This is a genomic window from Methanomicrobia archaeon (assembly GCA_011049045.1).
GTDB lineage: Archaea > Halobacteriota > Syntropharchaeia > Alkanophagales > Methanospirareceae > JACGMN01.
The window spans coordinates 1-41,237 of record DSCO01000039.1 but is presented as its reverse complement, the minus strand read 5'-3'; the positions used below and the strand labels follow the sequence as shown (position 1 = coordinate 41,237).

28 protein-coding genes, 1 tRNA gene and 2 pseudogenes are annotated in these 41,237 nt (G+C 55.6%); 15 read left to right on the top strand and 16 right to left on the bottom strand.

The annotated features are described in order from the left end of the window. A partial coding sequence (locus ENN68_04825; GenBank protein HDS45402.1) for a DUF11 domain-containing protein occupies window positions 1-2,724 on the top strand: 2,724 nt, incomplete at its 5' end. Window positions 2,725-3,404: 680 nt separating this feature from the next. Here the strand turns inward: ENN68_04825 and ENN68_04820 are convergent. From ENN68_04820 to ENN68_04805, 4 genes and pseudogenes are all read right to left on the bottom strand, one after another. Continuing rightward, window positions 3,405-5,264 carry a hypothetical protein gene (locus tag ENN68_04820; GenBank protein HDS45401.1) on the bottom strand — a complete coding sequence of 620 codons (1,860 nt, stop codon included), beginning with the start codon at window positions 5,262-5,264 and terminating at the stop codon, window positions 3,405-3,407. Window positions 5,265-5,471: 207 nt separating this feature from the next. Further along, entirely contained in the window at window positions 5,472-6,035 is a 564-nt protein-coding gene (locus ENN68_04815) for a tetratricopeptide repeat protein (protein HDS45400.1), read from the bottom strand. Between the two features lie 108 nt (window positions 6,036-6,143). Next, a pseudogene (locus ENN68_04810) lies at window positions 6,144-6,557 on the bottom strand (hypothetical protein). Window positions 6,558-6,752: 195 nt separating this feature from the next. Beyond that, window positions 6,753-6,830, bottom strand: a pseudogene (locus tag ENN68_04805) (SEC-C domain-containing protein). Between the two features lie 1,272 nt (window positions 6,831-8,102). Here ENN68_04805 and ENN68_04800 point away from each other — a divergent pair. Continuing rightward, complete coding sequence (locus ENN68_04800) at window positions 8,103-8,801, top strand: hypothetical protein (GenBank protein ID HDS45399.1); 699 nt, start codon at window positions 8,103-8,105, stop codon at window positions 8,799-8,801. 11 nt (window positions 8,802-8,812) lie between these two features. Beyond that, a complete protein-coding gene (gene truD, locus ENN68_04795) occupies window positions 8,813-10,144 on the top strand; it encodes a tRNA pseudouridine(13) synthase TruD (GenBank protein HDS45398.1) in 1,332 nt (443 codons plus the stop codon). Window positions 10,145-10,553: 409 nt separating this feature from the next. Here truD and ENN68_04790 read toward each other — a convergent pair whose 3' ends face one another. The 3 genes from ENN68_04790 to ENN68_04780 form a co-directional block, all read right to left on the bottom strand. Further along, entirely contained in the window at window positions 10,554-11,585 is a 1,032-nt protein-coding gene (locus ENN68_04790; GenBank protein HDS45397.1) for a DUF362 domain-containing protein, read from the bottom strand. Window positions 11,586-11,726: 141 nt separating this feature from the next. Continuing rightward, window positions 11,727-11,800, bottom strand: a tRNA-Thr gene (locus ENN68_04785). Between the two features lie 88 nt (window positions 11,801-11,888). Then, on the bottom strand, window positions 11,889-12,509 hold the full coding sequence (locus ENN68_04780) for an NAAT family transporter (GenBank protein ID HDS45396.1): 621 nt from the start codon (window positions 12,507-12,509) through the stop codon (window positions 11,889-11,891). 50 nt (window positions 12,510-12,559) lie between these two features. Here ENN68_04780 and ENN68_04775 point away from each other — a divergent pair, with 50 nt between their 5' ends. After that, window positions 12,560-13,519 (top strand): replication factor C small subunit, encoded by a 960-nt coding sequence (locus tag ENN68_04775; GenBank protein ID HDS45395.1) that lies wholly within the window; start codon window positions 12,560-12,562, stop codon window positions 13,517-13,519. Window positions 13,520-13,731: 212 nt separating this feature from the next. Further along, the gene (locus ENN68_04770) at window positions 13,732-15,939 is read left to right on the top strand and encodes a hypothetical protein (protein ID HDS45394.1); all 2,208 of its coding nucleotides are present in this window, start codon (window positions 13,732-13,734) and stop codon (window positions 15,937-15,939) included. Between the two features lie 15 nt (window positions 15,940-15,954). On the opposite strand, the gene aroE is transcribed toward ENN68_04770, so the two are convergent. Continuing rightward, window positions 15,955-16,812 carry a shikimate dehydrogenase gene (gene aroE / locus ENN68_04765; GenBank protein ID HDS45393.1) on the bottom strand — a complete coding sequence of 286 codons (858 nt, stop codon included), beginning with the start codon at window positions 16,810-16,812 and terminating at the stop codon, window positions 15,955-15,957. Window positions 16,813-16,898: 86 nt separating this feature from the next. On the opposite strand from aroE, the gene ENN68_04760 reads away from it, so the two are divergent. From ENN68_04760 to ENN68_04745, 4 genes are read left to right on the top strand one after another with little or no spacing between them, the layout of a single operon-like run. Next, window positions 16,899-17,282: a tRNA CCA-pyrophosphorylase gene (locus ENN68_04760; protein ID HDS45392.1), complete on the top strand. Its 384-nt coding sequence runs from the start codon at window positions 16,899-16,901 to the stop codon at window positions 17,280-17,282. 16 nt (window positions 17,283-17,298) lie between these two features. Next, window positions 17,299-18,603: a formylmethanofuran dehydrogenase subunit B gene (locus tag ENN68_04755; GenBank protein HDS45391.1), complete on the top strand. Its 1,305-nt coding sequence runs from the start codon at window positions 17,299-17,301 to the stop codon at window positions 18,601-18,603. Window position 18,604: 1 nt separating this feature from the next. After that, on the top strand, window positions 18,605-20,302 hold the full coding sequence (locus ENN68_04750) for a formylmethanofuran dehydrogenase subunit A (GenBank protein HDS45390.1): 1,698 nt from the start codon (window positions 18,605-18,607) through the stop codon (window positions 20,300-20,302). Next, on the top strand, window positions 20,290-21,114 hold the full coding sequence (locus ENN68_04745) for a formylmethanofuran dehydrogenase subunit C (protein HDS45389.1): 825 nt from the start codon (window positions 20,290-20,292) through the stop codon (window positions 21,112-21,114). The genes ENN68_04750 and ENN68_04745 overlap by 13 nt, the downstream gene beginning before the upstream one ends. A gap of 186 nt (window positions 21,115-21,300) precedes the next feature. On the opposite strand, the gene ENN68_04740 is transcribed toward ENN68_04745, so the two are convergent. Next, window positions 21,301-22,956 carry an MBL fold metallo-hydrolase gene (locus ENN68_04740; GenBank protein HDS45388.1) on the bottom strand — a complete coding sequence of 552 codons (1,656 nt, stop codon included), beginning with the start codon at window positions 22,954-22,956 and terminating at the stop codon, window positions 21,301-21,303. Between the two features lie 364 nt (window positions 22,957-23,320). On the opposite strand from ENN68_04740, the gene polC reads away from it, so the two are divergent. From polC to ENN68_04720, 4 genes are all read left to right on the top strand, one after another. Further along, the gene (gene polC, locus ENN68_04735) at window positions 23,321-27,061 is read left to right on the top strand and encodes a DNA polymerase II large subunit (GenBank protein HDS45387.1); all 3,741 of its coding nucleotides are present in this window, start codon (window positions 23,321-23,323) and stop codon (window positions 27,059-27,061) included. Window positions 27,062-27,522: 461 nt separating this feature from the next. Continuing rightward, complete coding sequence (locus tag ENN68_04730) at window positions 27,523-28,860, top strand: nodulation protein NfeD (protein HDS45386.1); 1,338 nt, start codon at window positions 27,523-27,525, stop codon at window positions 28,858-28,860. A 3-nt stretch (window positions 28,861-28,863) separates the two neighbouring features. After that, window positions 28,864-29,730: a sugar phosphate isomerase/epimerase gene (locus tag ENN68_04725; protein HDS45385.1), complete on the top strand. Its 867-nt coding sequence runs from the start codon at window positions 28,864-28,866 to the stop codon at window positions 29,728-29,730. A 180-nt stretch (window positions 29,731-29,910) separates the two neighbouring features. Beyond that, complete coding sequence (locus ENN68_04720) at window positions 29,911-30,375, top strand: nucleoside-diphosphate kinase (protein HDS45384.1); 465 nt, start codon at window positions 29,911-29,913, stop codon at window positions 30,373-30,375. Between the two features lie 127 nt (window positions 30,376-30,502). Here ENN68_04720 and ENN68_04715 read toward each other — a convergent pair whose 3' ends face one another. The 4 genes from ENN68_04715 to ENN68_04700 are packed head-to-tail and all read right to left on the bottom strand — an operon-like array spanning window position 30,503 to window position 35,182. Next, window positions 30,503-31,447 carry a hypothetical protein gene (locus tag ENN68_04715; protein ID HDS45383.1) on the bottom strand — a complete coding sequence of 315 codons (945 nt, stop codon included), beginning with the start codon at window positions 31,445-31,447 and terminating at the stop codon, window positions 30,503-30,505. Between the two features lie 9 nt (window positions 31,448-31,456). After that, window positions 31,457-32,350: a hypothetical protein gene (locus ENN68_04710; GenBank protein ID HDS45382.1), complete on the bottom strand. Its 894-nt coding sequence runs from the start codon at window positions 32,348-32,350 to the stop codon at window positions 31,457-31,459. After that, window positions 32,347-34,257 carry a secretion system protein E gene (locus tag ENN68_04705; GenBank protein ID HDS45381.1) on the bottom strand — a complete coding sequence of 637 codons (1,911 nt, stop codon included), beginning with the start codon at window positions 34,255-34,257 and terminating at the stop codon, window positions 32,347-32,349. The genes ENN68_04710 and ENN68_04705 overlap by 4 nt, the downstream gene beginning before the upstream one ends. Window positions 34,258-34,276: 19 nt before the next feature. Then, window positions 34,277-35,182: a hypothetical protein gene (locus ENN68_04700; protein ID HDS45380.1), complete on the bottom strand. Its 906-nt coding sequence runs from the start codon at window positions 35,180-35,182 to the stop codon at window positions 34,277-34,279. Window positions 35,183-36,311: 1,129 nt separating this feature from the next. On the opposite strand from ENN68_04700, the gene ENN68_04695 reads away from it, so the two are divergent. After that, window positions 36,312-37,751 (top strand): hypothetical protein, encoded by a 1,440-nt coding sequence (locus tag ENN68_04695; GenBank protein HDS45379.1) that lies wholly within the window; start codon window positions 36,312-36,314, stop codon window positions 37,749-37,751. A gap of 117 nt (window positions 37,752-37,868) precedes the next feature. Here ENN68_04695 and ENN68_04690 read toward each other — a convergent pair whose 3' ends face one another. The 3 genes from ENN68_04690 to ENN68_04680 all read right to left on the bottom strand — a co-directional run bounded on the left by ENN68_04690 (window position 37,869) and on the right by ENN68_04680 (window position 39,452). Next, window positions 37,869-38,297 carry a response regulator gene (locus ENN68_04690; protein ID HDS45378.1) on the bottom strand — a complete coding sequence of 143 codons (429 nt, stop codon included), beginning with the start codon at window positions 38,295-38,297 and terminating at the stop codon, window positions 37,869-37,871. After that, window positions 38,290-38,535: a hypothetical protein gene (locus tag ENN68_04685; GenBank protein HDS45377.1), complete on the bottom strand. Its 246-nt coding sequence runs from the start codon at window positions 38,533-38,535 to the stop codon at window positions 38,290-38,292. The genes ENN68_04690 and ENN68_04685 overlap by 8 nt, the downstream gene beginning before the upstream one ends. 209 nt (window positions 38,536-38,744) lie before the next feature. Continuing rightward, a complete protein-coding gene (locus tag ENN68_04680) occupies window positions 38,745-39,452 on the bottom strand; it encodes a hypothetical protein (protein HDS45376.1) in 708 nt (235 codons plus the stop codon). Window positions 39,453-39,778: 326 nt separating this feature from the next. Between ENN68_04680 and ENN68_04675 the strand changes: the two genes are divergently transcribed. Beyond that, window positions 39,779-41,041: an NAD(P)/FAD-dependent oxidoreductase gene (locus ENN68_04675; GenBank protein HDS45375.1), complete on the top strand. Its 1,263-nt coding sequence runs from the start codon at window positions 39,779-39,781 to the stop codon at window positions 41,039-41,041. Window positions 41,042-41,237: the final 196 nt, after the last annotated feature.

Genomic DNA, 41,237 nt, shown 5'->3' with positions numbered 1-41,237 from the left:
TTCGGGAACTGGACGGATCTCGACGATTATAACCGGACCGATGAGGCACCGGTACGGGTGAATGATACCGTTACCATTGCGAAGACGCCCGATTATGACCGGAATGCGACCATCGGCAGCTCGGTGAATTACACCATCGTCATCGATCTGCCGCGAGCCACGGCACATAACGTCACGGTTACCGATACGCTGCCACAGGGCTTGATCTACGATCCTGCCAGCTTCTTCCTCACGGCGAATAACGACTCCTTCTCCGAATCGGTCAGCTCACCGAACAACGGCACAACAGAGGTCTACGTCAACTGGTCGCTCGGCACCGTGAACAATTCGGACGATACAGATATCACCATCAATTTCTCCGCAATCGTCGCGGACGTCCCGGCGAACCAGAACGGAACGGAACTTGTGGCAAATCTCGTTTATGTCACTTTACGTGACGTGAATAACAGGTGGATCACGCAATCAGACCAATCAGGGACGATCAAGATCTTAGAGCCGGATCTCGAGGTGCTGAAGGCGGCGACGGAGACGCTCGTCGAAGCTGGCCAGACCTTTAACTACACGATCAGGGTGCAGCATACCGCGGCGAGCGCCTGGGACGCCTATGACGTCTGGATCAACGATACCCTGCCCGATGCACTCGCAATCGTGGCGAATACCTCTGCCCCACCTGCAAATGCGACTTTCGAGGCCGGAAACGCGATTGGCTGGTTCTATAACCACATCCCCCTGGGCACCGAGGTCGTGATCAACTATACCGTGCTGGTTACAGATACCGTTGTGATCAACGAGACGCTGCTGAATAATGCGACGCTCACCTGGACCTCGACGAACGGCACGAACCCAAACGAGCGGTTCGGGAACTGGACGGATCTCGACGATTATAACCGGACAGATGAGGCACCGGTACGGGTAAATGATACGGTAACGATCTCAAAGGAGGTCAATAAAGCGACTGCAGCGATCGGAGAATATCTAAACTATACGCTCATCATTGATCTACCGCGGGCACATCTCCTGAACCTGACCGTGGTGGATACGCTCCAGCAGGGGCTGATCTATCTCAGTCATACCGCTTCTGAGCCCGATTCCCCCACCATCTCCACACCGAACAACGGCACCCAGCCGGTAACCCTCACCTTCTCCTATGCCGCGTTCAACAACTCGGCCGGAAACGATTTAAGCTTTAACATCACCGCGTTCGTCGCGAACCACCCGAGCAACCAGAACGGCACGGTCTTGAAGAATACGCTCAATGTCTCATGGACGGATGCCGGTGGTGCGGATCACCGTGCAGAGACAGAGGTGCTTATAACTGTGGTCGAGCCGAAGTTGGAGATCACGAAGACGAGCAACGTGAGTTCGGTGCAAGCGGGCGATCTTCTCCCCTTCACAATCATCATCGAGCACGCGGCGAACAGCTCTGCGGACGCTTACGACCTCTGGCTCAATGACACCATTCCCCTCAGGACTGAGTTCATTAACTACTCCTCATCGCCCGTGGAGGACAATTTCACGCAGCTTGATAATCGTAACCTCAGCTGGTTCTACGCATACCTCCCGCTCGGTCAGACGGTGAATCTTACCTATACCGTCCGGGTAAACGAGAGTGTCAGCCCGCTCGATATCCTGAAGAATAACGCCACCCTGGTATGGACGAGCGTGAACGAATCGATAGGCAACGAGAGTGAGGAGCGGTTCGGTGAAGGGACAGAGCTGAACGACTACAACACCACAGCCACACAAAATGTCACCATAACCGCTGCGGAACTCATCAAGCTGCCGGAGTATGATCGAACCCACTGGATCAATGACACTGTCTGGTACCAGCTCTCTATTATCCTGCCGCACGCACGTATCATCAATCTTACGGTGAATGATACTGTCCCCGCAGGGTTGATCTTCAGAACTACGAGCGTTGTCGTCGCGCCTCCGCATAACTACACCCTCAACGTTTCCGCACCGAACGATGGCACGCAACCGGTCAATCTCAGCTTCGTCTTCGGCACGATCCAGGATGGGCACGTGCTCAATATCTCGTTCAACGCGCGCGTCGCGGATATTCTTCAGAACCAGAATGGCACCATCATCGGTCCCAATTACGCGACGGTGCGGTGGCAGGACAATGAGGGAACGGTGCATAACGACTCGGCCAGCTCTGGCAATGTCACGGTCATTCGGCTACCGCGGCTGAACACGAGTGATAGCGTGCGGAAGATCGTGGAGCCAAACTGGGTTCCACCCGGCGGGCTCGTGAATTACACCGTCTTTATCAAGAATACCGGATTTGCGCCCGCGTTCAATGTGACACTCTCCGACACGTTGCCGCAGAATGTGAGCTACATTGCGGGTACCACCGTGATGAATGGCGCTTCCGGGCCGGACCCGAACAGCATTGTGCCGGGTGCTAACGGTACCACCAAGCTGACATGGATTGATCTGATTCCACGAATCAATGCGAGTGAGACGGTCTGGGTACGGTACACCTGCAATGTCTCGCTTGATGCGCCACTGAGAACCGTGCTGGTCAATAACGCCACGGTGGAGAAATATGAGGACGAAGAGGGGAATGAATATCCGGGTGCAAGCGATTCCGCGAAGCTCACCGTCCGCTACCCCATGCAGGTTCCCGCGATGAGCAGTTACAGCTTATGGCTCCTTGCGGGCGTCCTCGCGCTCGTGGCGATCAGTACACTAAGGAGAAGGGCACGACGCGGGAGATAGGTGCTGGAAAGCACACCGAGACCGCTGTTGCGAAACGGAGATATAGTGTTAAAATAGTGTACACTCTGCGCAGTGCGATGAAAAGTGGCAGAAAAACGACTACATCCAACCGCACGAACATACCCTCTCGGATCAGTTACGGTCATGAACTATACGGCATTCACCGTTCAACATAAACTTCACTTGGATAAGCCCTGCAGGCGCGCTAGCAACACCAATTCACACGCCAACCAGCACGGTCCTGCTCGCCGGAGATACGCAGAGCTCCAGTGGAAATGCACCCCCAAGCCTTATATGCCCTGTTCCGCCCTATAGGATGGTATGGCTCCACTCGAAGCAGTGGTGCTGCACAAGGAATGACGTCTCACGCACAGCGGGATAGCGCCGAGGATATGAAGATACCCTACCGCGCGTTGACCTTGAAGGAAGCGGTGTACTTGCTCACTCATCAGTTCGAGGGGTACTTCGACGCCGGAACAGAATCGGTGGTGCTTACTGAGTAGAGACCGCTCACTCACTCAGGATGGCACGGCTCAGTTGTACGATAACCGCGGTAGTGATGTGTTATTCGTGCGCCTGGCTCGAATCACTCACCCCCAAATCACTTGCTTGCTTACTTACCTACCTACCTACCGGTTGACCGCCTGGATTTGGCGATACAGTGCAGGTAGTTTTGCCCGTTATTTCACTTCGCGGACACTCGACTTCCCGTAGGCCTTCTGCACCACGATGACATGGACGCTCGGATCGGTCACGGTAATCTGACTCGGAGTGATCAGCAGACACTCAGAGCCCCGCATTACTGAGAGCATCATCTTGTAGATCTCCTCACGGTTCCGCGGGTCCATGTGTAGATCAAACTCATCGACCGCGCGGAAGGGCGACTTCAGCATCTGCTGGATCGAGAGCAGGAAGGCCATGATCGAGGCTGACCGTTCGCCGCCGCTCTGCGTATAATAATCGAAGAGCACCGGCTGCGAGCCACGAAAGCCCACGTACAATTCCAGGCCCGCATGCTCGATGTCGCCATCCTCGACGTTCACGAGCCGCGCCAAACCAGTAGCACCGATGCTCGCCAGTATCCGCTGGAAATTATCGGTGCTCGCGTCCAGGAGCTCCGTGATCGTCTTCTTCCAGATCTTACGACGCTCATCGAGCTCCTTCAGACCCGCGCGTTTGTTCGCCGCGACGATCTTCGCCTTCTCCTGCAGTTCCGCGAAGACTTTCGAATAGTTCGCGTAAATCTCCTCCGTCTCTTCCGGGATCTCGCCGAGCGCCTCGATCTTCGCGACCACCAGGCCGATCTCGTTCTCAATCTCGCTCTGTTTCCGTTCGGTCTCAATTCGTTTGCCCGCTTTGCGCTGCTGCGGCTGTACTTCCAGCAGTTTCTGGGTCACCTGCTCTCGTTCAGCCATGATTACCTTGATATCGGCCTCGAGCTGGTCGTGTTTGAATTGCAACACCTCATGCTTGACGCGAAACGAGATGTACGCGTTAATCGTGGGTTCCAGGCTGCGCTCGAGCGTGCCGAGCCTGCTCTGAGCTTTTGTTATTGATTCGCCGAGCGTCTTCAGCCGCTCCTCGGTCTCGTGCTGATACTCGGTCAGGGCCTCAACCCGAGCACACTCCTTCTCCAGGTGCAGCAGCTCGTAAAATGCTTCCCGTGATTCGAGCTGCCAGGCATCGAGCTTCGCACGCCAGCCCTCTATCTGCTGCCGCGTATCTTCCGCCTCTGCTGCGTTCCTCTCGAGTGCGTGCCGCTTCGTCTCGAGCTGCGTTTCGAGCGCCTGTAGCGCGCGCTCATGCCTGATGATCCGAGCCCAGATCAGTTCGCGTTTCAGCCAGTCCCGCTGCTCCTGCAAGTGCGCACGCTGCTGGTACTTCTCGTGCATCGCCTTCCAGTACCCGAGGCTCTCCTCCGCACGGCCCAGTAATTCCGAGATAGACTCGTCCTCGCTGATGATCGATTCGAGCCGGTGCCGCGCTTCGAGCACCTTCTCTCTATACCCCGCGAAGCCAACAGCCGCCTCCAGCAACTTCAATTTCTCCTGCGGCGTGGTCATGCTGAACTGCTCCATTGTGCCCTGGTGCATGATGATCAGGATATTGTTTGGATCGATCCCGAAGCTGCGGAACAGCCGCGTGACCTCCTCATAGCTTATCTGCCGGTAGTCTGCCTCCCACCAGTAATGCCCGTCGTGCCGCAGGTATCGCGAAAGTGTAAAGGTCTCGGACTCGGAGAAGCTGATCGGCCGTTTACCGTTCGTCTCGGTATTATCAAAGGCGAGCGTGATACGTGCGATATCATTCCCCCGGCGTATCAAATCCCGCAATCGCTTGCCCCGTTCGGTATAGATCTGACCCAGCGCGACGGAGATAGCGAGCAGAATAGAGGATTTGCCCGCGCCATTAGGGCCGGAAATCAAATTGAGCCCGGGCTTGAGCGGGATGCGCGCGTACTCGTAGGACATGAAGTTCTCTAATATGATCTCCTTCAGCCAGATGCTTGTTCCGGGTTCTGATGGTGTGAATTGCGACATGGTACACTGCCAGCGGTCTATTGGTTTCTAGTTGAAATAGGGCAAGTTAAAGGTTAAATAGCCCGATCTGTAGTGCGCGTTTGCCCTGCCGTTGAACACCTATGGCAAAAAAGTTTTACTACGTGTGTATTTGCTTCTTCGCTGATGCTGCATCATAAAGCTGACGCGGCAGCGACAACAAAACGCGCTGCTGAATAGGGAACGGCCTTACGTGTACTGCTCCGTCTCTTTGTCCCACCACTCAAACTCGTCAGGGAATTTCTTATAATTCGCTTCAAACCAGTTTACCATATCAGAATCATAATAACCACCTTTGTTGAAACGCGTCTCAAACTCATCAAAACGCATACCCATTCTGATCGCTAATATGTAATTGCGTGCACCCACATTGTCGCCTGGATTGGTCTTCAGCAGTTGTCTCAATAGATCTAACGCGCTGCCCGTTTTTTCGCTTATCCACAAAGCCACCGCTTTGCGCAATATGGTTCTTATAATATGCCGATTCTCAAGCCAAACCCATTCTAACACATCAGGCCAGTTGCCGTTTGTATCAGTTATAAGATTCAGCGCGCGTTCATAAGCCGCGTTTAATGTCCGCTCAGCCTCCAGCAGATTGTCTTCATCGCGGAATAGGTCACAAAGGAGCAAATAGGGATCCAAGTAATCGGGATCGCGCTCTATTAACTGTTTCAACTGTCGTTTTAGTATGTTGGTGCTGCGACTACTGTGTTTCGCGAATACCGCATCATATAAGTCATAATACGCACCCATTACCGCATGGCCTTTGTCCACATACTCCAGTCCTCTTTGGGCCTTTACAGGCTCTTCTTCATGCAGGACGGCCCGTGGTTCCGACGACTGCGACGCGGTATCGGCAAACATAATGATCCCGTCCTTCATCACCAGATCAGAGAACGGATCGTTCTCTCGCATGTGGGCGGTCGAGAACGTATCATCAAAATAGGTCATTCTGAACAGGTCACGTATGAGCTTAGCCTTCTGTGACGTTGTGCTCTTGGACGTGCCGAAGTAGTTACAGATGTCGTCAGCGCTCGCATAGGGCTCGAAACTGTGGTCGAACAGGAAGTTGATCTGGCCAAGGGCATAGATTATCGCCGCGGCCCAAATCTCAAGCCTTCCAGAACGGAACGGTACCGTTCGTTTGCGTGCCATTTTTTGGATGAGCTTCTCGCACAACTGCTTGTATTCCTCATCCAGATGGGAATCGCAAAATCCCGCTGTCAGCTCACTCAGTTTTTGCTTCCGATCTTCAATGAGTGCTTTATCGCTCATGTTTATCCACCCATCCTCCGGTTACTACACTCATCTTCCGGTATTATAGAGTACATGCGAGGTTACCGTATAAATACCGTTTTGTTATGAAAGAAGTTACCATAGAAAAATTTAGGTGGTATACCGAGGGCGCGCGGGGCGGATACGCGCTGGTATCTGATCTGCCATAGCATTTGATCCACACATATAAATCGTTCAGCGGCCACAGCATTTCTTGTACTTCTTACCGCTGCCGCAAGGACAGGGGTCATTTCTGCCTATCTTTTTGCGTTTTGATTGTTGAGCACTACTCGAATCGAGCCCGGCGTTCCGCATCTTTCCCATAAGGAATTTTTCAAACGCCTTCTCGTCCGTTAGGTCAATCCCTTCCCTCACGGCGAGTCGAGTAAGGTTATAAATCGGCAGGAAATTCCGCATCTCCGTCTCATTTGTTATGTCCACACCTGCCGCTTTTGCTGTCATGACAAATGATTTCGCGGGGCCCCATCTCTCGGGGTCAGACGCGTTCTCTGTGATTTGTCCTTCGAGCTCTATTACCCGTTCCGCGAGATTTGATCCGTTTCTTAGCACGCCCGTCTCTTCTACAAATGCAAAAAATGCCGATAATACTGGAGCAATCGACTTGAAGTAAGACTCATCTGCGGACACTTTTCTTGGCATGGTGTCCAGACAACATTCTTCAAGTTCTTCCTCATCCCACTCTTCAGGCGATAATCCATGATAAGAGTACATATACTCAGTGAAATACATAATCACAGACTCTGACTCTTTCTTTTGCTCATCAGTCAACGCTTCATAGCGCCAACTCTTAGAAAACTCAACGTCCCATTCATGAACTCTAGCGCAAATTGCTTCCAGTTCTGTATCAGAATATTCTTCTACCATTTATCCCTCAGAATCTTTAACGATGATTTCTCAATTACGCCAGCACATCAGTTGGTACCGTTGTATATCCTCCCTGGTTAGCATGTTGCCCAAAACGTACGTCGTTTATACCGCGCCTTGGCAGATTGCTACCCTCCCCATACCGTTAACACCACTTGTTACATTTACGTACATACATGTACCGAGATTAAAAAACCCTTCGTTGTATCGTTAGGCTATTACCGCGCAACAGGGTATAAAGCCTGGCAGGCCCTGGCGGGTAACGTTTTGCTGGCTGACACAACGATCGACCTCCAAGGGATCGTAGCTACGCGGATACAAAGCCGTCAATGCTAAGTAACGGTTAATCGCACCCGGTGAGGGTTCCTCAAGTGAATAAGTACTCTGTTTAGCGTCCCATAGCGTAACTATTTGCGGGATGCGGGTGCCTAGTTCTTATCATGTAAAAAAGATCCTCCATCCCGATTCTCAGAACGATTCTATGAGATGCTGAATTAAGTGTACAGAGCTTCAAAGAGCTGATGAGCGCGCGATTTTATGCTGACCTTTGTCGCGGACTTACTCTTGTTATATCATCAGGTTCCTCGAATTTCGGCCACGATAATAATAACTCTCGCTTTTGCCGCAGGTTATTAGTACCTGTGCGCACCAGTATAGAGCATGGCCCTTGCGGGGAAAGTGTTTCTGGTTGATGCGGCGATCGATTTGCAGGGGATCGCAGCCAAGCTGAAAGGCTACAAAGCTGAAGAACGCGTGCCAGACGAGGATATCAGCCTGGTCACTGAGATTACCGACCTGCGCCTCCTTGGTGACTCGCTCTACGGCACCTTCATTCAGGATCAGTTACTGGACGTCTATCACCGTGGCGAGCGCGTGCGTGTGCCGACCACCTCCGAAGCGCCCTTCTTCTTCGTCGATCGCGCGCAGCAGAAAGACGTGACCGGTGCACACGGCACGGTGCTGACCGTGATGGAGAAGAAGGCGCGGGCGAATAATATCGCGAACCAGCTGAGTAAGATCCTGTTCATCGTCACGGGCAAGATCGTCGAGGCGCGGATCGAGCACTCACGATTCCAGCAATTCCACGAGCAGAACTTCGAGGACACCAAGGTGATCTTCTTCGACGATGTCGACTTCCCCAACATCAAGAAGCTCTCGCTCTACGGATCCACGCTCGGCACGACCACGGCGTACCTCGATAACCTGAAGCACGGGAAGATCTGGTACATCGTCCTGAAGTCGAAACGGCATGGACTCGTCGTCGGCGTCACGCGAAACGGCGTCGTCACGATCTTCAGCAAGGCCACGAAGGACGAGTTCATCCAGTACGTGAGGGACGAGATCATCGAGCTGGTTTAGTGCGCAGGTTCATGAGCATGGTTTTAGAGGCGAGCCCGGAAGCCGAGCGACGTATCGGGATCAGGTATTACGCGACAACGACTGCGGGGATCGGCGGCACGATTAAAGCGCAACCCGCGGACTTCGTCGTGCGTGAAGTGACGAACCGGACTGAAGGGACTGAGGGAAAGTATCTGATCGCCGAGCTGACCAAGACCAACTGGGACACCCACACCATCGCGCGGGAGATCGCGCGCCGATTGCGCGTCAGCCGGAACCGGATCGGGTTCGCGGGCACGAAGGATAAGTTCGCGGTCACCACGCAGAAGATCAGCCTCTGGGATACCGCCGAACCCGAGCTGGAGCGTGTGCGGATCACGGACGTCTCGCTGCGCCCGATCGGGCGCTCAAACAGGCCGATCTCGTTAGGCGACCTGTACGGAAACGAGTTCATCATCGTTATCCGGAATGTTCAAGGCGACCCAGCAGCGATTCAGGCGAAGATCGATGCGATAACCACAGAGCTCAAAGTCGGGGGGGGCGTCCCGAACTACTTTGGTGTCCAGCGGTTCGGCACCACCCGCCCGATCACGCACCGCGTGGGCAAGCAGCTCATCTCCAACGATCTAAAAGGGGCGGTCATGTCCTATATCGGCGAGATCTTCCCCGAGGAGGGCGCGGAGGCAAAAACTGCGCGCGCACTATGCAACCAGGGCGAGCTCAAAGCCTGCTTGAAGCAGATGCCGGTCTCCCTGAGCTACGAGCGCGCGATGCTGAACGAGCTGGTCAAGAGCACAGCAGGAGCGCGCGGAGAAGCGCAGTTCCGTACGGCATTTTCCGTACTCCCCAAAAACTTACAGAAACTGTTCGTGCACGCTTACCAGGCATACCTCTTCAATCTCATGGTCAGCCTGCGTCTGGAGCGTGGCCTGCCGTTCAACGAGGCGGTGCTCGGCGACGTTGTCTGCTATCATGACGAGCGTGGCATACCGGATCCCGAGCGCGTAGAAAAAGTCACTGTGGAGAAATTAGACGGGATCAACCGGTTGATCAGACACGGCAGGGCGTTCGTTACCGCGCCGCTCGTGGGTTCCGCAACGGAGTTCGATGCGGGTGCGGTGGGCGAGCTTGAGCGCGCGGTGCTCAGCAACGAGCAGGTTGCACCCGAGCAGTTCGAGCTCGAAGCACTTCCTGAACTGAGCTCGAAAGGGTCGAGACGACCGCTGCTGGTACCCGTGGCACTGAGCGTACCTGAGGTAAGCGTGGACGAGCTCAATCCCGATCGGTGGCAGGTGCGATTGGAATTCTTCCTGCCGCGAGGATCCTACGCCACCGTGGTGCTCCGTGAGTTTGTAAAGCACTGAACTCGTCGAACCAGACCGAGTTGGACGAGGATGAAGAAAGTGCCGCTGCTTTCTTACCCGCGGCACCTGGACCCTCACGTATCCGGCGGAGCTCATTATATAACTTGCGCGCTGATCCTGCCTGAATCGCGTTCCATCTACTCCGGAAGCTCATCTGTGCTTCTTCACGTAGAAGAACAGCACAGTATTAGCAGAAGCCCATTGGTACGGCCGGCCCTACTGCAAACAAGGCACTCCCCGGGCTGACAGTACACAAGAAGGTTATGTTTATTTACGGGTTCACAAGCACTGCGTGAGCTATGCTCTCACGGCCACTGTGCGAACTCTTACCGGTGGAGATAGAGGGGATGACCGCAAACCGCAACTTCACTCAAACCCGCCCCGGGGCACGCCAAAATGGTTGGCAGGGTCAGCACACCGCAGTCACCTTATAGGTCCGTTCACCCATGCCGAGCAATTCGGCGCGGCTGAACTGACGCTCGACCGCAATGCCGAAGAGCTCATGGAAGAGATCCCGGCCTGCGACCGCCCGTATGAGATCATAGGAGGCCTGCTCGATACTCAGGAGATCACGTGAGGCAAGTGCGCCAAGATCCGGCAGCAGGGGCTCTTCCTGGAAGGTGCAGTCACACATCGCGGTAACGTCCGTGAGGAAATTGATGAAGCAGCGCTGAGTGCCGAACTTCCTGAGCACCGCGTTTGCAACTTCGACCAGAGCAGTAAAGTACTGCTCATCCCACCCCTCGGGGTAGTGTAGCGCCCCGGTCGGGCAGGCAGAGACACAGCGCGCGCAGCCGATGCACTTTTGAGTGTCAATGACCGGAACGCCGTTCAGCTGGATGGCCGCGTACGGACAGGCAGCTACGCAGCTCTCGCAGCGCTCGCACGTATCGCCGTCAATATGAGGAATCGCGAAGCGGTAAACCGCCCGTTTGCCATTCGTCGAGCAGCAGCCCATGCCGAGATCCTTCAGTGCGCCGGCGTAACCAACGCTGATATGCCCGGTGCAGTGGGATACCACGATCAGGTAGTCGGCTTCGTAGATCGCCTGGCCCAGCTCGACCTCGGTGACGAGCGTGCCGCCGGTCTCGACCATCACACCACTCTCGCCCTTCAAGCCATCAGCGATAAGCACAGGCGCGCCAACTGTGGCGAAATTGAACCCGTTTCGTCGCGCGGTTTCCAAATACTCGACCGCATTGTGCCGCGCACGGTGAATCAGGGTAGTGGTATCGGTGAGGAACGGTTTGCCGCCTGCTTCTTTGACCGCCATGACGAGTTCGCGCACGAATGGCGGGCGGATGAAGCGGTAATTGATCAGTTCGCCCATATGGAGCTTCACCGCGACCAGGGCATCACGCTCTATGTCCGCGACGGACTGGAGCAACTTACGCACGCTGGCGGGGGTGTGCAGTGCCGCGAGCCGATAAACCTCAGCCATACCTAACCAGTAGTTCGTTCTTCATAAGAGAATTGATGCTAGTTACGGTTTATGCTGAGCATGGAGAGCTTCGATTGTATGCCAACTAGCGCACGCAGCCACTTCGTCTGTGCCGGGGGAAGCTTTAAACAGTTTGCAGTAAGCCCCGGGAGGGATTTGAACCCTCGACCTATTGATTACAAGTCAATCGCTCAACCGGGCTAAGCTACCGAGGCTTCCTTTCTTTCCTGCTACTGATTTTACTTTCTGCGCTCCGTAAATAAATCCTTTCCCACGCACGCAGCGCTAGTTTCACGAACTCACTCAGAGCATGCTGAGCCGGTACATGCCCAGGATCCCGGTGCCGATGAACTCGATCGCGATCGCCGCGACGATGATGCCGATCACCCTGCTTAACACCTCGGTGCCGACCTCACCCATGAACTCGTAGAGCCGATACGACTGCCCCAAGAGTAATCGTGTGGCAATGATCGCGGCGATGATCGCGAACAGCACGACAACAACGCCGGACGACTGGATGATCACCATCACCGCGGTAATAGCACCGGGTCCCGCGAGCATCGGCGTTCCGATTGGCACGGCGCCAACACCTAATCCCGTGCCCGCTTCGCTCACGACACCACATTTGCGCTCGCCCTTCAACAGATCAAAGGAGACCAGCAGCAGGAGAATACCGCCCGCGATCATGAAGCTGTTCAGACTGATGCCCAGAAGGTCCAGGATAAGCTTCCCGAGGAACGCGAAGAGCAGCAAAAGAATGGTCGCCACAATGACCGCGTGATTGAGTTCCCGGCGCCGTTCGTCCGTGCTCATCCGCCTCGTTACCGCGATGAAGATCGGGATACTGCCCGGCGGATCCATGACCACAACGAGGATAATAAACGAGTTCACCAATAGCAGCCCCAGCTCCAGACTCAAGGCCATACTATCTTTATGATCGATAAGGGCGTAAAAAAGTATGTGAGCGAGCGCCGATGCAGCGAGACGAGATCTGGACTGAGAAATATCGCCCGAAAAGATTGAGCGAGGTGGCCGGGCAAGACGCGATCATCAGGAACCTCAGCTCATACGTGAAGGCCAGGAACTTACCACATCTCATCTTCTCCGGACCCGCAGGTGTCGGGAAGACGGCCGCAGCTGTTGCGCTCGCCCGCGAACTCTTCGGCGAGACCTGGTCTGAGAACTTCACCGAACTCAATGCGAGCGACGAGCGCGGGATCGAGGTCGTCAGGAACAACATCAAGAACTTCGCACGAACCATGCCCATCGGTAACGCGGCCTTCAAGATCATCTTCCTCGACGAGGCGGACGCGCTCACAGACGCCGCGCAGTCCGCATTACGGCGCACGATGGAGCGCTATTCCGGCACATGCCGGTTCATCCTCAGTTGTAACTACTCCTCGAAGATCATCGAGCCTATACAATCCCGATGCTCGGTCTACCGGTTCAAACCGCTTGCATACGACGCCATCGCTGCACGCATACGGTATATCGCGGACCAGGAAGGCCTGACCATATCTGAAGAGGTTATTCGCGCGATTAATTACGTCGCAATGGGTGATATGCGCCGCGCGGTGAACGCCGTGCAAAGCGCGGCCGTGCTCGGTGACGAGCTCAGGCCGGAAATGATTTACGAGATCACCGCGATGGCGCGGCCCGAGCAGATACGGGCGTTGATTATGCAGGCACTTGCCGGGCAATTCTTTGAGGCGCTCGAGGCGCTGGATTCTCTTATGGGCAAAGGGATTTCCGGTGACGAGATCCTGGCGCAGATGCACCGGCTCGTGATCGCCATGGAGATCCCCGCGCGGAAGAAGGTGGAATTGATGGATCGCATCGGCGAAGCGGACTTCCGGATCACCGAGGGCGCAAACGAGCGGATTCAACTGGATGCGTTACTCGCTTCTATCTGCCTCGCTGCGGAGAGCGTTTAGCTAGCTAACGACGAATACCGAAAACACAACCGGTCGTCTCGCCGGTGGTCCGAATACGCAGCTGCTGGGCTTGCTTCAACGGTACAGGGCTGTTGGTTTATACTGTTCTTTATGGCCGCTCATCAGACCAAGGGCACCACAGTATGGAAATGGTCATAATAGTAAGCATAATATATACCTGAACGCAGTATATATGCTCTAGTGAGAAGCGAATGGAACGAAGGAGAAACAGCTCGATAACCATCTGCTTCGCCCTACTTATCGCAGTCATGCTCATCGCCGGCGCCTCCCTAGTGACGGGATCGCTCGTCGATCGAACCTTTACGGCTACCGGTGGCCTCATTACCTACGCGGGCCTGTTTGGCGACGAGCCGAAGAAGGAATCTGCTACGGATATCCTAACGGTCTATAGCGGTGAAAAGGTCGCGTTCCAGCAGTATACGAACGGTTCCCTCCCCGTGGTCGTTACCGGGCCGTACACCAAGGCGGGCGAGAAATATTCGGGAATGCCCTTCAAGAAGGAGACGCTCGGTTCCGGTGCGGTGTGGGACTCGGCGGGAAAGTCGCGAGAAGGTTATTTTAACGTCGAGGACGCGAATGGCGAAGGTGGCTGGTTTGAAATGATCAAGCACTCGTTCACCGTGGAGCTGGCAGAGAACCGGGAGCGGGTACGAGAGGGCACGAGTTTTCGGCTCTGCCTCCAGGGAAATGAGAAGGAGGCGGGCGTGCTGAAGCTCACGATAAGGGATGATGATGGTTATTCACTAACAAATGCTCACGGAACGGACATCTACGAAATTCTCGTCACGTATGATACAACGGGCTTTGTCGGGTTCCGCAACGTCCCGGTCGAGGGCATCCGTGTGACTGAGCAGCAGGAGCTCGAGTTCGACACCACGACTCTGACGATGGATGCGGGAATGTATCTTATCGCTTTAGAAGACTACGCCACGGAAGCGGCGAGCACAGAAAGGATAGCGGTGGAGGAGCGGTATCTGACGGTGGCATGCGCCGACGAAGTGGTAATGGGTCGCGAGATCGTCGTGATACTGACAAGTTCGTTCTATCGTGACGTGGCAACAGTGACCCTCGGCGGCGCACACGACGTGAGTGCGGTATTCACCGTGACGCTGGACAACGAGGGCAAGAAGAAGCTGAAGATCCTGACCTCTGAATTGGACTACGGGACACATCGCATCACGGCTGAGGTTGAGGAACTGCAAGCCACGACATACGTAACGATAACGCGCGCGGCGGTGGGTGTGCACGTGCCCGAGCATGCTATGGTCGGCGATCTCGTTCCGGTTGTGGGCGATGCGACCTCTGGCGGCAATGCTGTCTTCGTGATCGATGGGCGCTATGCGGGCGAAGCACGTATCCGCGATGAGCTATTCGAATGGGAATGGGACACCCATGGAGCGCCCATCGGCTGTCTGGAGATCGAGGTGTTCATTCTCGATGAGAGAGCGGCGTTCGAGATCGGTGATGACGTGCCAGCGACGTGGCGAGAAAAGAGCGGCGTGGATGCCACGGTGAGCATATTCCTCCACAACCCTGCATTCAGTATGCACGTACCGGAATCCCTTGCGGAAGGTGACGACCTGGTCGTTTACGGTTCTGCGACCGGCACTGACCACGTATACCTCATGGTGATCACTGCCGAGGGCGAGGTCGTGTTCCCGCCGGGTGGCCGCGCACAAGCAACCCCGGTAATCGGAGGAACCTGGGAGCAACCAATTCACGATCTCAGGAGCGGGCGCTATTATCTGCTCGGACTGCACCGGGGCAAAGACGGGATCACAGAAGCGATTGAGGATGGCGTGTGGCTCGCAGGCGGGCCCAGTAAGACCGCGCCGCAACGGCTCGCCATACTCGAGCATGAACTAACCGCAGCAGGCAGTGACGACATTTTCGCCGTTGCCGCCCTCACGGTCTCCAATCCGCAGGTCTCGTTGACCATGCCCGCAGTGATAGCACGCGAAGAAGCGCTCACGGTAACGGCGGAGACGAACGTCAGAGACGGTGAACGAGCGTTCATCTCGCTCTCCTCAGGCTCCGATATCATCATCGAGAGCGCAACGCGAGTAACAAACGGCACCGTGCAGGCGTGTATTAACTGTACCGAGCTCCCGCCGGCCACCTATATTGTGCGCGTCGACATCGGCGGGAGGGTATCTGACGAGATCGAAATTCAGCTCGAGGAGCGTCGTGAGAACGTGAGCAGCGTTGAGGCGCTGCCACCACCGGCACAGGAACTGCAACCCGTACCGGAAGCAGCGGAGACCGTAGCTGAAGATGCACGTATCACGGAAGAGCGCGCAGCAGAAGAGCAAGCGCTGTGCGTGTCCGAAGGCCCGTGGATCGCAGCTATCGCGCTATTCCTGGCGCTTTCACGCAGACGTGCCAGAAAAAGAGGCTGATGACCACCCGCCAATTCACGGATCGCTGGCGCCCTCGCGCGACGTCCAGAGACCATGCTGGAGCGCGTCGAGCACCGCCTGCTCCATCACGTCGAGTGGGGGCTCGCGTTTTGTCCATATCCGGAAGGCCGCCGCACCCTGATAGACCAGCATCTTCACACCAGTGATAAGCGTATGAACACCCGCGCGGCGCGCATCCGCGAGCAGTTTCGTCTCGATCGGATTGTAAACGATATCGAAGACCACGAGCTCGGGCGTGAGCATGTCCGCCGTTACGGGAGTTTCCTCCACACGCGGATGCATGCCGATCGATGTGGCATTGATCATGATATCGGTAGCCTTGAGCTGCGCCTTGAGCTCAGCGCCCAGGCCAATGGCGTGCGCGTTCGTGAGCCGGGCCGCTAACTGAGCAGCGCGCGCCACCGTGCGATTTGCAAGTGTTACGAACGCGCCTTCACGGTCAAGAGCAAATGCAATCGCCCTTGCTGCGCCGCCTGCACCGATAATGAGCACTCTTTTACCCGCTAAATCACCCACCCGCTCTTGTAAGGCACGTATCACGCCAGGCCCATCGGTGTTGTAGCCCATCGGCGTTCCGGTGCTGAAATCAATAGTGTTGATCGCGCCGATTTGGCGTGCGAACTCGTCAGGTTCTACGAACAGAAGCGCATCTTCCTTCAACGGTATCGTTACGTTGAGCCCCGCGATACCGAGACTCTTCGCGCCCCGTATCGCACCCTCGAGCTCCTCGCGGGGGACGCGGAACGCAAGATAAACCGCGTCCATGCCGAGCTGCTTAAAGGCCGCGTTCTGCATCACGGGAGAGAGACTGTGCGCGACGGGGTCGCCCAGGATGCCGTAGACCTGTTTCACCATCTTACCATATAGAGCATAGCACGGTACGCGTAAAAAGCAAAAAATTTAAGTAGTTGTGGTCAAAGTACAAAGCAGGAGGAAAAATGGAGGGAATTAGTGTTAACCTGATAAGTGGGAGAACGGCCGTGCAGGGCCAGAACCTGGACAGCAAACTTACGGACGAATACTTTGCAGAAGTGGCTCGCTGCGATCTGAACGGTGCGGACATGGAGCAACTCGGGGTTGCCAAAGATGACCACGTGAAAGTCACCACTGCCTACGGGCAGGTGGTCGTCCGAGTGGATCAGGACGACGGGGTTCTCGCGGGTATGGCCTTCATTCCCATGGGACCCTGGTGTAACGCGGTGGTTGATGGTGACACGAACGGAAACGGCATGCCCTCGTTCAAGGGGATCGACGCAACGGTGGAGAAGACAACAGAACCGATATTGTCGATAGCTGAGCTGATGCGGACGTATATGGCCTAAAGGAGGACGTAAAAAAATGGCGGAAATAACTGATGTAGTATGCTCACTCTGTGGGTGCGTATGCGATGATATAGTGCTGGATGTGGAGAATAACGAAGTCGTTAAGGTGAAGCGTGGCGCGTGCTCGGTGGGCAAGGCCAAGTTGCTCGGGCATCACCGGATCCCTCATCCGATGATCAGGGAGAACGGTCAGCTGAAAGAGGTCTCGTACGATGAAGCGATCAAGAAATCGGCGGAGATACTGTACAACTCGCGTCGTCCGCTTATGTACGGCTGGAGTTCTACGGTCTGCGAAGCGGATAAGGTGGGTGTGCTGCTAGCCGAGGAACTCGGTGCGGTGATCGATAACACAGCCTCGGTCTGTCACGGGCCTTCCGTACTGGCGATCCAGGATGTGGGGCTGCCCTCGTGCACGCTCGGCGAGGTGAAGAACCGGGCGGATCTCATCATCTACTGGGGGGCGAATCCGGCCTATGCGCATGCAAACCACATGAAGCGTTACTCGTACGTCTCAAAGGGCTTCTGGACTCAGGAGGGCAAGAAGGACAAGAAACTGGTAATCGTTGATCCGCGGAAGACGATGACCACGAAGATGGCGGATGTCTTCGTCCAGATCAAACAGGGCTACGATTATCCGGTCTTCTCTGCGCTCCGTGCGATCCTGCGAGGCCATGCGGACATCGTGCCCGATGAGGTCGGCGGTGTCTCGAAGGCGCAGCTGATGGAAATCGCTGAGATGGTTAAGGGTGCAAAATTCGTGATGACCTTCTTCGGTATGGGCGTGACACACACGGGCGCGCGGCACAACAATATTGTGAACGCGATCCAATTCACGCGCGCGGCGCACACACATACCAAAGCGAGCATCATGCCGCTCCGCGGCCATTACAACGTGGCGGGCATCAACCAGGTACTTACCTGGGAGACCGGCTTCCCGTTCGCGATTGATATGGCCCGGGGGTATCCGTGGTATAACCCCGGCGAGGATTCGGCGACCGATTGTCTCTGGCGAGGGGACTGCGATTCCGCACTGATCATCGCTTCTGATCCCGGTGCGCACTTCCCGGGACCGTCACTGAGACATATGGCAAAAATACCGGTTATTCAGATAGATCCGTTCGCGAACCCGACAACGGAATTCGCGGACATCATCATCCCAACGGCAGTGAGCGGGATCGATGCAGAGGGCAGCGTCTATCGTATGGACAATATACCCATTCGACTGCGCAAGATCATCGATTCGGACGTCCCAACCGATGAGGAGATCCTTGAGCGGATGCTGACAGAGATCAGAGCGTTACGAGCAAAGGAGGTGCAGTAAGATGGCGGCAGAAAGTGAGCTGATCATCAAGAACGGCGTGGTTTTCGATCCCATCAACGGCGTGAAGGGCGAGCAGAAAGATATTTGCATCCGTGGCGGGAAGATCGTGGACTCGGTATCGAACCCGAAAGTGATCGATGCAGAAGGGCGCGTGGTCATGCCGGGCGGTGTGGATATCCATGCGCACATTGCTGGCGGGAAGGTCAACTCAGGCCGGCTGATGCGACCAGAAGACGGCCGGAAGGGGCTGGTGCCAAAGACAAAGGTCTGCAGGGCGCAATCGGGCTATTCAGTGCCCAACACCTTTGCGACCGGCTACCGGTATGCCATGATGGGGTACACCTTTGTGATGGAAGCCGCAATGCCACCGCTGGCAGCACGGCACACGCATGAGGAGATGATCGACATCCCGATCCTGGACAACGCGGCAATGCCACTCATTGACAACAACTGGATGACCCTGGAATACATCAAGAGCGGCGATATCGATCTCCTGGCTGCGTATATCGCCTGGATGATCAAGGCGACCAAGGGCTATGGCGTCAAAGTCGTCAACCCGGGAGGAACCGAAGCATGGGCATGGGCAAAGAACTGCAGTCTCCATGACCCGGTACCGACCTTCGACGTTACGCCCGCGGAGATTGTGAAGGGGCTGGCAGAGGCAATGGAGAAGTACGAGATGCCACACAGCGTTCACGTACACCCCAATATGCTTGGCCATCCCGGGAACTTCGAAGTTACTACGGCTACCTATGACCTGGTAAAAGGCATACGACCCTATAGAGACCGGCCGACGATGCACGCAACGCACACGCAGTTCCACTCGTATGGGGGCTCTACCTGGGGCGATTTCGAGTCGAAGGCGAAGGCGATTGCCGAGTATGTCAATGCCACTAAGCATATGAGTATTGATATCGGCTCGATTATATTGGGCGACACCACCACGATGACCGCGGACGGCCCGATGGAGTACGATTTATATCAAATCACCGGCCGCAAATGGACTAATTGCGATGTGGAGCTCGAAACGGGCTCGGGCATTACGCCGTTTCTCTATTCCGGTAAATCACCCGTGAACACCATCCAGTGGGCGATTGGGCAGGAGCTCGCGCTGCTGATCAAAGATCCCTGGAAGGTTGCCTTGACCACCGACCATCCGAACGCCGGTCCGTTCATCGGCTATCCGATCATCATCTCGATGCTCATGAGCAAGAAACGCCGGGATGAACTGGCTGCGGAAGTGCATAAGGCCATCTATGACCGATCTGAGTTGCCGTCAATCGATCGCGAATACGATCTGAACGAGATCGCGATCATCACTCGCGGCATGACCGCAAGGACGCTCGGACTGAGCGAGCACGGCAAAGGACACCTCGGTGTCGGCGCGGACGCGGACATTGCGATCTACGATATGACGCCGGAGGAGCGCGACGCGGGCAAGATCCAGAAGGCGTTCCTGAACACGAAGTACACCATCAAGGCCGGCGAGATCGTGGTGAAAGACGGCGAAGTTGTCGCGGCACCAGAAGGGCGAACTATCTACGTGACGCCCGAATGCGACGAGAAGTTGAACGAAGAGATGCTCGTGACCCTGAAGGACCGGTTCGATAAGTACTACTCCGTGACCTTCAACAACTACCCGGTACAGAGCCATTATCTGCCGCATCCATTCGAGATCAAGGCACCATGGCGGAGCTAACTAACGGAGCGAGAAAAGGAGGAAGAAAAATGCAGACGATAACCTTAAAATTAAAGGACGCGGTCGTGAGCGGTGTCGCAAAGGTTCCCGTTGAGGTGGACGCGTTAACGCCTGATCAGCTCTTCGGCAAGAACGAAGCGGGGATCAAAGCGGTAAAGGTCTGGTGGGGGAATCGCCAGGAGCAGACCGGCGATCTCTTCGAGGTGAGCCTCGCGGGCGACGCGGCAAGCGCAGATGACGTGAAGCTCGTCTTTGAAGGTGATTTGAGGCGTGTGAAGCGCATCGGCGAGGGCATGAAAACCGGCGAGATCGAGGCACGTGGTGACGTCGATATGCACTGCGGTGCGATGATGGAAGGCGGCAAGCTCGTGGTTAAGGGCAGCGCAGACTGCTGGGCCGGCCGTGAGATGCGCGGTGGCGAGCTGGTCATCGAAGGTGACGCGGAGGACAACCTCTGTGCGATGTACCGCGGTGAGATGACGGGCATGACCGGTGGCAAGGTCACGGTCTTCGGTAATGTCGGAGAGCTCACGGGCCAGTACATGGCCGGTGGCGAGATCCTGATCAAGGGTAACGCGAAGATGCTCGCTGGCCTGAACATGAAAGGCGGCAAGATCATCATTGAGGGCGATGCAAAGTGGCCAGGCGCCGACATGACCGGTGGTGAGATCCTGGTGAAGGGCGCGACCGAGATGATGCCGTCGTTCAAGTTCCTCGAGACCACCCCGGTGGATGGCGCTGAGTATAAGAAGTATCTCGGCGATTTCGCCATGGGTGAGCGGAAGGCAAAAGGCACACTGTACGTGAGGTGATTTCTTTTTTCACCTCACTTTTTCTTTATTTTTTCGGTTCTTCTTTACCGCTCGCTCGCTCGCTAGCTGTTAGCAATGCGCAGAAGAGCGATCCCCGCTCTCAGCTTCTTTGACCAGGTGAACGGGCTCGGCGGAAACCATCTTCCATGACCTTTGGAAATGCCATGGTTCACGGTATAGCCGCAGTTAGAACCGGTACGTCTCGCCCAATTCCGGAATGATCACCCATATTTCTTTACGCAGCGCAGTAACAAGGTCTTTGAATGCTTCTGGTCGTTCAGTATGAACCGGAATCACAATTCGCGGATTGACCTTGCTGATGAGTTCCTGCAGCTCTGGTCGTGATGCGTGACCGGAAACATGTGACCGCTCTATCCGTTTTCTCAGCTTGGAACAGCTAGGATTAGTACAACCCACCGGGAGCGGCGTCGCACCCAAACGATACCCGATCCCAAAGGCATCTAACCAATTGATCAATCGTTCCTCGTCCAGCTCCATCTCGTCTGAGAACGGCTCGCATTGTGCTCGTATGTAGCGCGATCCCGGTATTTTTCCCGCAGCATCGGCTAAGTCAAACAGCTGCCCTAAATCATAATAAGAGAGCATCACGACGTACTTGCGCGGGTTGGACTTGATCTCTTCAGCCACCAAACCGTTGTTGTAATGACTGGCATCCGCGGTCCACGTTTCTTTATCAACGGAATAACCATATTCGTGCTTATAGGTCGAGTAGTCATTGGGCGAGTAAAAACAGCTCCCTTTGCGTTTGAGAAATACCGACACGTGTTCGGGCAATGGTGTTAGCTCAAGTTTGTTCAAGACGTAAGCAAGCCGAGCGTTTATAACGAATGTCCGCCCGCAAGACACCGCCGCCTTACTGATCGTTTCATAGCGCGTGGTATCTTTCCAGCTGAACTCAACAAACACCAGGCCGTCTGTACCGGCAATCTCTTCCGTGATCTTAGAGCAGACCCGCTCTTCGGTAAGCTGAGAGTCCGAATCTATCCGGGTACCCTCGCAGATCATAATGTCTACACCGCTACCTATCGCACTGACATAATCGTCAATTGTAGTGCCTTTAGTACCGTGAAACCGTATGTCACCGGTGTAAAGGATACGCAATGGCTTACCCGCACCATCACACGTCAGGACGTAGCTTGCAGCCCCGGGAACGGAATGATCAACCGCTATCAGAGCAACACGAAAGGAACCTATGGTCAGCACTTCACCGTCCTCCAGGGTCCTGCAATCGCGAACCAGCTCTTCCTTATGATCTATTCTCGGGCTTTCCGGCACGGCTCCTCGCTTCGTGAACGCAACACAGGATCTCTTCGACCGTACTGCCTCTGACGTGAAATTCGTCACATCGTCAATTGCATCGACCAGTGTCTGGGTATTCTTTGAGCAGTAAAGTGGAATGGTAGGGTGAAGAAAACCGATATCACCCGTATGATCCATATGAGCGTGGGTAAGTAATATCCCATCGATATAACCCCGTCCATGCTCTCTGTAGTAGTCCTCGTAGGTAATGAGTCCGGGCACCCTGAACAGCTCCGAATCCGGTGAGAGTATCCTGCTATATATGTTGGTTGTCAGCTCCTCTACGCCTTCTGGACTGATCAAATCGCGTCGGTATACACCCGGTATAACCGGAAGGGCCCCTATGGTGAGTTTATCCTTCAATGCCGTGTTCGATCGAACACCGAGAAACTCCGAAAAGAAGGCCGAGGCAAAACCCATTCGGGTTCCGAAGTCCAGCATGAGGCGGGTTCCCTGGTCTTCCACCAGGATCTTATTGCCACCGATTTCACCCGCTCCGCCATACACGGTGATTTCAACCATTCCCGGTCCCCTCACTGCACCATTCGCTTCAGTGCTAATAATGGTTTCGGCCGCCTCATCACCCAGCGGCGCAGCTCTCCTGCTACGATAACCACTCGGGACACGCTTCGGGTCGCGAGCTACCGGCCATGCTTACCGGGACCTACCAGGAACGCAAACGCAGCTGCCGGAACGTATGAGAAGTGCCGCTCTGAGCTGGACCGCTGTAGATAGTGCCCATCAACGCGAAGCTCTTATCCGTTTGAAGCCTGCGAGCATCAGCGCGAACCAACGGCAGAGAGACGCTCTTTTGCCTTATTCACGATTCAAAAGTCGTTGCGAGCAAGACTTATAACCCCGCTCACCTTTACTTACCTAAACGACGATGGCTTCGACTTCTGCGTATCAGCGCACGTTAAAAGAAGGGCTCGAGGAAGCGTTAAAGATCGCGAAAGCGGCGCGCAAGCTGGGGCTGGATCCCGCGGCGAAGCCTGAGATCCATATCACGAAGGACCTTGCGGAGCGCGTGGAGGCGCTGATCGGCGTCAAAGGGCTGAGCACCCGGATACACGAGCTGGAGAAGGACGGCCTCGGTCGCGAGGAGATCGCGTTACGTATAGGTCAGGACTTCGTCGAGCGGAGATTCGGTCAGTTTGACCGTGTTGCGACCATCGAGCATGCGGTGCGTACCGCGGTCGCGATCCTTACGGAGGGTGTGGTGGCGGCGCCGATCGAAGGCATTGCACGCGTCGAATCAGACCGAAACGATAACGGGACGGAGTATATCAAGGTCTTCTACTCGGGGCCGATACGCAGTGCCGGGGGAACGGCTCAGGCGCTCTCTGTTCTGGCTGCGGATTACATTCGACGGCAGATGGGCTTCGCCGCGTATCAGCCACGGGACGATGAGATCGGGCGATACGTACTGGAAGTTTCCGTCTACGAGCGGATCGCGGGACTGCAGTACAAGCCGAGCGATGAGGAGATCAGGGAGATCGTGAAGAGCTGCCCGATCTGTATCGACGGAGACCCGACTGAAGAGCGTGAAGTAGGCGGCTATATGGGCCTCCAGCGAGTGGCGACCGACCGCGTGCGCGGCGGGATGGTGCTCGTGCTTACTGAAGGAGTCGCGATGAAGGCGCCGAAGATCAAACGGCACGTGGATCGCCTGGGGCTCGCGGGCTGGGACTGGGTCACCAGCCTGGTCAAGGCGAAGGGCGAGAAACCGCAGCGCGATTTTTTGGCAGATTTGATTGCGGGCCGACCGGTATTCGGGCGTCCAGCCGCAAAGGGCGCATTTCGGCTGCGATACGGGCGTGCACGCAATACCGGACTCGAAACGGTCGGCTTGAACCCCGTGACCATGTCCTTGCTGAAGTTCACTGCGGCGGGCACGCAGATAAAACCCGAACTGCCGGGTAAAGCGGGCTGCGTTGTACCCGTGGACTCAATCGAAGGCCCCACGGTCAAATTGGAGGACGGCTCACTGGTGCGATTAGACGATGCGGACACTCTTGCTGCGCTGGAAGATACCATTGCTGAGATCGTTGACCTTGGCGAGATCCTCATCGATTATGGCGATTTCCTGGAGACTGGGCACCGCCTTATGCCCGCTGCATATGCGCATGAATGGTGGGTGCAGGAGCTGGCAACGAAATCGGAGATCGAGGCCGCGAAATGGCACTCAAAGACACCGAGCCAATCAGAAGCGCTCGAGATCGCAGCCACGTATCAGGTGCCACTCCATCCGGCGTATACCTATCTCTGGGAAGATCTGACCGGAGAAGACAGGGCCGAGCTCGCGGCCTATATATCCGCTAACGGGGTGCTCGACGCGAGCACACTGCTGCTGCGTGACGACGAGACCGGAAGAACGAAGCGCATGCTCGAGGACTTGCTCGTGCCCCATCGAATGACAGAGCAGCCGGGATCTCTGGTGATCTCCGAGCCCCGTGCGTTGCTCCGCAGCCTTGGACTGGATGACAAGCTGCAGCCGGACGAGTCCGTGCGCGTAACGGTAAGGAGCAAGGGCCCAACGCGGATCGGCATGCGGATGGGCAGGCCGGAGAAGTCGAAGGAGCGGCGCATGAAGCCCGCGCCGCACTCGCTCTTCCCGGTGGGCGAATATGGCGGCAAGAGCAGATTATTGAAGGAAGCTTTACGAGTGACCGCGGAGCGGCCGGTGATCGAGCTGGAGATACAAGCGTTGGGCCGCGCTGACCAGCTCACCACGCGAGCCAGGACTAAGAGCTGGGAGCCGAAGAAGCGCAGCATCGACCTGCAGAGCTATTACGAGAACACCATGAAGGGGCTCGGTGAGCCCATGAGCACGACCAACCTGGAGGTCAAATGCGTGCGGGGGCTAATCACAAAGCACAAAGTGGCTGAGCACCTCGGCAAAGGGATACTGCGGGCGAAGCATGATGTGGTGGTCTTCAAGGATGGCACGATCCGCTACGACTTCACCAATCTGCCACTCACCCATTTCTATCCCAAAGAGATCAGGCTGAGTGTGGAGACGGCGCGCGAGCTGGGTTATACCCGTGACATTCTGGGTGTCGAGCTCACGAATGAGCTGCAAATGCTCGAGCTCAAGCAACAGGACCTCGTTATCTCGCTCGATGCCGCATCATATTTAGTACGTGTCTCCCAATTCGTGGATGCGCTGCTCACGCAGTTCTACGGCCTGGCGCCCTTCTACCACGCCACACGCAAAGAGGATCTTATCGGTCACCTCGTGCTTGGCCTGGCGCCCCACACCTCAGCCGGCATCTTGAGCCGGATAATCGGGTTCACATCCGCGTCGGCCTGTTACGCGCATCCATTCTTCCACGCGGCGAAACGGAGAAATTGTCTGGCACCAACGACTGAAACGATACTGGTGGATTCCCGTGGAGTGGGAACCACGGAATTAGAGTTGCTCTATCGTGCTGCTGATGCGAACGAAGAAGTCGTTGATGATTTCGGCACCACACGAAAGGCGGTGGCTGGAATGAAGACGTACGCACTCAATCCAGAAACGGGTCAGTTTGAGCTGAAGGAGATCAAAGCGGTGCTCAAAACACCGGCACCCGCGTATCTCTTTGCAGTACGGACGAACACGGGCAGGACATGGGTGTCTTCCCCTGAGCACCGAATGGTGGTATGGTCGAACGGTACAGTAAAGGCTAAGAAGCTGCTGGAACTCACGGAAGACGATAAGCTGTTACTGCCAGCCCTTACAGGCGAGGAGAGTCCCCGCGTTACGTCTTTTGGCGATTGTATCCTGGATGCGGTAAAGGAGCTCAAAGCAATCCCTTCAGCATTCGAGTTCTTATACGATCTCGAAGTTGCAGATCATCACAATTTCTTAATCAACAATTTTGTGCTCAGCTCAAATTGTGATGGCGATGAAGACTCCGTTCTGCTCCTGCTCGATGCGCTGCTCAATTTCTCGCTCTTCTTTCTGCCAGAGAAGCGCGGTGGGAAGATGGACGCGCCGCTCGTGCTCATCCCGTTCCTCAACCCGAAAGAGGTGGATAAGGAGGCGCATAACGTCTCCACGGCGTCCGAATACCCGCTCGCGCTCTACGAGGCGGCATGTGCGGGCAAGATGCCCAAAGAGGTCGAGATCGAAACGGCCGCGAGCAAGATCGAGCAGCCGCGGGATACCTACGGGTTCGGGTACACGCATGGTACCACCGATATCGCGGCAGGGCCGATAAATTCACTCTACAAACAGCTCGACAGCATGATCGAGAAGATGGAGGCGCAACTGCGCCTGGCTCGGATGATCCGTGCGGTAAACGAGACGGAGGTCGCGGAGACGGTCATCGCGAACCATTTCCTGCGCGATATCAAGGGCAATCTCAGAGCGTTCGGCTCGCAGACGATGCGCTGTAACAAATGCAACGCGAAATACCGGCGGATACCGTTGAACGGAATCTGCAAACGCTGCGGCGGTAAGATCGTGCCCACCGTGCACGCGGCGAGCGTCCGGAAATATCTCGAGGTTTCGTTACGGATCGCCGAGGAATATCACGTTTCGCGCTACACGAAGCAGCGGCTGGAGCTGCTCGATAAGGATATCCAGGCGCTCTTCCCCGTTGCACTGGAACAGCAAAAAGCGCTGAGTGATTTCATGTAAAACCTTTTCTTTTAAAGAAAAGCTTTACCAAAAGAAAAATGAGCGCCCGACCCCGTATCATCTATCCCAGCCAAAAGAGAATTTCGTTCTGGATTAAACCTTCTTCTAAAAGGTTTGTCGTAGCAACCATCCCAACCCCGGCCCCGTTTCCGCTTGATCTTCTCGTGATGCATTGTGATCTTACTCTCCGGACACCACTGCACCGGATCTCGCGGCTGTCAACTTGTTGGGGTTGGTGATCAAATCCATCCACCACAAGTGGTATTTTTTCCCATATAGTATAATTTTTTTGGTGCGTTTGCTGCAGCACCCATTAACTTTACAGCCCCGCTTTGGCCTGTGACACCTATGAAGAAAAATCGCCGCTGCCATCACGATCTTCTAACTCCGCAAAGCGAAGATTTAATTGTTCCGGGGGCTTACATCGAAGTAGCTATCTATTTGCCTACAACTACAGAGCAATGGCCACGAAACAACGTCACGTGTATCTTTTGGTCTTCATTATTAGCCTCGCCATTGTAGGCGCTCTTGTTCCTTGCGCAGGAGCAGCCAGCGACGATCACGTTATCTACGTAATCCGTATCGAAGGCACGATCTCCGAGGGCACGGTCTTGGACATCATTGAAGGCTTGCAAGAAGCTGAGCAGCTGGGTGCCGAAGCTGTCCTGATCGAGCTCGATACGCCCGGCGGGCTCGTCAGCTCCACACTGAAGATCACCGAGGCGATCCTGAATTTAGACGTGCCGGTGATCACCTATGTCGCGCCGAGGGGCGCGATCGCCGCGTCCGCAGGTGCCTTTATACTCGTCTCCGGGAATATCGCGGCCATGGCGCCAGGCACGACCACAGGCGCGGCAATGCCCGTCGAGATTGGCATAGAAGGCCGCCAGGCCGCGGACAACAAGACCATCAACTTCTTCGCCGGGCATATCGAGAGTATCGCGGCCTCACGGGGCCGTAACGCGACGCAGGCCAAACGCTTCGTCACCGATAATGACGCGCTCAACGAGAACCTCGCGCTGGAACGCGGGATCATCGAGCTCATTGCCAACGACGAAACTGACCTCTTAGCGAAGCTTGACGGTATGAATGTCACGATAGCAGGTGAAAACCAGACGTTAGCGACGAAGGACGCCATCATTCACCGTAAAGAGAGAACGATCCGTTCAACGCTCCTCGAAACACTGAGCGATCCCCAGATCGCGGTCATTCTGCTGCTAGTGGGCATCTACGGGCTCATCTTCGGGTTCATGTCGCCCGGCACGTACGTACCGGAGATGATCGGCGCGATCTGCCTCATATTAGCGCTCTACGGTATCGGACTCTTTGAGGTGAACGTCTTCGGCGTGCTCCTCATTATCGTTGCGGTTCTCCTCTTCATCGCGGAGGCATTGACCCCGACCTTCGGCATACTCACGACCGGCGGTGCGGTCTGCTTGATCATCGGCGCGCTGATACTCCCGAAAGAGCCGTTCCTCGTCAGTCCTGAATCGGGCTGGTTCGAAGGCTTCGTGCTCACCGTCCTCGGGGTCGCTATCGCCTCTGCGCTCTTTTTCTTCTTCGCCGTCGGTGCGGTCCTCAAGAGCAGGAAACGGCGAGCTCAGGTGGGTGCCGAGGAGCTCATCGGACGCGTAACGAAGGCTGAGTCCACGATCACTGAGGATAAGGGCACCGTCAAACTACGCGGTGAGATCTGGAACGCGCGTGCCGCAGCAGGGGAAACGATCCCTGAGGGCGTAAAGGTGGCGATCGTGGATCGCGATGGCTTGACCCTGCTCGTGAAACGGAAAGAGGACTGACCGATGCAGATCGTACTCGGCGCGCCGGTCTGGTATGGTAACCGACCCTTTACCGAGACCTTGCGGAAGCTCCATCGGCTCGACCTGGACTACATCGAGTTCTCCCTGGATTTCCCGCTGCCCGATTCCATGGCGGATAAGGAGCGAGAAGAGCTGCTGCGAGTGCTGGATGAATATGGTATGCGCATCGGCTTCCATTCTCCGCTCGATACACCCGTTGCGCATCCACGCGACGATCTTGCGGAGGCCGGTCTGCGGATAGTGCGGAGCTGCATGGCCTTTTCAGCGTCCTTCCACCCCCGCACGCTCTACTATAATTTCCACCTGCCCGTAAAAATCCCCACTTACAAGCTCGAGGACGTTCGACCGCAGATAGAGCAAAAGATGCTTGCGCGTTGTGCAATGGTGATGCAAACGGCTGCGGCGTTTCGCTTGACCGGTTGTGCCGAGAACGAATTAACGACCTGCGAGCGCTCCGATCTCCTGCACGAAGCGCTCGCACGCTTCTATCCGCGGTTACAGTTCACCCTGGACATCGGGCACGCGATAAAGGCCGAAGTATACCACACCAAAAAGAAGGAGCAGGAGAACGGTGAGCACTTCATGGATTATCTCACGCAATGGGTGGATCACTGCGGCCAGAAGATGCTGGTAGCGCATGTGCATGACTGCGCCTGTGTCGATTCGGTGCTCCAGGATCATCTCTCCCTCGGCCGGGGTGTGCTGGATCTTGAGCGGGTATTTACGCTCCTGAAATCGACCTCCTGCAACTATCTGCTGATCGAGACCTTCTGGAAGAGCCGTAAGCGAGAAGAGATGGATTACGAAGAACTCAAGCGAAACGTCGAGCTGGTACGCAGCTACTGGTGAACGTTGCGTGGATTGACTCGCTAAAGCTGATTACCGTGAGCATGGGTACGCGTGTCGGCTCGGCTCGGCTCGGCTCGGCCCGGACACGTCCGGTAATCCCGCGGCCTTCACTATTTTATGGATGCCCGCGCTATGCTCTAGCACAAGCGAACACCCGCACCGCGGGTTGCCCGGCGAGAGATGAGTGAGGTAGTGATCGGCGAAGGCCTGAGCGATCGGGAAGTTGCGGCACCGAAGAAGGAGCGGACATTCGTGATGATCAAACCCGGGTGCGTTGAGCGCGGCCTTATCGGCGCGGTCATTGAGCGATTCGAGCGTGCGGGCTTGACCATCGCGGCCGTGAAGCTGGTTCAGCTCACGAGGCAGGTAGCAGAGACGCAGTATGCGGAGCATGAGGGTGAGTATTATTACGAGGGTTTGATCACCTACATGATCTCAGGGCCCACGATCGCGGTGGTGCTCGAAGGCGACGATGCCATCAACGTCGCACGTGAGACCGCGGGCAAAACAGACCCCCGCGAGGCTGAGTTCGGCACGATTCGCGCCGATTTCGGGACCGATACGCGGCACAATGTCGTGCATGCGGCCGATTCTGAAGCCGCGGCGAAGCGCGAAATCGAGATTCACTTCCCTGAGCTGAGCTGAGTTGAGCTGAACTCACCGGTTCGTAACGCACGGCCACTCGTGTGCTGAGCTCACCGCATGATGCATGCATGCATGCGTGCATGCGTGGTATTCCGGAGTAACTGCGAGGCCGCGACCCGAACCTTACCTATAGCGGCGCGGTCATTGGCGGAATGATCTTGAGGAGCGCGAAGAAGATGAAGGTCGCCAGTGCAAGGATGGTCGCGTGCTTCAGCCCGGCAACCACTTTTCCCTCGCCCATCTTTCCGGCTACCAGACCCGTGCAGACGCCCTGGATGATCCCGCAATGGAAGAAGAGCATCTTCATCCGCTCAACCTGCCCGGTAGCTGTAAACATGCTATAAATCCCTACCTCCTCTACGCGCGCTGCTGCCTCCACCATCATCGGTATGAACGAGTGGTAGAGCACGAGCAAGACGCCAAGAAAGACGAAGAAGATGGTGTAACAGATGATCACATAGACGCTCATATCCGAGATGCGTTCTTTCTCCAGGGTTCGCAATTCCATAACGTCATCTGCCGCCACCTTCAGGATCTCGCCCACATCGCCCCCCACCTGGTAGCCCTCGATGATGATCGCTACTGAACGCTTAATGATCCGCGTGGGATAGCGTCTGGCGAACATGCGTAATGCATCTTCGAACGAAACACCCCAGGTGAGATGGCAGACCAGCGTTCTGAGCCCGTCGGTGAGCACGCCGTAGTTCCCTTCTGCGGTAAGCGAGAAGGCATCGATCAAGGTGAGTCCTGCGCGTTTCGCCTGCGCGAGATCGCGCAGCAAGCCGGGGAATTCATCATCCGCCTTCCGCTCACGCTTCTGCACCACGTACAGGTACGCGGTCGGCGGCATAGCGGCGACCAGTGCAGCAAGGATGTACGCATCGGTGGGTGCCACAAATTCCCAGCTGTAGAGATACGCGAGGAACATGAGACAGCCGCCAATGGCGCCGGAGATATAGCCCAACCGCAAGGGATTCTCACGAAATACCCCGACCGGATCCCGGAGTATCCGCAATATTCGCGCCTCCTGACGCCGCCGTTCCAGTGCTGTGAGCAGCCGATCTTCTACCATGGTTTCTCCTCACTCAACTGATACCGTACCGACGAGGAAGATAAAGGCCGCGGAGGCCAGTGGTATGACAAGGTAAATGATCGCGGCCAGGCCCTCGATCGACGCACCACCGAGAAAGGTCAGGATCGAGAGCACCACCACGAGCAAGAGCGGGGACGCGACCACCCCGATGACATAGAATTCCGCAAACAGCTCGAGTGTCTGGATAAAATCCTGATACCGCTTCCGCCGCTCTGCCATATATTCCTGTGCCGTTTTCACGAAATATGCACCCATATCACCGCCCGAGAGCGTGGTGGTTACCGCACCCTGCAAGAATGCACGCATGTTTAAGGATGGCGTCGTGGCCACCAGCTTCTTGAGTGCGGTGATGAAATCGAAGCCGAGCAGCTCCACGTCACGCACCAGCAGCTTCAACTCCTTGCTCACCTCGCCATACGTCTCCTCTGCACCTGCGAGCTTCTTGAAGATCGAGAACGGATACACCCCGATCGAAGCCATCGCCGAGATATAACTGATCGCGTACGGGAGATTCTCATCGATCTTGCCCTTGCGCTCCCACGCCCTGATGCTCGGATAGTACAGAAAGCCTGCGTAGGTCCCCAGGAACGCGAGCAGCGCGAGCATGAGGCTGACCGCGAGGTCAAACTCGCTCAGGGTGAACTCGGCAAGCAACGAAAGGATCAGGTAGCGGAGAAGAATGTAGACCGAAACAGCAACGCCAGCCGCAATGAACGAATAGAAGACCGCCTGCGAGAGCCAGCGCTCGACCGGCACGAAAATATGCGCGCTCAGCAGCTTATCGCGGAGCTTCTCGTACTTTTCGCGACGCTTTATGAAGTAGCCGCGAAATAATCCCGTGGCGGTGCCCCACGTTCGTGCTCCCTCGCTCTCCACACTCATTGCACTTCGCGCTCGCGCTCCTCCGGTACCACCCGCTGCTCCGTACCTGCTGGATCTATACAGTAATCGAGTAACACCCGGTTGAGCGATTGGAAGTCGTCCATCCCCCGCGCACTCATCGCATCCAAAATCCGTTTCCTGCGTGAGAACTCCTCAACCAGTTGCTCCTCGGACAGGTTCAGCTTCTCCATTATCTTAACGAATACCCGCGATTCGCCGGTGAACTCGAACTCATCGGGCCGCCAGGTGAAGAGCTCGTTCGTCTTCAGCATCTCTTCCTCGAAATCGATCCCCGTGACCTCGATGATCTTGGTGCAGCGTCGCACGTGCCGCTCACCCACCTTTACCTGGCGCTGTATCGCGATGATATCCAGGCTGTCAAGGAGCATGAGCGGGACGTCAATGGGGTGCTTCGTCAATCGTTTCACCACCGTAGTCGCGGATTCCGCGTGTATCGTGGAGAGGGTAATGTGCCCGGTAGCCATGGCTTGAAAGAGCGTATGCGCCTCTACGCCCCGCACCTCACCCACAAGCACGTATTCCGGCCGCTGCCGGAGCGCAGTTCGGAGCAGATCGTACATCTCGATCGCGTAACCGCCCTCTTCCACCTGCCGCGTCACCGCCGGGATCCAATTCTGGTGCAACAAGTTGATCTCTCGGGTATCCTCGATCGAGACGATCTTGCTCTCAGGTGGTATGAACATCGCGATCGCGTTGAGCACCGTGGTCTTACCCGAGGCGGTGCCGCCGGCAATGAGGATGTTCGCTCCGTTCTCCACCGCCAACCAGAAGTATGCCATCATCTCCATAGAGAACGTGCCATACTCCACGAGGTTGATCGGTGTAAAGGGCGTCTCCCGGAACTTACGGATCGTGAAGGTTGAGCCCCGCGTCGTGACCTCACTCCCGATACTCAATTGCAATCGGTCCTTGGTGGGCAGAGAGGCGTCCAGAAGCGGTCGGGCCAGGGAGATGTGCCGCCCCGATCGCTGTGATAACCGGTAGATCAGAGCGTCCAGATCCTCGCGATTAAAAATGATGTTCGTCTCGATGGAGCCGTAGTTCCGGTGGAAGACAAAGAGTGGTATCTCCGGCCCGTCGGCTGAGATATCCTCCGCCATCTTGTCACGGATGAGTGGATCTAACTTCCCGTAGCCGATGAAGTCCCGCGTGACATAGTACATGAGCTTATCCATATTGTCCTGGGTGATGCTCCCATTTACGCCAAACTCCTGCAGCACACGATCTACGCGTTCCCGGAGAAAAACCACCGGTTCCTGGAGCGTAGTAAGGCTCACGTCCAGGGTCTCATAGAGGTACGTCTTGATCTCTTTGAGCAGCTCTCGCTCGCCTTCGGAGAGTTCCACCTCGTGAACCGCGTAAATGGGGGGCGTGGTCGCGGTTATGTGCACGTACGCCCAGGGCTCATTCACCGGATAGGTCTCAAGATCGCCCATCGCCTCTGCGTTTTCGCGCGCTCCACCTGCGGCAAGATATGAAGCAAACGGGCTCGCACCTCCAGCCACACCATCACCGGGCGCCACGGTAACCGGATCGGGCACCGGGGTCTCACCCGGATTTGGCTCCACGGTCTCACCCTTTAATGCCGCGATTGCAGCCCGCAGCGCGACCTCAGCCGCGCTCTTTTTCGCCCGGATACGCTCCAACGTGGCTACTGCTTCCTGCTCTTCCGCCTGTAATTTCGCACGCTCATCAGCCTCGGCCTTTGCCTCCGTCTTGTTGAGCTGGGTTTGTATCCGGGTAAGCAACCGTTCCTGCAGCTTTTCCGCTTCCTCGATCCTTTTCGATTCGCTCAAAGCGTGCAACAGCTGCTTCTTCGCCACTGCTCCGCCGGTACGTACTTCTCCCTTAGCGTGCTGAGTTCCCTTTGCCGCTGTAAGCCTCATGTTCTTGCAGGTGTTTTTATTACTTGCTATAGCGTCTGAGCAGGAGCATCTCTCTCACTTTGATGACGAGAATCACAACGATCACCGCCACGACACCGGCAATGAGCCAGGTGAGCAGCCACGGAAGCCCTCGCCCGCCCGCCTCAGCCGCGACGGTTTGTTCAGCAGTCAGTGCCGGCGTCGGTACAGGCGTTGGCGTGGGTGCGGGTGTTGGCGTGGGTGCAGGCGTTGGCGTCACCACCGGCTCGGGGTTCAGCAGCGTGACCGTAAAGGCGAAGAGCTTCGTATGGGCGAATTTACCCTCTACGAGCACATCGTCACCGATCGAGACGTTCCGGAACACATCGCTATAAGCGACCGCCAGCTTGCCCGTGCCGTCGTCTATCTCCAGCTCCGTCGCACCTGCGGTGAGCACAATGCGGGTAACCGCACCTTCCAGGCTGACCGATTGATCATGGTAATATCCCGGGAACTCTTTGAGCTCCTTTACCGTCACCCGCGGGTAAATAAGTGAAACATCCTCGATAACACGATCCGCATAGATGAGCCCGCGGTCGCCGACCTTACCGGCATAGATGCCCGTGACCATCACGCGCTGCCCCTTGTAATACGCACTGAGCAGTCGCGGGTCACAACTGACGAAGACCTGATCCTTCAGCTCAAAATCGTCCGCCAGGGTGAGCACCCCCGTGCCTCCCGGCTCGAAGGTCTGGATCCCTTTGTCCAGGTCCGGTGACGGCTCAACGTTATTGGCAATCTCCATAACAACGCCCGAGACCGTCACCGCTCGCCCCACGTAGTTACCGTTGAGACTCGCGATCCTGAGTTCCGTCGCCCCGGTGGTGCACAGAACCAGTGCCAGCAGAAGGATCACTACGGTCAGCGCAGATACCGCAAGAATCCCCCTGTTCCTTGTTCTTGACATCGCGCCCATATCCTTTTATCGTCCTAACTATATGTACTTACCAATCGTTAGTACCCCACTATTATAAATAACATGAGGGTGCGATAGAAGATAAGAGCGGCGGTAAGGAGAAAGAAGAAAGATGGTTATCCATAAAAGAAGTGTCGCGCGGGGCACGATCGTTGTGCTTCTATCAGTGCTCGCATTTAGCATCTTCGCGGCACCGGTGCATGCGGGCGTGAGCCCTGAGGAAGGGAAGTATGTTGGTAATAGGGGGATTGCAATAATCGGCGAGATAAATGTAAACTTTTTAAACGACGCCGGAGAGACAATACCTTATGGCACAATAAGGAACACAAATCCAGATATCGTTGTACCACCAATAACTTTTAATGGACCATTTGACTCTAGCGCGTATAAAGAGGATCTGAGTAAAACAGATGAATACGAAGTTACCGGGCCTAATGGGCGTATCACCGTTTATTTCTTCGCCCCTGAGTTAAGGGTCAAAACAAAAGTATGTAGCGAAGAATTTTTTTGGGTTAAAAAAGGAGATAATATAACTTTTGAAGCAGATACTAACTTATGGTTTATAAGCAATTTTAGCAAGGACTTTTCGATTTTAGAAGGTCCCTTACCAAACAACATTACCTATAAGCTCTTAAAGCCTTCAGGATTGCAAGTATATGATATTAATGGTGTCTCTCTCAGGGATATTGATGTGGGATTTGATTACAAAGGTAAAAATTCTATCACCATAAATACTGCCGGTTTGGACACAGGTATATACAAACTACGCATTGAGACCGATCCTGAGACAAATAACGGGCTCGATACCGAAGGCCCAGAAATATCTTTTGAGGTTAAAAGTAAGGGTGTTACGATAATACAAGTGGTGCCAGAAGGGCAAGCAACATATGAGGAATTGGTATTCACCCTGTCGACCACGCCGCATACCAATGTCTCCCTTGAGATTACCTGGGGGGTTGACATAAATGTAGAGTTTATTGTGGGTAGGGGAGATGTTTTACAGGGGGGCCCGACTGCTTTTGGCACTTCAGATAGAAATGGTGAGTTTAAGGCAGTAGCATATTTTGCCGTTTCAGGAACCTATAAAATCACCGCAACCGAATACGGATGTAGTGGGGGGGTGAAGCCCAGCACTCGCGAAAATAGCACGGACAGTAGATACGTGACAATTGTGCCATTTAAAGCGGAATTAAAGGTCAACAAAGATCCACCCATTTACCACATCGGCGAGAACGTTGAGATTACGGGTAAAGCAAACACGGGGAATAACATAACGCTTAAAATCGAAGATGAACAGGTGGCAACGAATCGCGATATAAAAGGCTTTGATTTTACCTGGCCGACCAAAGATAAAGCCCCCGGTTCCTATAGAATTGCGATATGGATCTTACCGCTCTCCGATCCTGCTCAGGATCCTCCTGACGCGTCAATTTCTGTCGTTCTAATTCGCGGAGGCCTCTTCGCAGAACCCAGCGCGCCATTCGTCGCCCTCGGTGATGGGTTCACCATTGAGGGAATTGTCCCTGGGAGGGACAGGGTGGACATTTTTACGATAGCACCAGAGGGCGGTGGTGGAGCGGGGTTTTTAGCCGAGAAAGGGGGCTTATTAGATGCTCCCGGTCTAACCTACGGTGCTTATGGTGTGAATACTGATGGCAAATTCGAAACCGAGAAGATTAAGGTGAGCAAGGACGTTGATACCGGCACGTACCTGATCCTTGCGTTGAACTATGGCCGCGACGGGGTCTGGGGTAAGAGTCAAAGTAGTAACCTTCTCGCAGTTATCAGCGCAACGCCACTCCGCGTCAGAACAACCGATCAAATCCTGGCGATCGTGAAGGACAGGACGATCGAGGCACCGGGGACTGACGATCTGTTCGGGCTCACGACGATCAAGGTCGAACCGGGCTTCGTCTCGGTAGATCCGGTGGCGGACGTCTCGCTTGGGCGCGAGATCACGGTGACGGGCACGACCAACCGGCAGGTGGATACCGCGATCATTGTTACCGTTGAGGGCGCGGACGAGCGCACGCCGAGCTTGAAGCCGCAGATCGCAAAGGTCAAAACGGACTATACGACCTATTACAATAGCTTTGAAGCCACCTTTGCTACCGAATCGGCGAATATCGGTTCGTATATCGTGACCGTGGACGACGGCGGTGGGCGCACCGACTCGACTACCCTTACCATCCTGCAGGCGGAAGAGCCCGCCGTGAACGTGAGCGTGGCACGACCTTCTCCCGCTTCTGGGGGCGCGGACGTGAACGAGAGCGTCGCGGCGGTAACCCCGACGCCCACACCGACGATACCACCCTCCGTAACGCCATCTGAACCGCCTGCGATGGAGTCCTCCGTTGCAGGCGTTGGTTTTCTCTCGCTCGGGATCATCCTCATTATCCTCTGGTTCGTTATGGCTGTTATCATCGCGATATGGGTCTACCGGGAAGCGACCGACCGCGGTGAGAACGGCGTGCTCTGGGTGGCCATTGTGCTCGTGCTCAGCGTTGTCGGCTTGCTTATCTGGCTCGTCAGGCGACCAAAGACAAAGGAAGAAGTGTAATAACTACCGACCCGTCATCGAGCATACCGTGCGCACCGCTCTCGTTCGGCACGCAAACCGCTACTCACAGAGGCATGCTCAGCGCATATCTAACGTGAGCATGCGTGCGTGAGTCGATCACGGGATGGCGCGGATCGCGTCCAGAAGCCCTTCCATCTTCCCCGTCTTCGAGACGATAAACGTGGACTTCAGGATATAGCTCTGCACGTCGTCCTTGTAAGCCTCGATGATGTCCTCGCCCCGCTCAGATGCGGTGAGCACGATAACGGCAATATCCTTCAAGTGCTCATCAGCCTTTATCCGCTTGAGCACCTCGAGCCCGTCAATCTTGGGCAGGCGGAGATCCAGCAGTAGGACATCCGGCTTCGGATATGCCCGCTTCGAGGCGAACGCAGCACGGTTATAAAGGAAATCGAGCGCCTCTTCTCCGTCTCTACAGACCCAGATACGCTGTGCCCGCTCGCTCTTCTCCAAGGCGTTCTTTATGATGAGCACGTGCTCTTCCTGATCTTCCACGATCAAGATCTTCAGCTCGTTTTTACTCATGGTCTTCACTTCTGTTACGATCGTTCCAGCGCGCCACCAATGCGCTGCTCACGTTCGGCCTCAGATAGCAGCGGTTTCCCGATATATCCATTCGCCACTGCCAGCACCGCGTCCACGGGGCATCCTTACGACCTTTCGCTATGCCCGGAACCGCACATACCAATTTCTCCAATAACGTCTTGAGCATGATACACGTGACTGTGGATTTCTCGGCGATGCGTTTCCACTCACAGTTCATAGTTCTCTCACTAATCTCTTCTTCACAGCCGCAATATAAATTTTCCCCCGGTGGTATTAACGCCGCTTGAACCGCGGGGTTTGGGTTACCCAGCAGAGAGCTACTCTGCACGATCAATTGGTGCGTACAGGCTACGCAGGAAGAACCAGCAGCTGAGCTACTCACAGCAGGATCTGCGCACGCAGCGGTAAACGTGCTATGCCGCCGGTTCACAACTCCATCTCTTCCTTTGTGTAGATGGTGAAGCCCGTTCGGTTGTAGAAGAGCGGGTAATATTGGAGGTTGTGGTTGGTATAGCGCATCTTAACGATCCCGATGTAGCGCTCAAGGATATCCTTCTCGCGCCGGAAATCCAGATGGATGATCGCATCGGAGAGGAAATCCTCGACCCCGTATTTCCCGAAGCGGTTATCTCCTTGATGGATCTCTGAGATGATGAGACTCGTCAACTTCAGCTGTCTCAGCTCGGTGAAAAAGCGGTAGATCTCCTTGCGCGGATTCTTGATGGTGGTGAGGGTGTAGAGCGCATTGAGTGGATCGATCACCACGAGATCATAATCTTCGTGATCCACGAGATCCATGAGATACATCTTCGCCTTCTTGATCGAATTGAGCTCAAATCGCACATCCACCCCCACGGTCTGATCGATCATGGCGTGATCGACGATCGTCAGGTTGTCGGTCGCTTCAGTCATTCCCAGCCGCTCCATCTGCTGTTTTAAGCTCACAATCTCCTGCTCAAAAGTGACATAGAGCCCGTGCAAGTTCTCGTTCACTGCATTGTTATACAGAATGCTGTACGCCACAGAACTTTTCATGCAGCCCGGGGTACCACAGATCAAGGAAATGGTCCCTTTCGGAATGCCACCCTCTAATTGCTCATCCAGCCGATCAATGTAGGTCTTTATTCGTTCCATGTTTCCGTTGCATCTTTGTCTGTATGGACTTAAATATTTTTCTATCCCGTCCTTGGAACTGTCACGTTGGTGGCGGTTGATGATAAATGACGACCCACAACAAACGTTACTTTCCCTTCGGGGGCATACCTGTCGTGTCGCAGGTGCTGGTGCACCGTTTATCGTTAACCCCAGTTCATACTGTGCGCAGCGTATGAGATTCAATTCGCACCGTACTGTTGGCTCTCCTTTTTTATGGCTTGCCGTTGAATCGCTATCACGACTGCGGGAGAGAATAAACAGAAGGGGATACCCGAAAAGTGCGATTTCACTCCTGCGGTAGCGGCATGAGGGATGACGAGGACATGACGCTCACGTGTGATGTCTTGGTGGTCGGTGCAGGGCCGGGAGGGAGCAGCGCGGCCGCTGCTGCGGCAGAAGCCGGTGCTCACACGATCATGATCGAGAGAAAGAGCAGGGTCGGCGTCCCGGTACAGTGCGGCGAAGGCATCGGCGCGTATCTCCTGCCGTTCCTCCCCTTTCCGATCCCGCCCGAGCAGCTCATCTGGACGCTGAACGAGCTCACCTTCTGGGCTGAAGAGCTGAGCACCGCGCGCACCGGCAAGCTCTGGACGACCCATCTGCTGAATCGCGCAGCGTTCGATGCATGGTTAGCCCGGCGTGCGGAAGAAAAAGGAGCAGAGGTACTCAGAGAAACGGAGCTTATCGCTCTGACCGTAAAAACAGGGTACACGGTGACGAGCGCAACGGTAAAGACCCCTGCGGGTATACGGGAGATCGCGCCGCGGGTGGTGATAGCCGCCGATGGCGTTGATGCAACTGTCCTGAAACTCCTGGGCTTCAAACCGGATAAGCAAACGACCTGCGGGAAAGTGCTGAGCTACGAGATGGCACATCTGCAGTTGCGTAGCCCGCGGAGTTTTCAGGTATTCCTGGGCGATTTCGCGCCCGGCGTCTATGCCTATATACTCCCCAAGTCCAGAACGACCGCGAACGTCGGTGTGGGCACGATCGTGTTCGACCGGAAGCTGCGGGAGTGCTATGACGCGTTCATGGAGTTGCCGCCGGTGCGCGCGCAGGTGGGTACGGGCACACTCGTACAGGACAAGAGTGGGTGGGCGCCGATACGCTCTTTCACGGAGCACTGGGTCTACGATAACGTGTTACTGGTGGGTGATGTGGCAAACCAGAACTTCAAGCCGTTTGTCGAGGGGATCATACCCACGATCATCTGCGGCGATCGCGCGGGAAAGACCGCGGCGGACTTCATTCGCGGCAAAGGCGCGCTGGACATTTACCCTGACCGTGTCCGTGCCACCATAGGGCCGCTCTTCGCGGAATCTGATCAACTCATCCCCATCCTCTACGAACTGAGCACATCCAAAGACCCCCGGGACCACGTGCTTCGGCTCTGCCTCTTCGCCAGTATCATCTCGTTGAAGCAGTTCGAGCACCTGCGCCGTGCTGATACGGATTACCGGGCGATCCAGGGAATTGTTGAGCGGTGGACCCGCAGTCCATTCAGGCAACCGGTGGCAGACCTCATTGAGCGGCTGGGCTTCTGGTATCTCCTCCTGAAGAGCAGATAACACAGGTTCGCTCACGCCGTGTTTCGCGCTCTTGTTGGTGCGCGTGCTGTGCCCCCGCGGTCACAACAGTTATTTACCCAAACTCCGCAAATTAACCCATAGGTAGCGCCTCAGGGAAGAGCGAGCACATCTGTCGTGCCCGCTTGGGTATCTGTGCGAAGTACTCACGTCCACTCCGTTCCACGATCTTCATCAC

What these genes read in the sequence shown, in the direction of transcription:
- ENN68_04820 (HDS45401.1), bottom strand. Translation starts at nt 5,264, where the DNA reads ATGTCGCAATTCACACCATCAGAACCCGGAACAAGCATCTGGCTGAAG.
- ENN68_04815 (HDS45400.1), bottom strand. Translation starts at nt 6,035, where the DNA reads ATGGGTGCGTATTATGACTTATATGATGCGGTATTCGCGAAACACAGT.
- ENN68_04800 (HDS45399.1), top strand. Translation starts at nt 8,103, where the DNA reads ATGGCCCTTGCGGGGAAAGTGTTTCTGGTTGATGCGGCGATCGATTTG.
- truD (HDS45398.1), top strand. Translation starts at nt 8,813, where the DNA reads ATGAGCATGGTTTTAGAGGCGAGCCCGGAAGCCGAGCGACGTATCGGG.
- ENN68_04790 (HDS45397.1), bottom strand. Translation starts at nt 11,585, where the DNA reads ATGGCTGAGGTTTATCGGCTCGCGGCACTGCACACCCCCGCCAGCGTG.
- ENN68_04780 (HDS45396.1), bottom strand. Translation starts at nt 12,509, where the DNA reads ATGGCCTTGAGTCTGGAGCTGGGGCTGCTATTGGTGAACTCGTTTATT.
- ENN68_04775 (HDS45395.1), top strand. Translation starts at nt 12,560, where the DNA reads ATGCAGCGAGACGAGATCTGGACTGAGAAATATCGCCCGAAAAGATTG.
- ENN68_04770 (HDS45394.1), top strand. Translation starts at nt 13,732, where the DNA reads ATGGAACGAAGGAGAAACAGCTCGATAACCATCTGCTTCGCCCTACTT.
- ENN68_04760 (HDS45392.1), top strand. Translation starts at nt 16,899, where the DNA reads ATGGAGGGAATTAGTGTTAACCTGATAAGTGGGAGAACGGCCGTGCAG.
- ENN68_04755 (HDS45391.1), top strand. Translation starts at nt 17,299, where the DNA reads ATGGCGGAAATAACTGATGTAGTATGCTCACTCTGTGGGTGCGTATGC.
- ENN68_04750 (HDS45390.1), top strand. Translation starts at nt 18,605, where the DNA reads ATGGCGGCAGAAAGTGAGCTGATCATCAAGAACGGCGTGGTTTTCGAT.
- ENN68_04745 (HDS45389.1), top strand. Translation starts at nt 20,290, where the DNA reads ATGGCGGAGCTAACTAACGGAGCGAGAAAAGGAGGAAGAAAAATGCAG.
- ENN68_04740 (HDS45388.1), bottom strand. Translation starts at nt 22,956, where the DNA reads ATGGTTGAAATCACCGTGTATGGCGGAGCGGGTGAAATCGGTGGCAAT.
- polC (HDS45387.1), top strand. Translation starts at nt 23,321, where the DNA reads ATGGCTTCGACTTCTGCGTATCAGCGCACGTTAAAAGAAGGGCTCGAG.
- ENN68_04730 (HDS45386.1), top strand. Translation starts at nt 27,523, where the DNA reads ATGGCCACGAAACAACGTCACGTGTATCTTTTGGTCTTCATTATTAGC.
- ENN68_04725 (HDS45385.1), top strand. Translation starts at nt 28,864, where the DNA reads ATGCAGATCGTACTCGGCGCGCCGGTCTGGTATGGTAACCGACCCTTT.
- ENN68_04720 (HDS45384.1), top strand. Translation starts at nt 29,911, where the DNA reads ATGAGTGAGGTAGTGATCGGCGAAGGCCTGAGCGATCGGGAAGTTGCG.
- ENN68_04715 (HDS45383.1), bottom strand. Translation starts at nt 31,447, where the DNA reads ATGGTAGAAGATCGGCTGCTCACAGCACTGGAACGGCGGCGTCAGGAG.
- ENN68_04710 (HDS45382.1), bottom strand. Translation starts at nt 32,350, where the DNA reads ATGAGTGTGGAGAGCGAGGGAGCACGAACGTGGGGCACCGCCACGGGA.
- ENN68_04705 (HDS45381.1), bottom strand. Translation starts at nt 34,257, where the DNA reads ATGAGGCTTACAGCGGCAAAGGGAACTCAGCACGCTAAGGGAGAAGTA.
- ENN68_04700 (HDS45380.1), bottom strand. Translation starts at nt 35,182, where the DNA reads ATGTCAAGAACAAGGAACAGGGGGATTCTTGCGGTATCTGCGCTGACC.
- ENN68_04690 (HDS45378.1), bottom strand. Translation starts at nt 38,297, where the DNA reads ATGAGTAAAAACGAGCTGAAGATCTTGATCGTGGAAGATCAGGAAGAG.
- ENN68_04685 (HDS45377.1), bottom strand. Translation starts at nt 38,535, where the DNA reads ATGAACTGTGAGTGGAAACGCATCGCCGAGAAATCCACAGTCACGTGT.
- ENN68_04680 (HDS45376.1), bottom strand. Translation starts at nt 39,452, where the DNA reads ATGGAACGAATAAAGACCTACATTGATCGGCTGGATGAGCAATTAGAG.
- ENN68_04675 (HDS45375.1), top strand. Translation starts at nt 39,779, where the DNA reads ATGAGGGATGACGAGGACATGACGCTCACGTGTGATGTCTTGGTGGTC.